Annotated in this window: 53 protein-coding genes, 3 tRNA genes, 1 pseudogene and 2 riboswitches (1 of these 59 cut by a window edge); of the genes and pseudogenes, 17 read left to right on the top strand and 40 right to left on the bottom strand. The window is 74.5% G+C overall.

Annotated features, from left to right (window positions below; genetic code table 11):
* A partial coding sequence (locus GJV82_RS00940) for a M15 family metallopeptidase (RefSeq protein WP_196217160.1) occupies positions 1-455 on the top strand: 455 nt, incomplete at its 5' end.
* A gap of 101 nt (positions 456-556) precedes the next feature.
* On the opposite strand, the gene GJV82_RS00945 is transcribed toward GJV82_RS00940, so the two are convergent.
* The 9 genes from GJV82_RS00945 to GJV82_RS00985 form a co-directional block, all read right to left on the bottom strand.
* A complete protein-coding gene (locus GJV82_RS00945) occupies positions 557-1,426 on the bottom strand; it encodes a prenyltransferase (protein WP_115941904.1) in 870 nt (289 codons plus the stop codon).
* Positions 1,423-1,764 (bottom strand): lycopene cyclase domain-containing protein, encoded by a 342-nt coding sequence (locus GJV82_RS20370; protein ID WP_115941903.1) that lies wholly within the window; start codon positions 1,762-1,764, stop codon positions 1,423-1,425. The genes GJV82_RS00945 and GJV82_RS20370 overlap by 4 nt, the downstream gene beginning before the upstream one ends.
* Positions 1,761-2,102, bottom strand: coding sequence for a lycopene cyclase domain-containing protein (locus GJV82_RS00955; protein ID WP_162289049.1), 342 nt, complete (start codon positions 2,100-2,102; stop codon positions 1,761-1,763). The genes GJV82_RS20370 and GJV82_RS00955 overlap by 4 nt, the downstream gene beginning before the upstream one ends.
* Positions 2,099-3,769: a phytoene desaturase family protein gene (crtI, locus tag GJV82_RS00960; protein WP_318657141.1), complete on the bottom strand. Its 1,671-nt coding sequence runs from the start codon at positions 3,767-3,769 to the stop codon at positions 2,099-2,101. Before crtI ends, GJV82_RS00955 begins: the two co-directional genes overlap by 4 nt.
* Entirely contained in the window at positions 3,766-4,680 is a 915-nt protein-coding gene (locus tag GJV82_RS19775) for a phytoene/squalene synthase family protein (RefSeq protein ID WP_155097937.1), read from the bottom strand. The genes crtI and GJV82_RS19775 overlap by 4 nt, the downstream gene beginning before the upstream one ends.
* Before the next feature lie 88 nt (positions 4,681-4,768).
* Positions 4,769-5,788, bottom strand: coding sequence for a UDP-glucose 4-epimerase GalE (galE, locus tag GJV82_RS00970; protein WP_024839005.1), 1,020 nt, complete (start codon positions 5,786-5,788; stop codon positions 4,769-4,771).
* Between the two features lie 70 nt (positions 5,789-5,858).
* Complete coding sequence (locus GJV82_RS00975) at positions 5,859-6,782, bottom strand: cation diffusion facilitator family transporter (RefSeq protein ID WP_155097938.1); 924 nt, start codon at positions 6,780-6,782, stop codon at positions 5,859-5,861.
* Positions 6,783-6,880: 98 nt separating this feature from the next.
* Complete coding sequence (locus tag GJV82_RS00980) at positions 6,881-7,198, bottom strand: ArsR/SmtB family transcription factor (RefSeq protein ID WP_024839007.1); 318 nt, start codon at positions 7,196-7,198, stop codon at positions 6,881-6,883.
* A 40-nt stretch (positions 7,199-7,238) separates the two neighbouring features.
* On the bottom strand, positions 7,239-7,583 hold the full coding sequence (locus GJV82_RS00985) for a metallopeptidase family protein (protein WP_115943517.1): 345 nt from the start codon (positions 7,581-7,583) through the stop codon (positions 7,239-7,241).
* A 79-nt stretch (positions 7,584-7,662) separates the two neighbouring features.
* On the opposite strand from GJV82_RS00985, the gene GJV82_RS00990 reads away from it, so the two are divergent.
* The 5 genes from GJV82_RS00990 to GJV82_RS01010 all read left to right on the top strand — a co-directional run bounded on the left by GJV82_RS00990 (position 7,663) and on the right by GJV82_RS01010 (position 8,959).
* Positions 7,663-7,735: transfer RNA gene (locus GJV82_RS00990), tRNA-Glu, on the top strand.
* Between the two features lie 140 nt (positions 7,736-7,875).
* Positions 7,876-7,949: transfer RNA gene (locus GJV82_RS00995), tRNA-Asp, on the top strand.
* A gap of 50 nt (positions 7,950-7,999) precedes the next feature.
* Positions 8,000-8,072, top strand: a tRNA-Phe gene (locus GJV82_RS01000).
* A 159-nt stretch (positions 8,073-8,231) separates the two neighbouring features.
* Entirely contained in the window at positions 8,232-8,654 is a 423-nt protein-coding gene (locus GJV82_RS01005) for a phage holin family protein (protein ID WP_024839009.1), read from the top strand.
* Positions 8,651-8,959, top strand: a complete 309-nt coding sequence (locus GJV82_RS01010) for a DUF3618 domain-containing protein (protein WP_024839010.1) — start codon at positions 8,651-8,653, stop codon at positions 8,957-8,959. Before GJV82_RS01005 ends, GJV82_RS01010 begins: the two co-directional genes overlap by 4 nt.
* Positions 8,960-9,098: 139 nt before the next feature.
* On the opposite strand, the gene GJV82_RS01015 is transcribed toward GJV82_RS01010, so the two are convergent.
* Positions 9,099-9,311 carry a BldC family transcriptional regulator gene (locus GJV82_RS01015; RefSeq protein WP_024839011.1) on the bottom strand — a complete coding sequence of 71 codons (213 nt, stop codon included), beginning with the start codon at positions 9,309-9,311 and terminating at the stop codon, positions 9,099-9,101.
* Positions 9,312-9,708: 397 nt separating this feature from the next.
* Between GJV82_RS01015 and GJV82_RS01020 the strand changes: the two genes are divergently transcribed.
* Positions 9,709-9,918: a DUF3073 domain-containing protein gene (locus tag GJV82_RS01020; protein ID WP_024839012.1), complete on the top strand. Its 210-nt coding sequence runs from the start codon at positions 9,709-9,711 to the stop codon at positions 9,916-9,918.
* A gap of 233 nt (positions 9,919-10,151) precedes the next feature.
* On the opposite strand, the gene purM is transcribed toward GJV82_RS01020, so the two are convergent.
* Both purM and purF read right to left on the bottom strand, forming a co-directional pair.
* Complete coding sequence (purM, locus tag GJV82_RS01025; RefSeq protein WP_155097939.1) at positions 10,152-11,282, bottom strand: phosphoribosylformylglycinamidine cyclo-ligase; 1,131 nt, start codon at positions 11,280-11,282, stop codon at positions 10,152-10,154.
* Between the two features lie 59 nt (positions 11,283-11,341).
* Positions 11,342-12,889, bottom strand: a complete 1,548-nt coding sequence (gene purF, locus GJV82_RS01030; protein ID WP_024839014.1) for an amidophosphoribosyltransferase — start codon at positions 12,887-12,889, stop codon at positions 11,342-11,344.
* Positions 12,890-13,131: 242 nt separating this feature from the next.
* Here purF and GJV82_RS01035 point away from each other — a divergent pair, with 242 nt between their 5' ends.
* Genes GJV82_RS01035 through GJV82_RS01055 form a run of 5 tightly spaced genes read left to right on the top strand, consistent with a single transcriptional unit; the run spans position 13,132 to position 18,306 of the window.
* Positions 13,132-14,181 (top strand): sulfate ABC transporter substrate-binding protein, encoded by a 1,050-nt coding sequence (locus tag GJV82_RS01035; protein WP_155097941.1) that lies wholly within the window; start codon positions 13,132-13,134, stop codon positions 14,179-14,181.
* Between the two features lie 3 nt (positions 14,182-14,184).
* Positions 14,185-15,072 (top strand): sulfate ABC transporter permease subunit CysT, encoded by an 888-nt coding sequence (cysT, locus tag GJV82_RS01040; protein ID WP_024839016.1) that lies wholly within the window; start codon positions 14,185-14,187, stop codon positions 15,070-15,072.
* Complete coding sequence (locus tag GJV82_RS01045) at positions 15,065-15,928, top strand: sulfate ABC transporter permease (protein ID WP_024839017.1); 864 nt, start codon at positions 15,065-15,067, stop codon at positions 15,926-15,928. The genes cysT and GJV82_RS01045 overlap by 8 nt, the downstream gene beginning before the upstream one ends.
* A complete protein-coding gene (locus GJV82_RS01050; protein ID WP_155097942.1) occupies positions 15,925-16,944 on the top strand; it encodes a sulfate/molybdate ABC transporter ATP-binding protein in 1,020 nt (339 codons plus the stop codon). The genes GJV82_RS01045 and GJV82_RS01050 overlap by 4 nt, the downstream gene beginning before the upstream one ends.
* Positions 16,945-16,980: 36 nt before the next feature.
* Entirely contained in the window at positions 16,981-18,306 is a 1,326-nt protein-coding gene (locus GJV82_RS01055) for a hypothetical protein (RefSeq protein WP_155097943.1), read from the top strand.
* 39 nt (positions 18,307-18,345) lie between these two features.
* Here GJV82_RS01055 and GJV82_RS01060 read toward each other — a convergent pair whose 3' ends face one another.
* The 11 genes from GJV82_RS01060 to gdhA all read right to left on the bottom strand — a co-directional run bounded on the left by GJV82_RS01060 (position 18,346) and on the right by gdhA (position 34,280).
* Positions 18,346-18,801 carry a hypothetical protein gene (locus GJV82_RS01060; protein ID WP_143314170.1) on the bottom strand — a complete coding sequence of 152 codons (456 nt, stop codon included), beginning with the start codon at positions 18,799-18,801 and terminating at the stop codon, positions 18,346-18,348.
* A gap of 145 nt (positions 18,802-18,946) precedes the next feature.
* Positions 18,947-23,716 (bottom strand): ExeM/NucH family extracellular endonuclease, encoded by a 4,770-nt coding sequence (locus tag GJV82_RS01065; protein ID WP_404812906.1) that lies wholly within the window; start codon positions 23,714-23,716, stop codon positions 18,947-18,949.
* Positions 23,717-24,010: 294 nt separating this feature from the next.
* Positions 24,011-24,382, bottom strand: a complete 372-nt coding sequence (locus GJV82_RS01070; RefSeq protein WP_024839022.1) for a sterol carrier family protein — start codon at positions 24,380-24,382, stop codon at positions 24,011-24,013.
* A 9-nt stretch (positions 24,383-24,391) separates the two neighbouring features.
* The gene (locus GJV82_RS01075) at positions 24,392-25,951 is read right to left on the bottom strand and encodes a ribonuclease catalytic domain-containing protein (protein ID WP_318657142.1); all 1,560 of its coding nucleotides are present in this window, start codon (positions 25,949-25,951) and stop codon (positions 24,392-24,394) included.
* 173 nt (positions 25,952-26,124) lie between these two features.
* Positions 26,125-27,003, bottom strand: coding sequence for an ATP-binding cassette domain-containing protein (locus GJV82_RS01080; RefSeq protein WP_024839024.1), 879 nt, complete (start codon positions 27,001-27,003; stop codon positions 26,125-26,127).
* Positions 27,000-27,929, bottom strand: a complete 930-nt coding sequence (locus GJV82_RS01085; protein ID WP_115941895.1) for an ABC transporter ATP-binding protein — start codon at positions 27,927-27,929, stop codon at positions 27,000-27,002. The genes GJV82_RS01080 and GJV82_RS01085 overlap by 4 nt, the downstream gene beginning before the upstream one ends.
* The gene (locus GJV82_RS01090; protein WP_155097944.1) at positions 27,926-29,008 is read right to left on the bottom strand and encodes an ABC transporter permease; all 1,083 of its coding nucleotides are present in this window, start codon (positions 29,006-29,008) and stop codon (positions 27,926-27,928) included. The genes GJV82_RS01085 and GJV82_RS01090 overlap by 4 nt, the downstream gene beginning before the upstream one ends.
* On the bottom strand, positions 29,001-29,999 hold the full coding sequence (locus GJV82_RS01095; RefSeq protein WP_115941893.1) for an ABC transporter permease: 999 nt from the start codon (positions 29,997-29,999) through the stop codon (positions 29,001-29,003). Before GJV82_RS01095 ends, GJV82_RS01090 begins: the two co-directional genes overlap by 8 nt.
* A 46-nt stretch (positions 30,000-30,045) precedes the next feature.
* Positions 30,046-31,725: an ABC transporter substrate-binding protein gene (locus GJV82_RS01100; protein WP_024839028.1), complete on the bottom strand. Its 1,680-nt coding sequence runs from the start codon at positions 31,723-31,725 to the stop codon at positions 30,046-30,048.
* A gap of 241 nt (positions 31,726-31,966) precedes the next feature.
* Positions 31,967-32,767, bottom strand: coding sequence for a copper homeostasis protein CutC (locus GJV82_RS01105; RefSeq protein WP_162289062.1), 801 nt, complete (start codon positions 32,765-32,767; stop codon positions 31,967-31,969).
* Positions 32,768-32,942: 175 nt separating this feature from the next.
* Positions 32,943-34,280, bottom strand: a complete 1,338-nt coding sequence (gene gdhA, locus GJV82_RS01110) for an NADP-specific glutamate dehydrogenase (protein ID WP_024839030.1) — start codon at positions 34,278-34,280, stop codon at positions 32,943-32,945.
* Positions 34,281-34,485: 205 nt separating this feature from the next.
* Positions 34,486-34,621: riboswitch (SAM riboswitch) on the top strand.
* Here gdhA and GJV82_RS01115 point away from each other — a divergent pair.
* Both GJV82_RS01115 and GJV82_RS01120 read left to right on the top strand, forming a co-directional pair.
* The gene (locus GJV82_RS01115) at positions 34,585-35,232 is read left to right on the top strand and encodes an NADPH-dependent FMN reductase (RefSeq protein WP_231492765.1); all 648 of its coding nucleotides are present in this window, start codon (positions 34,585-34,587) and stop codon (positions 35,230-35,232) included. It overlaps the preceding riboswitch by 37 nt.
* Positions 35,229-35,792 carry a flavin reductase family protein gene (locus tag GJV82_RS01120; protein WP_024839032.1) on the top strand — a complete coding sequence of 188 codons (564 nt, stop codon included), beginning with the start codon at positions 35,229-35,231 and terminating at the stop codon, positions 35,790-35,792. Before GJV82_RS01115 ends, GJV82_RS01120 begins: the two co-directional genes overlap by 4 nt.
* 90 nt (positions 35,793-35,882) lie before the next feature.
* On the opposite strand, the gene GJV82_RS01125 is transcribed toward GJV82_RS01120, so the two are convergent.
* Positions 35,883-36,287, bottom strand: coding sequence for a hypothetical protein (locus GJV82_RS01125; RefSeq protein ID WP_196217161.1), 405 nt, complete (start codon positions 36,285-36,287; stop codon positions 35,883-35,885).
* 99 nt (positions 36,288-36,386) lie between these two features.
* A complete protein-coding gene (locus tag GJV82_RS01130; protein WP_225872991.1) occupies positions 36,387-37,415 on the bottom strand; it encodes an aldo/keto reductase in 1,029 nt (342 codons plus the stop codon).
* A 218-nt stretch (positions 37,416-37,633) separates the two neighbouring features.
* Between GJV82_RS01130 and GJV82_RS01135 the strand changes: the two genes are divergently transcribed.
* Positions 37,634-38,119, top strand: coding sequence for a Dps family protein (locus GJV82_RS01135; protein ID WP_024839035.1), 486 nt, complete (start codon positions 37,634-37,636; stop codon positions 38,117-38,119).
* A 99-nt stretch (positions 38,120-38,218) separates the two neighbouring features.
* Here the strand turns inward: GJV82_RS01135 and GJV82_RS01140 are convergent.
* The 13 genes and pseudogenes from GJV82_RS01140 to GJV82_RS01200 form a co-directional block, all read right to left on the bottom strand.
* A pseudogene (locus GJV82_RS01140) lies at positions 38,219-38,608 on the bottom strand (ATP-binding cassette domain-containing protein); the annotation flags it as partial.
* 255 nt (positions 38,609-38,863) lie between these two features.
* Positions 38,864-39,976, bottom strand: coding sequence for an LLM class flavin-dependent oxidoreductase (locus GJV82_RS01145; protein WP_155097945.1), 1,113 nt, complete (start codon positions 39,974-39,976; stop codon positions 38,864-38,866).
* A gap of 41 nt (positions 39,977-40,017) precedes the next feature.
* On the bottom strand, positions 40,018-40,389 hold the full coding sequence (locus tag GJV82_RS01150; protein ID WP_024839038.1) for a rhodanese-like domain-containing protein: 372 nt from the start codon (positions 40,387-40,389) through the stop codon (positions 40,018-40,020).
* A 23-nt stretch (positions 40,390-40,412) separates the two neighbouring features.
* Positions 40,413-41,675, bottom strand: coding sequence for an LLM class flavin-dependent oxidoreductase (locus tag GJV82_RS01155; RefSeq protein WP_155097946.1), 1,263 nt, complete (start codon positions 41,673-41,675; stop codon positions 40,413-40,415).
* 28 nt (positions 41,676-41,703) lie between these two features.
* A complete protein-coding gene (locus GJV82_RS01160) occupies positions 41,704-42,597 on the bottom strand; it encodes a nitroreductase family protein (protein ID WP_155097947.1) in 894 nt (297 codons plus the stop codon).
* Positions 42,594-43,775: an FAD-dependent oxidoreductase gene (locus tag GJV82_RS01165; protein WP_024839041.1), complete on the bottom strand. Its 1,182-nt coding sequence runs from the start codon at positions 43,773-43,775 to the stop codon at positions 42,594-42,596. The genes GJV82_RS01160 and GJV82_RS01165 overlap by 4 nt, the downstream gene beginning before the upstream one ends.
* 7 nt (positions 43,776-43,782) lie before the next feature.
* The gene (locus GJV82_RS01170) at positions 43,783-44,802 is read right to left on the bottom strand and encodes a transporter substrate-binding domain-containing protein (protein ID WP_024839042.1); all 1,020 of its coding nucleotides are present in this window, start codon (positions 44,800-44,802) and stop codon (positions 43,783-43,785) included.
* Positions 44,803-44,918: 116 nt separating this feature from the next.
* Positions 44,919-45,722 carry an amino acid ABC transporter ATP-binding protein gene (locus GJV82_RS01175; protein ID WP_024839043.1) on the bottom strand — a complete coding sequence of 268 codons (804 nt, stop codon included), beginning with the start codon at positions 45,720-45,722 and terminating at the stop codon, positions 44,919-44,921.
* Entirely contained in the window at positions 45,719-46,816 is a 1,098-nt protein-coding gene (locus GJV82_RS01180) for an amino acid ABC transporter permease (RefSeq protein WP_396039187.1), read from the bottom strand. The genes GJV82_RS01175 and GJV82_RS01180 overlap by 4 nt, the downstream gene beginning before the upstream one ends.
* The gene (locus GJV82_RS01185; RefSeq protein WP_155097948.1) at positions 46,813-47,418 is read right to left on the bottom strand and encodes a GNAT family N-acetyltransferase; all 606 of its coding nucleotides are present in this window, start codon (positions 47,416-47,418) and stop codon (positions 46,813-46,815) included. Before GJV82_RS01185 ends, GJV82_RS01180 begins: the two co-directional genes overlap by 4 nt.
* On the bottom strand, positions 47,415-48,296 hold the full coding sequence (locus GJV82_RS01190) for a DUF1684 domain-containing protein (protein WP_155097949.1): 882 nt from the start codon (positions 48,294-48,296) through the stop codon (positions 47,415-47,417). The genes GJV82_RS01185 and GJV82_RS01190 overlap by 4 nt, the downstream gene beginning before the upstream one ends.
* A gap of 42 nt (positions 48,297-48,338) precedes the next feature.
* Positions 48,339-49,727 carry an NtaA/DmoA family FMN-dependent monooxygenase gene (locus GJV82_RS01195; protein ID WP_155097950.1) on the bottom strand — a complete coding sequence of 463 codons (1,389 nt, stop codon included), beginning with the start codon at positions 49,725-49,727 and terminating at the stop codon, positions 48,339-48,341.
* A gap of 16 nt (positions 49,728-49,743) precedes the next feature.
* Positions 49,744-50,898, bottom strand: coding sequence for an LLM class flavin-dependent oxidoreductase (locus tag GJV82_RS01200; protein ID WP_155097951.1), 1,155 nt, complete (start codon positions 50,896-50,898; stop codon positions 49,744-49,746).
* A gap of 300 nt (positions 50,899-51,198) precedes the next feature.
* Positions 51,199-51,318, bottom strand: a riboswitch (SAM riboswitch).
* Between the two features lie 169 nt (positions 51,319-51,487).
* On the opposite strand from GJV82_RS01200, the gene GJV82_RS01205 reads away from it, so the two are divergent.
* A complete protein-coding gene (locus GJV82_RS01205) occupies positions 51,488-52,186 on the top strand; it encodes a TetR/AcrR family transcriptional regulator (RefSeq protein WP_318657144.1) in 699 nt (232 codons plus the stop codon).
* A gap of 56 nt (positions 52,187-52,242) precedes the next feature.
* A complete protein-coding gene (locus tag GJV82_RS01210; RefSeq protein ID WP_155097952.1) occupies positions 52,243-54,906 on the top strand; it encodes an MMPL family transporter in 2,664 nt (887 codons plus the stop codon).
* A 69-nt stretch (positions 54,907-54,975) separates the two neighbouring features.
* Here GJV82_RS01210 and GJV82_RS01215 read toward each other — a convergent pair whose 3' ends face one another.
* Both GJV82_RS01215 and purL read right to left on the bottom strand, forming a co-directional pair.
* A complete protein-coding gene (locus tag GJV82_RS01215) occupies positions 54,976-55,944 on the bottom strand; it encodes an alpha/beta hydrolase (protein WP_155097953.1) in 969 nt (322 codons plus the stop codon).
* A 98-nt stretch (positions 55,945-56,042) separates the two neighbouring features.
* A protein-coding gene (gene purL, locus GJV82_RS01220) for a phosphoribosylformylglycinamidine synthase subunit PurL (RefSeq protein ID WP_155097954.1) crosses the window boundary here: on the bottom strand, positions 56,043-56,425 show its final stretch. Its footprint extends 1,969 nt past the window's final position; 383 of the gene's 2,352 nt are visible here — the last part of the coding sequence; its start codon lies beyond the right edge, outside the window; it ends in the stop codon at positions 56,043-56,045.

Genomic DNA, 56,425 nt, shown 5'->3' on the forward strand with positions numbered 1-56,425 from the left:
CGTCGCCCGCGGAGATCGCCGCCCAGCTCGACCGGTGGGCCACGTCCACGGCGGGCTTCGGCAACGGGCAGATCCCCGCGGACGCGCTGTGCGAGCTGTCCTTCGCGGCCGGCGAGCAGCTCCGCTGCGACGCCGCGCACCAGATCGAGGCGCTCAACGCGAAGTACAAGGAGACGTTCGGCGCGAACCTGTCCGTGACGGACTCCTACCGCTCCTACGCGTCGCAGGTCGCCGTGAAGGCGTCCCGCGGCTACTTCGCGGCGCCGCCCGGGATGTCGAACCACGGCTGGGCGCTCGCGCTCGACCTGGGCGGAGGCATCCAGAGCTACGGCACCGCGCAGTACGAGTGGATGCGCGCCAACGCGCCGGCCCACGGGTGGGACAACCCCGAGTGGGCTCGCGCCGGGGGCAACAAGAACGAGCCCTGGCACTGGGAGTACGGCGACATCTCCTGACCGTGCGCCCTCGACGGCCCCGGCACCGCGACGACCTCGCGGGCCGGGGCCGTCGTCGTCCCCGCACGTTCCGACGGGACGCGGCGCGGCCGGGCGGCGCGTCAGACGAGGGCGCCCGCGATGAGCAGCATCGTCACGAGGAAACCCGTGACGAGGTTGAGCCACAGGAACGTGCGCCACCCGGCGTTCGCACGCTCGCAGTCGTCGTCGCGCACGTCGCGGAACCGCAGCACGTTGACGGCGTACGGGATCGGCAGGAGCGCCGCCAGGACGCCCGGCCACGGCAGGACCGCGAGCACGGCCGCGGCGGCGACGTACGCGGCGGCCGCGCCGAGCACCGTCGCGTGCGCGCCGACCGCCGTCGCGACGGACGCGATCCCGCCCTCGCGGTCCGCACGGACGTCCTGCACCGCGCCGAACGCGTGCGAGGCCATGCCCCACAGGACGAAGCCGACGAGGACCGGCCAGACCGAGCGCGCGGCGAGGTCGGCGTCCACGAGGACGAGCGCGTACAGCAGCGGCCCGGCGAAGTGCATCGCCGACGTGAACGAGTCGAGGAACGGGCGCTCCTTGAACCGCAGGCCCGGCGCCGAGTACGCGACGACGCCGAGCACCACGAGCGCGAGCACGACCCCGGCGAGCGGGTCGCCGAGCAGCAGCAGCGCGACGAGGAACGGCACGTTCGTCGCCACGCACGCGCGCAGGATGCGCCGGTGCGTGACCCGCGCGGTCGCGGGGTCGGCCAGCGCGCCCTCGATCCCGCCCTTGCGCGGGTTGCGCAGGTCGCTCGCGTAGTCGAACACGTCGTTCACGCCGTACATGAGCAGGTTGTAGGGCACGAGGAAGTAGAGCGTGCCGACGACGAGCGCGACGTCGACCCGGCCCCCCGTCGCGACGAGGTAGCCCGCGGCGAAGGGGTAGGCGGTGTTGATCCACGAGAACGGCCGCGACGCGGCGAGCACCGCCCTCACCGGGCGTCCTCGTCGGCCCGGTCGCGCGGACCGCCGCCGGCGGCGCGTGCCCGGCCGCGGTCGCCGAGCACGGTCCACAGCACGGGCATCCCGAGCGCGGCGGCGAGCGCGTACGCGAAGTCCTCGAGCGGCGCGCCCCACAGGTAGACGCCGAGGATCTTCCCCGGGTCGAACACGTAGAGGTCGGCCGCGATCATGAGCGTGTCGAACACGAGGGTGAGCACGCACAGCACGACGGCCGTCCACACGAGCGGCCCGGGACGCAGCCGGCGCAGCACGCGCCAGGACACGACGACGAGCAGCGCGAGGACGACCGCGTTGAGCACGATGTTCGTCACGCGTCGCCCCCCGCCCGGGCGCGGCGCGCGGCGAGGACGTGCTCGGCACCCCGCCACACGAGCAGCGCGTTGTAGCACAGGAGCGTCAGGAAGACCGCCTCCTCGACGGGCAGGTCGGGCGCGAGCAGGAGGCCCGTCATCCAGGGGCTCTCGCCGCGCGCGAAGATGCCGAGCGCGAGCCCCGCGACGTCCCACGCGAGGAAGCCGACGACGCCCAGGCCCACGGTGAGGCCCGCGCGGCGCGGGTCCGCCCAGAACGCGAGCCGGAAGCGGCGGTCGAGCACGGCGAGGCCGCCGAGCGACACGGCGAGCGCCGCGAGGTAGGCGAGACCGGTCACCGGCGGACCACCGCCGGCGCCCCCGACGGGTGCAGCCGCTCGGGTCGCCGGCTCGCCGCGAGGAAGCCCTCGCGCAGCGGGGCGGGCAGCGGGCGCGCCGAGGTCTCGCCGAGCAGCCGCTTGGCGACGAGCTCGGCGCTGATGAGGCACATCGGGAGTCCCACGCCCGGGATCGTGCCACCCCCGGCGTGGTAGAGCCCGTCGACACGGCGGGACGCGTTCCCCGGGCGCCACAGCGCGGACTGCCGCAGCGTGTGCTCCATGCCGAGCGCGCTCCCGCGCCACGACGAGAGCTCGGTCGCGAAGTGGGCCGGGCCGAGGACGCGCCGCGTGACGACCCGCCCCGGCAGGTCGGGGACGCCCGCCCAGCGGCCGACCTGCGCGAGGTAGCGGTCCGCGAGCGCCTCGAGCAAGCGCTGCGACTCGGCGTCGGCACCGAGCGTCGGGTCGGCGGGGAACGGGACGAGCACGAAGAGGTTCTCGTGGCCGGGCGGCGCCGCGGGGGCGGACGACGACGGTCCGTCCGTCGCGGACGTCCGCGACACGTACAGCGACGCCGGGTCGGGCACCCGCAGGCCGCGGGGGTCGCTGGGCCCGTCCGTGCCGAGCACGGCGTCGAAGTTGGCCGGCCAGTCGCCCGTGAAGAACAGCGAGTGGTGGGCGAGCTCGGGCAGCTCGCCGCGCACCCCCGCGAGCACGAGGAGCGCGGAGATCCCGGGGCCCTTCTGCTCCCACGCGGCAGCGGGCAGGTCTGCCCGGTGCGGCGCGAGCAGCACGGTCTCCGTGTGGTGCCGGTCCGCGGCCGAGACGACGACGTCCGCCGCGACGCGCTCGCCCGACGCGAGGCGCACGCCCGTGACCCGGCCGCGGCGTCGCGTGCCGGGCGCGACCTCGATCTCGGCGACGTCGGCGCCCGTGCGGACCTCGACGCCCTCGGCGCGCGCGAGCCGCTCGACGGCCTCGACGAGCGTGTGCATGCCGCCGCGCGGGTACTGCACGCCGTCGACGAGGTCGAGGTGGCTCATGAGGGAGTAGAGCGCGGGCGCCCGGTACGGCGAGGATCCGAGGAACACGGCGTGGTAGCCGAGGAGCTGGCGGAGCCGTGGGTCGTCGACGGCGCGCGCGGCGCGGTCGGCGAGGCTCTCGCGCAGCAGCCCGGCCAGCCGCGGGAGGCGGCGCAGGACCGACGGGGACAGGGCCCGGTCGGGTCGCTCGAACGTCGTGTAGAGGAAGTGGTCGAGCGCGAGGCCGTACGCCTCGCTCGCGTCGGCCGCGTACGCCGCGAGGCGCGCGCCCGCGCCGGGCTCGATCGCGTCGAACCGCGCGCGGTTCACGCCGGGGCTCGCCGAGAGCTCGAACGCCGGCGCCGGGGCGTCGCCGTCGGGCTCGAAGAACACGCGGTAGGCGGGGTCGAGCGGCACGAGGTCGAGGTGGTCCTCGACGCGCGCGCCGAGCAGCGCGAAGAAGTGCTCGAAGACCTCGGGCATGAAGTACCAGGACGGGCCGGTGTCGAAGCGGAAGCCGTCGACCTCGAGCGTGCCCGCGCGGCCGCCCACGACGTCGTGGCGCTCCAGCAGCGTGACGCGCGCTCCCCCGCGCGCGAGCAGCGCGGCGGTGGCGAGCCCGGCGATCCCTCCTCCGACGACGGCGACGCGCGGTGCCCTCACGCGAGCACCTTCCGGGGCCGCGGGGAACGGGCGGACGCGACGTGCCCGAGGAGCTGGCCGCCGGCGGCGCGCGCCGCGAGCGCGACCTTCATCGTGTCCGGCACGCGCACGCGCGCGCGCAGGATGTCCTCGGGCGGCGTCGCGGCGAGGCGCGCGAGGAGCCGCTCGTACACCGCGACGGTCGCGGCGACGGCGATGCGCGGACGCACCGGGAGGCCGGGCAGCGCGGCCCGGGCGGCGGCGAGGTCCGCCTCGACCTCGCGGCAGAACGCCTCGACGTCCCGGCGGCGCAGCCGGCCGGGCACGACCCCGGGGAGGTACGCGCGCCCGAGCTCGTCGTGGTCGGTGCGCAGGTCGCGCAGGAAGTTGATCTTCTGGAACGCGGCGCCGAGCGCCCGGGCGCCCCGCACGAGCACCGTGTCGGGCACGCGCAGGGGCTCGCCGGGGCGGCGGCGGGCGTTGAGGAAGACCGCGAGGCACATGAGGCCGACGACCTCCGCGGAGCCGTACACGTACCGCTCGTAGCTCTCGCGGTCGTGCACGCGCACCGTGAGGTCGGTGCGCATCGACGCGAAGAACGGGTCGACCTCGGCGTGGCCGAACCCGCACCGGCGCGCGGTGAGGGCGAACGCGTGGACGACGAGGTTGGTCGACCACCCGCGTTCGAGGGCGCGACCCGTCTCGGCCTCGAGCTCGTCGAGGAGGTCGGCGGCGCCGTCGCCCCGTCGTGTGTCCACGACCTCGTCCGCGATGCGCACGAGCCCGTAGACCGCGTCGATCCCGGCACGGGTCGGCGCGTCGAGGAGCCGCGCGCCGAGCCCGAACGAGGTCGAGTACGCGGCGAGCACCACGCGGCTCGTGCGTGCGGCGGTCAGGTCGTACAGCCGTCCAGGGTCGCTCTCGTCGCCCACGTCGTCGTCCCGTCTCCCGTCACCGGGGCACCTCCCCGGCCATTACTCAGCATGCTGAGGAACGTAGGGTCGCACGAGACGGCGACCCTCACATCTCGGGAGCGGACCCGGCCGTCGCACCGGGTGCGCGGTCGATGCGACGGGGACCCGCCTGCCACGCCTCCCACGCCGACCCGATGATCTCCGGCAGCCCCTTCGTCGCGCGCCACCCGAAGAGCTCGTTGATGCGACGCGGGTCGCCCACGAGCTGCGGCGGGTCGCCCGCGCGGCGCGGCAGGACCTCCGGCGTGACGTCGAGCCCGCTCACGCGCCCGATCTCGTCGATGACCTCGCGCACCGACGAGCCCTGGCCGGTGCCGACGTTGAACACGTCGAACGGGCGCTCGGCGACGTCGAGATACTCCAGCGCCGCGAGGTGCGCCTGCGCGAGGTCGAGCACGTGGATGTAGTCGCGGATGCACGTGCCGTCCGGCGTCGGGTAGTCGTCGCCGAAGACCTTGGGGCGCTCGCCGCGCTCGAGCCGGTCGAGGACCATCGGCACGAGGTTGAGCACCGCCGGGTCGCCGAGCTCCGGCCAGCCCGCGCCCGCGACGTTGAAGTAGCGCAGCGCGACGAACCGCAGCCCCCAGGACCGGCCGGCCGCGCGGCCGAGCCACTCGCCGACGAGCTTCGTCTCGCCGTACGGGTTGATCGGCTCGGCGTGCAGCTTCTCCTCGACGAGCGAGACCGACGGCATGCCGTACGTCGCGGCCGACGACGAGAACACGAGTCGGTCCACGCCCGCCGCCTGCATCGCCGTGACGAGGTTCGTGAAGCCGCCGACGTTCTGCTGGTAGTACCAGGCCGGCTTCTCGACCGACTCGCCCACCTGCTTGCGCGCCGCGAAGTGGATCACGGCCCGGACCTCGTGCTCGGTGAGCGCGCGCGTCAGGACGTCCACGGCCTCGGGCGAGGCCACGTCGACCTGGACGAGCGTCGCGTCGCCGACGCGGTCGGCACGGCCGGTGCTGAGGTCGTCGACCACGACCACCTTCTCGCCGCGCTCCTGCAGGAGGCGCACCACGTGCGCGCCGATGTACCCGGCTCCGCCGGTCACGAGGATCGTCATGGCCCCACCCTAGTGGGGCGGCGAGGGCTCCCGGCGGCAGGCGGCGCGACGGTCCGCGGCCTCGCCGTCGCTACGCGTGGCCGTGCGCCTCGCGGTCGCGCAGGGCCGCCGTCTCGAGCTGGAACGTCGAGTGCTCGACCGAGACGGGGAAGTGGTGCGCGACGCACGTGCGCACCCGCTCGACGATCTCGAGCGCGTGCCCGTCGCGGAAGCACGCGTCGTCCACGACGACGTGCGCGGAGATCGTCGGCAGGCCGGTCGCCACGGTCGAGGCGTGCAGGTCGTGCACGTCCTCCACGTGGTCGAGCGAGAGGATGTGCGCCCGGACGTCGTCGAGGTCGAGCCCCTCGGGCGTGAACTCCATGAGCACGGCCGTCGCCTCGCGCAGGAGCCGGAACGCGCGCGGGACGATGAGCGCGGCGATGACGAGGGCGGCGATCGTGTCGGCCCGCTGGTACCCGGTCGTCGCGATGACGACGGCCGCGACGACGACCCCGACCGACCCGAGCGCGTCGTTGACGACCTCGAGGAACGCGGCCCGCAGGTTGAGGTTCGCGCGGCGGCCCGACGCGAGCACCGCGATCGCGACCACGTTCCCCACGAGCCCGACGACGCCGAACACGAGCAGCTCGGACGAGGGCACCTCGGGCGGCGCGACGAGCCGACGGACGCCCTCGACGACCGCGTACACGCCGACCGCGAGCAGGAGCGCCGCCTGCGCGAGCGCCGCGAGCACCTCGACCCGGCGGAAACCCCACGTGCGCCGCTTGGTCGCGGGTCGCAGCGCGAGCGACACGGCGACGAGCGCGACGAGCAGGCCGGTGGAGTCGGTGAGCATGTGCGCGGTGTCGGTGAGGAGCGCGAGGCTGCCCGTGAGGACCGCCCCGACGGCCTGCGCGACGAGGATCGTCGCCGTGATCCCGAAGGCGACCCCGAGCCGCGCGCGGTGGTCGGGCGCGGCGCCCCCCGCACCGTGGTCGTGACCGGTTCCCATCGGCCCTCCATTCATCGGCAGTTATCGATGATATCGCCAGTCACCGATGTTTTCCAGGGTGCCCGGGGTGAGGTCGGCCACCCGGGGTCCGCCGGGCGTCAGGGCGCGAGGGCGACGTGCTCGGCGTCCGCGAGCAGGTGGGCGACCTCGGGCCGCGCGAGGCGGTACCAGGAGGAGCGGCCCTCGCGCCGGACCCCGACGACGCCGGCGTCGCGCAGCGTCGTGAGATGGGCGGAGACCGTGGACTGCGCGAGCCCGAGCTCGCGCGTGAGGTCGACCACCCGGCGCTCGTCGCGCGCGAGCAGGTGCACGATCGCGAGGCGGCTCGGCTCCGCGAGCGCGTGGAGGAGGCGGGCGACCGCCTCGTGGTCGTGCGCGCCGGCGTGGGCGGGGTCGCTCGCGGCGCTCGTCGTCACGCGTCGATCGTAGCGAGCCGCCGTCGCGCCGCGCCCGCGCTCAGCCCCAGCCGAGCTCGTGCAGGCGGTCGTCGTCGATGCCGAAGTGGTGCGCGATCTCGTGGACGACCGTGACGGCGACCTCCTCGACGACGTCCTCGCGCGTCTCGCAGATCGCGAGGGTCGGGTTGCGGAAGATCGTGATGCGGTCGGGCAGCGAGCCGGCCGCCCACAGGTGGTCGCGCTCGGTGAGCGGCACGCCCTCGTAGAGGCCGAGGAGGTCGGGGTCGTCCGCGGGCGCGTCGTCCTCGACGAGCACCACGACGTTGTCCATCTGCGCCGCGAGGTCCTCCGGGACGAGGTCCAGCCCGTCCCGCACGGCGTCCTCGAACTCGGCCCGCGTCATCTCCACCACGCGACCATCCTCCCCCGGTCCCGCGCGGGACCACGACGCGGGCACGGCTGTACACTGGCCGACGTTCTGAGCCCCCATCGTCTAGCGGCCTAGGACCCCGCCCTTTCACGGCGGTAGCACGGGTTCGAATCCCGTTGGGGGTACGCGAGCTCGACCCGGGACCGGTGGCCACCAGCGGATTTACGGATCGGCTCATCGGTACGGTACGATCCTCTCGGTTCGAAAGCGGGCCGCCACAACCCCCGGTGAACGGGTGTTAGGGTGTTCCACGCTGAAGAAGCAAGGCCCTGTAGCGCAGTTGGTTAGCGCGCCGCCCTGTCACGGCGGAGGTCGCGGGTTCAAGTCCCGTCAGGGTCGCGTGAGGCGAAGAGCCCGGTCGGCATCGGCCGGCCGGGCTCTTCCCCCATGGCTCTGTAGCTCAGTTGGTAGAGCGTTCGACTGAAAATCGAAAGGTCACCGGATCGACGCCGGTCGGAGCCACCGAGAGACCCCCGTCCGGGATCCGGGCGGGGGTCTTCTGGTCTCCCCCGACGCCGCCCCACCGCGCCGCGCGCCCCGGCCCACCGTCGGCCCCCGGGAAGTTGCGCGCCGCCGCGGGTCCCGGTTGAGTGGTGGGGTCACCTGCGGAAAGGCGGAGAGATGAGCGACTGGATCGACGGGCGCATCCCGCCCGAGGAGCAGAAGCCGACGGTCGGGCAGCTCGTCGAGCGGCTGTCCGAGCAGGCGACCCGCCTCGTCCGGTCGGAGATCGCGCTCGCGAAGGCCGAGCTCGCGACCAAGGCCAAGCACGCCGGCATCGGCATCGGCATGCTCGTCGTGGGCGGGGTGCTCGTCCTGTACGGCCTCGGGTTCCTCCTCCATTCCGCGATGGAGGGCCTGGCGACCGTGATGCCCCTCTGGCTCGCGGCGCTGATCGTGGGGCTCGCGCTCGTGCTCGTCGCAGGTACGCTCGCGTTCGTCGGCGTCAAGCAGCTGCAGCGCGGCGTGCCGCCCACCCCGACCGGCGCGGTCGAGGGCATCAAGGAAGACGTGGCGACCATCAAGGAAGGACTGCGCTCGTGAGCGGATCCGACGGGGCTCCGACGCCCCAGCTGTCCCAGTCCCAGCTCGAGGACGAGATCGCCCGCACGCGGGCCGAGCTCGCCGGGACGATCGACGAGCTCACGACGCGCCTGGACCCGCGCGTCCAGGCCAAGCAGGCCGCGCACCAGGCGAAGCAGGCCGCCTCGGACACGGGCACGTTCCTCAGCGGCGGCGGGCTGCCGGAGGAGGACCCGGACCGCTCGCGCAACGTCAAGCTGCTGCTGGGTGCCGTCGTGGCGGGCGCGGCGCTCGTCGCCGCGGCCGTGCTCCGCCGCCGGTCGTAGCGCGCCCTCGTCGGGGCGCGCACATCGGGCCGCTCGGCCCGTGTCTCTCTCCGCGCGGGCCGGTGACCGGCCCGCCGCGTCCTCCCCGTCCGCCGTCGCGCCGCCGCGCGGGCGGCGCGGCGCGGCGCGGCGCGGCGGATCAGGACTTGTCGGTGCCCTCGGCGGGCTCGCTCGCGGCGCCGAGGAGCGCACGCACCTCCGACTCGCGGTAGCGGCGGTGTCCACCGAGCGTGCGGATGGACGAGAGCTTTCCGGCCTTCGCCCAGCGGGTGACCGTCTTGGGGTCGACGCGGAACAGGCTGGCGACCTCGGCGGGCGTGAGCAGAACCTCGGACTCTCCGTGCATGGACATCACGACACCTCCTCCTGGTACGCGCTGGTCCGGCTCATGCCCCGGATCACGACGACAGCACGACGCCAGTACCCTCCATTGTCGCAGCATGCGGATTTCGGGCGACTTGACGGACGGGTGAATTAGGCGGTCTATGGGTCGGAACGGCCGGATAGGCGTCCGTGCGGCATACGGACGTGTTCCCGACGCCGGCACGCGGGACCGCAACCGCCCGCCGGTCCCTCGGCGCGTGGAGACTCTGTGACGACAGGCACGTCCGGGGCTCCGGCCGGGCTCCTGAGTGGATGGAATAGGCCCGGACCATGTACCGTTGGACCCTGAACAGACGAAACTACACCCCGGGGCCGCACGTCTGAGCACGTAGCCGCCCCGCTTCTACGTTGAGGGGGTCGGAGCCATGGGCCGCGGCCGTCAGAAGGCAAAGCAGACCAAGGTCGCTCGCGCGCTGAAGTACTACAGCCCCGAGACGAACTACAGTGCGCTCGAGCGTGAGCTCACCGGTCACAGCCACACGGATGTCGTGACGGACTCGCGCTTCGGCGCCGAGTCGTCGGACGACCTCGAGCGCTACGACCAGCGCTACAACGACTGGTCCGACGACCGCTGACGGTTCGTCGACCACCTCTCTTCCGCGGTCCCGCGGACGCACGACCCCGGCTGCGCCGTCGCCTGCCCTGCAGGCGGCGGCGCCGTCATGTCGGGGGCCGGTGACCGCGCCGCGAGCACGCGCCGACCGCCACCCTGCGCGTCCGCGTCGACCCGCGTCCGCGCCGACCGTCGTCCGCGTCGACCGCTGAGCGCGGGGCGCGGGGCCGGCGCGACCCGCCGACCCCGCGGGCGTCAGGCCCTGTAGTCGCCGACGAGGCGCACGGCCCCGGCCTGGACGCCCTTCGTCCCCGCCACGAGGTCGCCGTCCGCGACGTCGGTCGCGGCCGCGTCGAGCGCCTCGACCGAGCCGAGCACCCAGGCGGGCACGCCCAGCGCCGCGCACCGCGCGAGGGCGGCGTCGACGCCGTCCGCCCCGACGACGGCGACCATGCCGACACCGAGGTTGAGCGTGCTCTCGAGGTCCCCGCGCGGCACGTCGCCCAGCTCGCGGACGAGGCGGAACACCGGCGGGACGTCCCAGCTCGCGCGTTCGACTACCCCGACGAGCCCGGCGGGCAGCACGCGCGCGAGGTTGGCCGCGAGGCCGCCGCCCGTGACGTGCGTGAACGCGTGCACCTGGGCGGCGTCGTCCGCGGCGAGCGCCAGGCAGTCGCTCGCGTAGACGCGGGTCGGCGTGAGGAGCTCCTCGCCGATCGTCCGCCCGAGCTCGTCGACGTGGCGCTCGAGCCCCCAGCCGGCGTGCTGGAGCACCGCGCGCACGAGCGAGTAGCCGTTCGAGTGCAGGCCCGAGGACGCCATGGCGACGAGGACGTCGCCCGCGCGCACGCGGTCCGGGCCGAGCAGCGCGTCCGCCTCGACGACGCCGGTCGCGGCGCCCGCGACGTCGTACTCGTCCTGGCCGAGCAGGCCCGGGTGCTCGGCGGTCTCGCCGCCGACGAGCGCCGTCCCGGCGACCTCGCAGGCCGCCGCGATGCCGCGGACGATCCCGGCGATGCGCTCGGGCACGACCTTGCCGCACGCGATGTAGTCGGTCATGAAGAGCGGCTTCGCGCCCACCACGACGATGTCGTCCACGACCATGCCGACGAGGTCGAAGCCGATCGTGTCGTGCACGTCGAGCGCCTGCGCGATCGCGACCTTGGTGCCGACGCCGTCGGTCGACGTCGCGAGGAGCGGGCGGCGGTAGGTCGCGACCTCGGAGAAGTCGTACAGCCCGGCGAAGCCGCCGACGCCGCCGAGCACCTGGGGACCGTGCGTGCGGCGCACGGCGTCCTTCATGAGCTCGACGGCCTTGTCACCGGCCTCGGTGTCGACGCCCGCGGCGGCGTAGGTGAGGCCCGTCCGGGGCGCGTCGGCAGTCATCGTGTCGGCTCCAAGGGTTCGTCGCGGCGCGCGCGCCGGTGGTCGTGCAGGTGAGGTGGTCAGGGGTGCTGGAGTGCGCCGGAGCCGCCCGCGGAGACGGACAGGCTGCGCAGGCCGTCCTCGGGCGCGCCGAGCGGGAGCTCGGCCTGCTCGAGGAGGTGCTTGCCGAGCTGGTCGTCCGGCGGCAGCTCGATGGGGTACTTGCCCGTGAAGCACGCGGTGCACAGCTGCGACGACGGCTGCTCGGTCGCCGCGATCATGCCCTCCGTCGAGATGTACCCGAGGGTGTCGGCGCCGAGCGACTGGCCGATCTCGTCGGGCGACAGCCCGTTCGCGATGAGCTCGGCGCGCGACGCGAAGTCGATGCCGTAGAAGCACGGCCACTTGACCGGCGGGGAGCTGATGCGCACGTGCACCTCGGCCGCCCCGGCCTCGCGCAGCATGCGCACGAGCGCGCGCTGGGTGTTGCCGCGCACGATCGAGTCGTCGACGACCACGAGGCGCTTGCCGCGGATGACGTCGCGCAACGGGTTGAGCTTGAGGCGGATGCCGAGCTGGCGCAGGGTGTCCGACGGCTGGATGAACGTGCGGCCCACGTAGGCGTTCTTGGTGAGGCCCTGCCCGAACGGGATGCCGGACTCGGCCGCGTAGCCCACCGCGGCGGGCGTGCCGGACTCGGGCACCGGGATGACGAGGTCCGCGTCGACGGGGTGCTCGCGCGCGAGCTGGCGGCCCATCTCGACGCGCGCGGCGTGCACCGAGCGGCCGTTGATCGTCGTGTCGGGGCGCGCGAGGTAGACGTACTCGAAGACGCACCCGGCGCGCTCGGCGGGGGCGAAGCGCTGCGATCGCAGGCCGTCGGCATCGATCGCGATGAGCTCGCCCGGCTCGACCTCGCGCACGTAGGACGCGCCGACGATGTCGAGCGCCGGCGTCTCGCTCGCGACGACCCACCCGCGCTCCAGGCGGCCGAGGACGAGCGGGCGCACGCCCTGCGGGTCGCGTGCCGCGTAGAGGGTGCGCTCGTCCATGAAGACGAGCGAGAACGCGCCGCGCAGGCGCGGGAGCACCTCGAGAGCCGTCGCCTCGAGCGTGTGGTCGGCGTCGCCCGCGAGCAGCGCGGTGACGAGCGCGGTGTCCGTGGTGTTGCCGCGCGCGAGCTCGCCGCGACGCTGGCTGCCGTAGCGCTCGGCGACGAGGTTGACGAGCTCGGCGGAGTTGGTGAGGTTGCCGTTGTGGCCGAGGGCCACCGTCCCGGACGCCGTCGCGCCGAGCGTCGGCTGGGCGTTCTCCCAGGTCACGCCGCCCGTCGTCGAGTACCGGCAGTGACCGACGGCGATGTGCCCCGTCAGGGCGTTGAGCGCCGTCTCGTCGAACACCTGGGAGACGAGTCCCATGTCCTTGTAGACCAGGATCTGCTCACCGTTGCTGGTGGCGATGCCGGCCGACTCCTGGCCTCGGTGCTGCAGCGCGTACAGACCGAAGTAGGCGAGCTTGGCGACCTCCTCGCCGGGCGCCCAGACACCGAAGACGCCGCAGGCGTCCTGGGGGCCTTTCTCGCCGGGCATGAGGTCGTGGTTGAGAAGTCCATCTCCGCGGGGGGCCACGTACCTCAGTGTCCCACAGCAGGCACGCCCGGACCGAAGCGCGTGCTCAGGTGGACACCTGCGCCCGGCGGCGCCGTTCACGGTGGCGTTACGTCGTCCCAGCAGTCGGTCGGGGGTTTCGGAGGGTGGGAATGCCGCGCTTGAATCTCGACTTACCCGACCGCGGCAGTCCACTATCACGCCGCGGACCGGGACCCCGACCGCTCCCCCGGACCCTCCGGGCCCCGACGAAGGACGACACCATGCGACGCCTCCGGACGACGATCACCCTCGCGGCTGCCGCGGCAGCCACCTCCCTGGTCCTCACCGCGTGCGCGCCGACCGCCGTCGACGGGTCCGGCGGCGACGCGGGCGGCGACGGCTCCGTCGAGCCCACGACGCTCTCGCTCGTCGGGTTCGCCGTGCCCAAGGCGGGCAACGACGCGGCCCAGGAGCTGTGGGCCGAGACGGAGGACGGCCAGGGCGTCACGTGGGAGACGTCGTACGGCCCCTCCGGGGACCAGAGCCGCGCCGTCGCGGACGGCCTCGAGGCCGACTACGTGCACTTCTCGCTCGAGGGCGACGTCACGCGCCTCGTCGACGCCGGGATCGTCGCCGAGGACTGGAACGCGGGCGAGCACCAGGGCATCGTCAGCCAGTCGGTCGTCGTGCTCGTCGTGCGTGAGGGCAACCCGAAGAACATCCGGACCTGGGAGGACATCGTCCAGCCCGGCATCGAGATCGTCACGCCCAACCCCGGCTCGTCCGGCTCCGCCCGGTGGAACATCCTCGCCGGCTGGGGCAGCGTCATCGCGAACGGCGGCACGGAGGAGGACGCGACCGAGTTCCTGCGGAAGTTCTTCACGAACGCCGTCGCGCTTCCCGGCGGCGGCCGCGACGCGACGACCGCCTTCACCGCGGGCACGGGCGACGTCCTGATCTCCTACGAGAACGAGGCGATCCTCGCGCGGCAGAACGGCGAGACGTTCGACTACGTCGTCCCCGACCAGACGCTCCTCATCGAGAACCCCGCCGCGGTGACCGTCGACGCGGACCCGCGCGCGCAGAGCTACCTCGACTTCGTCCTCACGCCCGAGGGCCAGGCCGCGTTCGCGAGCAAGGGCTTCCGCCCGCTCACGGGCGACCTCGACGTCGAGGTCGAGGGCGCCAACGACCCGAGCGAGCCGTTCCCGGCGGTGCCGACGCTCCTCACGATCGCCGACGACTTCGGCGGCTGGCCCGCCGCGAACGAGAAGTTCTTCGGCGACGAGGGCATCGTGACGAAGGTCCAGACCGAGACCGGGAAGCAGTGACCCGTGTCCCCGACCCTCGCTGAGCGACCGGGCCGGACCGCGCGCGAGCGCGGCCCGGCCCCGGCCGCGCCCGCCCGCCGCCGACGCCGGACGCCGAACGGCCCCTACCGCCTCACCGCGACCTCCGGGCTCGGGCTCGGCGTGGCGCTCCTGTGGTTCTCCGCGCTCGCACTCGTCCCGCTCCTCGCGGTGCTCGTCGAGACGTCGGCCGGCGGGTGGCCCGCGTTCGTCGCCGCGGTCACGCAGCCCCAGACCGCAGCCGCCCTGACCCTCACCGTGACGCAGGCGCTCGCCGTGACGGCCGTGAACGTCGTCATGGGCACGCTCGTCGCGTGGGTGCTCGTGCGCGACCGCTTCCCCGGCAAGCGTCTCCTCGAGGTCCTCATCGACATCCCGTTCGCCCTGCCGACGATCGTCGCGGGCCTCGTGCTGCTCGCGCTGTACGGGCCGTCGGGTCCGCTCGGGATCGACGTGGCGAACACGCGCGCCGCCGTCTTCCTCGCGTTCTGCTTCGTCACGCTGCCGTTCGTGGTCCGCAGCGTCCAGCCGGTGCTGGCCGAGCTCGACCGCGACGTCGAGGAGGCGGCGGCGTCCCTCGGCGCGACCCGCTTCACGACGTTCCGCCGCGTGGTCCTGCCCGCGCTCGCGCCCGCGATCACGGCGGGTGCGGCCCTCTCGTTCGCGCGCGCGATCAGCGAGTACGGCGCGCTCGTGCTGCTCTCGGGCAACCTCCCGATGCGCACCGAGGTCGGCTCGGTCCGCATCCTCAGCTACCTGGAGAACGGCCAGCCCGAGCAGGCCGCGGCCGTCGCGTCGGTGCTCCTGCTCGTGTCCCTGCTCGTCATCGCGACGATCCAGCTCCTCCAGCGAAAGGTGGCCCGCCGTGGATAGCTCTCCCTGGGTGCGCCGCACGCTGCGCGCCGTCGTGGTCGTCTACCTCGTGCTGCTCGTCGGCTGGCCCGTCTCGCTCGTGGCGAAGAACGCGTTCGCGGACGGCCTCGAGACGTTCCAGCGTGCGTTCGCCGACCCCTCGGTCCTGTTCGCGCTCCAGCTCACCGCGGCGGTCGCGGTGCAGGTCGTGCTCCTCAGCACCGTGTTCGGCGTCGGGATCTCGTTGCTCGTCGTGCGCTACGACTTCCCGGGCAAGGCGCTCCTCAATGCCCTGCTCGACCTCCCGCTGTCCGTCTCCCCGATCGTCGTCGGGCTCGCGCTCGTCCTCGTCTACGGGAAGAACGGCTGGTTCGGCGGCGCGCTCGAGGAGGCCGGGTTCCGGGTGATCTTCGCCCCGCCGGGCATCGTGCTCGCGACGGCGTTCGTGTGCCTGCCGCTCGTGATCCGCGAGATCGTGCCCGTCCTCACCGAGCTCGGCACCGACGAGGAGCTCGCGGCGACGAGCCTCGGCGCGAGCCGGTTCCAGACCTTCCGGCGCATCACCCTGCCGGCGATCAAGTGGGCCGTCGTGTACGGCGTCGTCCTCACCCTCGCGCGGGCGCTCGGCGAGTTCGGCGCCGTCAAGGTGGTGTCCGGCAACTTCGAGGGCCGCACCCAGACCTCGACGCTCCTCGTCGAGCAGCGCTACCAGGACTTCGAGCAGGGCACGGCGTACGCCGTCGCGTTCCTCCTCGCGTCCGTGTCCGTCGCGTGCATCGTCGCGGTCACCCTCCTGCGGTCCGACGACGCCGCCCCGGCCCGCCGCCCGGCCCGTCCTGCCACCCGCCCCGCCACCCCCTCGGAGGTCGACGCATGAGCATCGAGATCCGCAACGTCCGCAAGACCTTCGGCGACTTCGTCGCGCTCGACGACGTCTCCGTGTCCGTCCCGACCGGCCGCCTCACGGCGCTGCTCGGCCCGAGCGGGGGCGGCAAGTCGACGCTCCTGCGCGTCGTCGCCGGGCTCGAGGTGCCCGACTCCGGCGCGATCGAGATCGAGGGTCGTGACGCGACGAACCTGCCCGCACGACGCCGCAACGTGGGCTTCGTGTTCCAGCACTACGCGGCGTTCAAGCACCTGAGCGTCGCGCGCAACGTCGCGTTCGGCCTCGAGATCCGGCGCACGCCGAAGGCCGAGATCGCCGAGCGCGTGGACGAGCTCCTGCGGCTCGTGCACCTCGAGAGCTTCGCCCACCGGCTGCCGTCCCAGCTCTCGGGCGGCCAGCGCCAGCGCATGGCGCTCGCGCGCGCCCTCGCGATCCGCCCGAGCGTGCTGCTGCTCGACGAGCCGTTCGGCGCGCTCGACGCCAAGGTCCGCAAGGAGCTGCGCGACTGGCTGCGCCGCCTGCACGACGAGATCCCCGTGACGACCGTCTTCGTCACGCACGACCAGGAGGAGGCGCTCGAGGTCGCGGACGAGATCGTCGTCGTCAACGAGGGTCGCATCGAGCAGGTCGGCACGCCCGACGACCTCTACGACCGTCCCGCGAACGACTTCGTCATGGGTTTCCTCGGCCCGGTCACGCGGCTCGGCGGCGTCCTCGTGCGCCCGCACGACGTGCACGTCGAGGTGCTGGCCAGCGTCCCGGCCTCCGACGACGCCTCGTCCCGTCCGGGTGGCCCCGTGACCGGGGTCGTGACGCGCACGACGCGCGTCGGCTTCGAGGTGCGCGCCGAGGTGAGCGCGGGCGACGAGGTCGTGTCCGTCGTCGTGACCCGCGCGGAGGCGCGCACGCTCGGGCTCGCGGCGGGCGTGGCCGTGCGGCTCGCGCCTGCCCAGGGCGCGCCGACGGCCCCCGCGGCCGAGCCCGTCGCGGCGGCCGCCCCGGCCTGACCCTCGGGCGACGTCGCGCTCGCCTATCCTGCCCCGGTGCCTCCCCCGCGCGCCGACCGCCCGTCCCGCGACCGCGACGGCCGAGCGCGGCACCGGCGCGAGCGCGACGCCTACCGCTTCGTCGAGCTCGTGCCCGGCACGCGCCTGGCGGTGTGCGACGGGCTCGCGACCGCGAGCGGGGCGCTCCTCGCGGGCGCCGTCGTCGGGTTCCTGCTCCTCCTCGGGGCCGCGCTCGTCGGGGCGGAGGTCCTGCCGTCGTGGGAGCACGAGGCCGACGAGGCCGTGCGCACGACGATCGGCTGGTGGGTCCTGACGCTGCTCGTCGCCGCGCTGGCCGTCGTGCCGCTGCGCGCGGCCACGACCCTCGCCGTCGCGAGCGCGCTCACCGCCGCGGACCGCCCGCGCACCGACGTCCCGCCGCTGCCGCTCCGGCGGCGCGTGGCGGGCTCGAACCCTCCGGCCGCGCTCGCGGGGCTGGCCTGGACCGTCCTCGCCGTCGCGGTCGTCGCGGGCGGCGTCGTCGCGCCCCTCGCGATGGGCCCCGACGACGCCGAGCGCGCACCCACGGTCGTCGTCTCCGCCGTGGTCGGCGCCGCGGCGGTCGTCGGTCTCGTCGCGCTCCGGGCGCTGCGCGCGCGCTGGACCGCGGCGCGCGACGCGGTGCGCTCGGCCTGGGGGCCGAACGAGGTGCGCGCCGCCGAGGCCGCCGAGCGCCGCCGTCGTGCCGCGCTCCCCCGGACCGCCCTGGCGACGGAAGCCGGTCGCGAGGTCCGGAGCGGTTCGTCCGTGCGACGCCGCGACCGCGTGACGACCGCGCTCGGCGTCGCGGGCGGCGTGGGGTTCGTGCTCTTCCTCGTCGGCGTGACGATGCGGCACCCGCGCCGGCGCGGACCCGACGCGCACTACGGGCCCGTGGGCGAGACGGCGATCGACGTGCTCGTGGGCACCGGCGGCGCGCTCCTGGGCGCGGCGCTGCTCGCCGGGGCGCTGTGGTTCGTCCTGCCGACCCGGCGGCGGGCCCGGCAGCGCCGGGAGGCGCTCGCGCGCCTGCGCTCCCCCGACCCGGGTCCGCCGCCCGTCGACGACGTCGTCCAGGAGCTGCTGTCCCCGTGGTACGGGGGCGCGGCGGTCGCGATCGGGGTCCTCGCCGTGACCGGGCTCGTCGCCCCGTCCGTGCTCGCCGGCGTGCGGGGCGACGGCGTCGCGCTCGTGGCCCCGGGCGTGCCCTACGGACCGGTCGGCGTGGTCCTCCTCGTGGCCGCGGTCGCGGCCGCCGCCGTGCTCGTCGACGACGTGGGCCGCTCGGCGTGGCGTCGTGCCCGCGTGCGAGCGCAGTGGCACGTCGGCGACGCGACGGGCTGACGGCGCGTCACCGCCGCCGGCGCCCGGAGGGGGGTCGGGTCAGCGCCGCCCACGCAGGCTGCGCCGGTCCGCGACGACGGCCCATACGCCCGCGACCCCCGCGCCGAGCGCGGCGCACGTGACGACGATGACCGTGAAGTAGACACCGGGCTTGAAGACCGGCTCCGCGGCCGGCGACTGGAGCCACGCGCCGCCGAGGCCGAGCCCGAGCACGGTGCCGAGCACGACGCCCACCGTGAAGAACGCGCGGTAGCGCGGCGCACGGCGCACCGTCGTCGGGTCCACGACGCTCTCGATCTCGACCTCGCCGGCCGTGCCGCCGGCAGCCGTGGTCGCGTCGTCCGACGCCCCGTCGGTCGGCGTCTCGTCCGCCTCTGCCCGGGCGGCGTCGGCGGCGGTGGGCTGCGCGGGCACCGCGTCGGGCGCGCCCGCGTCAGGGGCTGCGGAGGGGTCGGGTGCCGCGCCGTCGGGCGCGGAGGACTGCTCGGGGCTCACGACCACGACCCTACCCGGGGAAGCCGGGGACCCCGCCCGGGTGCCGTGGTGCGGGCCGTGCGGGAGGAGCCCCGGACGCACCGCGGCCCGGGTCCGTCGGACGGAACCCGGGCCGCGGTCTCACCTCCTCGTGATCAGCGCGGGATCACCCGCACGAGAACGCGTCGAACGCGACCGGGTACTCGCGCACCCCGGTGCCGTCCGCGAACGACCCGGTGACGGTCACCGAGCCCGCCGGGACGGACGTCGCGCGCGACGCGAAGGACTGGTACGCCGCCGCACCGGGGGCGACGCCCGTGAAGGTCCGCTCCCCGTACGGCGTGCTGAGCACGACGTCGACCGGGACGTCGTCCCCGTTGACCGCCTTGACCGCGAGATAGACCTTGCCCGCCATGCAGCGCGGGCTCACGACCACGTCGGTCAGCACCGCGCCCTCGGCCGCGCCGGCCTCGACCGTGACCGGGATCCGGGCGGTCGTGCCGCTCGGCTCCGCGACCACCCAGAGGTCGTACTCGCCCGCCGCGGCGTCGGCCGGGACGGGCACCGTGAGCGTCGCGGCACCCGCGGTCACCGTCGCGGTGCCCGCCGGGTTGCCCGGGTCGGCCGGGTCGAACTCGCCGTCCGCCGGCACGAGGTAGCCGTCGACGGACGTGTTGCGCGGCGAGCCGAGGGACGTGAGGTCGAGCGCCGAGAGCTCGACGGTCATGTCCGACCCCGCGGTGACGGTGCCGGGCAGCTCGTCGACGACCACGCGCGAGCGGTCGAACGACGGCGACACCGGCGAGCTCGTCTGCAGGTACGCGATCCACGCGTCGCGGTCGACCAGACCGGAGTCGCGCGGGTCCGTGCCCTCGGTGAACACGCGGAAGTTGTCGCCGCCGGTCGCGAGGAACGAGAACGTCGCGACGCGGTACTCGGCGTCGAGGTCGATCGGCTCGCCGTTGATCGTCACCGACGAGACGTTGTCCCCCGGCGTCGCGTTCGGGTCGGCCGTCGAGGCCGTCCACGACACGTTGTCCGAGAGGCCCAGGGCGAGGTACGGGCGGGTCGGGCGCTCGCCGTCCTCGTCCGTCTGCCACTGCTGCTCGAGCATCTCGACGACCTGCGCGCCCGTGAGGGTCACGGTCCACAGGTTGTTGACGAACGGCAGGACCGCGTTGGCCTCGGCGTACGTGATGACGCCGTCGCCGTCGAAGAAGAGCTCGTTGCGGAGCCCGCCCGGGTTGACGACGCCGATGTCCGCACCGCCGCGCGCCGGGTCGGCGAGCGTGGCGAGGAGCGAGTCGGCGACGAGGTTGCCGAGGGTCGACTCGGACGCACGGTCGTCACGGCCGGTGCTCGGCAGGGGGCCGGAGCCCACGTACGTGCCGCCCGGGCCCGTGTACGACCCGCCCGCGTACGCCGTCGTGATGTCGGCCGTGACCGAGCCGACGGGCTGCGCACCGATGATCTCGGCCTCGGCGAGCGCGGCGTCGACGATCGTCTTGACCTCCGCGACGCGCGGGTACGTCGCGACGAGCGTCGCGTCGTCCGTCGTCGTGCGCGCGACGTTCTGCGCCGTGTACGCCGTGACCTCGTGGGTCGCGGTGTCCACGGTGAGCGACACGTGGCCGACGAACTCGCCGTAGTTGCCGGTCTGGACGATCGGCCGGGTCTTGCCCGGCACGCCCGGGACGGGCGCGTCCCACGCGTACTGCTTGTGCGTGTGACCCGTGAAGATCGCCGCGACGCGCGCGTCGGTCTCGGTGACGATGTCCGCGAAGGCGCCGCCCGCGGCGACCTCCTCCTCGAGCGTCGCGCCGTCGGGCGTGCCCGCGGACGCGCCCTCGTGGACGAGGCCCACGACGAGGTCCGCCTCGCCGTTCGCCGGGTCGCCGTCCAGGAGCTGGTCGGTGACGCGGTTGAGCGCCTCGACCGGGTCCCCGAAGTCGAGGTCCGCGATGCCCGACGGCGTGACGAGCGTCGGGGTCTCCTCGGTGACGACGCCGACGAAGCCGACGTCGAGACCGCCGACCTCGACCACCTGGTACTCCGGCAGCGCCGGGTTCGTCGTGCCCTTGTCGTAGACGTTCGCGCCGAGGTAGGCCCAGTTCGCCTCGTCGGTCACGCGGCCCGTGAGGTCCGCGAAGCCCTGGTCGAACTCGTGGTTCCCGACGGCCGACGCCTCGAGGTCGAGCGCGTTGAGCACGTCGATCGTCGGCTGGTCCTCCTGGAGCGCCGACGCGAACAGCGACGCGCCGATGTTGTCGCCCGCCGAGACGAAGGCCGTCCCGTCCGGGTTCGCCGCGCGCAGCTCCTCGATCGTGCCCGCGAACTTCACGGTGTTGGCGTCGATGCGGCCGTGGAAGTCGTTGATCGCCAGCAGGTCGAGCTGCGTCTCGCCCGGCTCGGTGCCGCCGGCGAGGTCGAGGCCCACGAGGACCGGGTCGTGGTCGGACGACCGGAACGGCGTCGTGTCGTAGAGGATCGACGCGTTGTAGTTGTACCGGCTGTACTCGTTCGCGATGGGCTCGACCGAGTTGATGTTCCACACGTCGGTGCCCGTCACGGCCGCGGCCGCGGCCGGCGAGGCGAACACGTGGTCGAGCGACCCGACGTACCCGTCGAACAGGTAGGTCTGCTCGCCCGTGGTGTCGCCCAGGTCGACGTACCCGGCGTCCTTGAGGACCTCCAGCGGGTCCTCCTGCGAGTAGGAGTTGAAGTCGCCCGCGAGCAGGACCTTGTCCGTGCCCGCGTCCGCGGCGACGTCCTCCGCGAAGCCCACGAGGGCCGTCGCCTGCGCGACGCGCGACGCGTTGAACGCGCCCTGGCCGTCGCCCGAGTCCTCGTCGCCGGGCAGCACGGCCGTGCCGGAGCCCTTCGACTTGAAGTGGTTCGCGACGACGAGCACGTCGTCGGTGCCCGCGTCGTCGCCCTCGGTGATGCCGCCGACCGGCTGGAACACCTGCGCGAGCGGCTCGCGCGCGTTGACGAACGCCGGGTCGTCGAGCAGGATCTGCGACTCGCCGACCGGCTCCGCCGCGTCGACCTGGTAGATGTACGCGAGACGGATGACGTCCTCGTCGTCGGGCAGCGCGGACGGCGAGGGCACGAAGGCCCACTCGTCGGCGCCCGCCGCCTCGTTGAGCGCGTCGACCAGGTCGGAGAGCGCCTGGTCGCGGTCCTTGCCGAACGGCGTCGAGTTCTCGATCTCCATGAGCGCCACCACGTCGGCGTCGAGCGCGTCGATCGCCGCGACGATCTTCGTCTCCTGGCGCTCGAGGTTCTCGGCGTTCGCCGCGCCGCGCGCGTCGCAGCCGCGGTTGACCGTGATCGGGTTGCCCGCACGGTCGGTGTAGTACGTGCAGCCCGTGAGCTGGTCACCCGTCGTCGTGAAGTAGTTGAGCACGTTGAACGTCGCGACGGAGAGGTCGCCGCCGACCTCGACGGGCGCGTCCTCGCGCGTGTTCTCGAACGTCGCCGGCTGCACGGAGGCCGCGTTGCCCGAGTCACCCGCGGTGAGGTGGGTGAGCGGCTGGAACGTCCACGCGTCGTACCGGTAGTCGAGGATCACGGGCGTCGTGAAGTCCACGCCCGCGCCGACGCGCGCCGGGGCCCCGCCCGTCAGGTACGGGAGCGGGATGCCCTTGTTGGCGGCGTTGTTGAAGTTCGTCGTCGCGCCGTCGTCGAGCATGACGCCGCGGGCCGCGCGGTCCGCGACCGCCGCGGCGGCCTCGGCGCTGCCCGGCCGCCCGGCCGACGTCGGCTGGAGGAACGGTTCCGTCCCGGCCGCGAGGAGGAACGACCCGTAGTAGTTCGTGTCGTAGTTGTCCGCGATCACGTACTCGCCCGCGGGTGCCACGAGCATCCCCTCGAGCACCTCGCGCGCCGCGTCGGTCGCGGGGAACGCGACGTTCGCCGGCTTGACCTCCTCGGCGGGCTCGTCGAGGACCGTCCACCCGCCCGCGGCGGGCGTGATCTGCGTCAGCGTGAAGTACTCGGAGACGGCGCCCGTCACCTCGACGTGGTCGCCGATCTCCACGGCGGCCGCGCCGGCCTGGGAGTAGACGAAGATCGCGTCCGACGCCGTGTGCGAGGCGTCGAGGTCGCCGCCCGTGCCCTCGGTCTGGAGGTAGAAGCCGTCGTAGCCGCCGGTGGGGTACGTCGCGGTCACGACGCCGCGCGTCGTCACCGTCTGGCCCACGAACGGGCTCGTCGCGCCCGTGCCCTGGATCTCCGCGATCGGCACGACCTCGCCCGGCTCCGGGCCGGGGCCCCCGCCCTGCCCGCTGTTCTGGGGCGTGACGGTGCTCGAGAGGGAGAAGTCCTTGCTGTTGTCGTCCGTGTCCGCGAACCCGGTCCGGTTGATCGAGGCGGGCACCGTGTTGCCGGACGGCGCGGGGCCCACCGCGGTCTCGAACGTGTTCGAGGTCCCGTACCCGACGAGGTCGACGACGTTCGCCGCGCCGGCGGCGTCCCCCGCCGGGAGCGTGACCGCCGTGGTGGAGCTCACGAGCGCGATCGTGCCCGTCGTGCCCGAGGGGTTGAGGCTGCCCGTCGCGTCGGGCGTCGGCAGCGCCGCCCCGTTCGACCCGTTGGACCCGCCCTGCACGAGGAAGTAGCCGCCGGGGGCGACCGTGCCGCTGAGCGGGGTGACGCCCGTGAAGGCTCCGGTGCCCGTCGCCGAGCGGTACTGCAGGGACATGCCGGAGAGGTCGATCGCCGACTGCGTGGGGTTGTACAGCTCGACGAACTTGTGGGTGTAGGGGGCGTTCGCGCTGCCACCGCTCAGGTAGGCCTCGTTGATGACGAGGCCCGACCCGTCGGGAGCCGCGCTCGCGGCGGTGGCGGCCGCGACGGAGAAGGGCACGGCGAGCGCCACGGTCAACGTGCTCGCCACCACCCTCCGTCGCCGCAGGTGCTGGTGGTCGGTCACGCTGACTCCTTCATCTCGTGCGGACGGCCGGGCAGCAGCCGCGCTCGTCCACGCACCGGACGGCGCGACGCCCTGCCTCCGCGGGACATCGCACCGCACGTCGGTGAACGGGCGGTTGCTGCCGTGTCACCGCCACGAGAACGTCGCCGCACGTCGTCGTGCCGCGGGCGTCCGCGCGAGCGGCGGCCGGTCATCCACGGACGCTAGCCCTCCGTACCCCGGTCCGCCAGACCTGGCGGCGAGAACGTTACGGACCAGTAACACGCACGCGCGGCACCGTCGCGCGCGGGTCCGTCAGCGCGGCCGCGCGGCCTGCAGCGGGAGCAGCCAGGACAGGTCGGAGCGCTCGCCCGACGCCTGGACGCGGCCGTCCGCGACGGCGTCGGCCCACGCGAGCGCCCCCGTCACCAGGGCCAGCCACGTCTGGGGGTCCGTCTCCACGACGTTCGGGGGCGTCCCGCGCGTGTGGCGCGGACCCTCGACCGCCTGGACGGCGCCCGCCGGCGGGACGCGCACCTCGACGGCGTGCCCCGGCGCGACGTCCGCGAGCTCCTCCAGTGTGAACCGGACCGCCGTCGTGACGGCCTTGCGGTCCGCCCGGTCCTCGCGCCACGCGGCGAGGGCGAGGCGGCCGGCGGCCGGGTCGGTACGTCGTCGAGCGCTCACGGGGACAGGCTACGACCGGCCGCCGACCGTGAAGAGCACCCGGCGCCCCGGCACCGACGCCTCGCTCAGCGTCGCACGGACCGGGTCGCCCAGCGGCAGGTCCACGCCCTCGACCGGGGCCCGGACCGCGGGGTCGGTCAGCACCACCTGGCCGCGCTGCACGGCACCCGCGTCCCCGCCCTCGCGCTCGACGCGCCGGGCACGCTCGCGGTCGTCCTCGACGTCGACGACGACGCCGTCGAACTCCTCACCCTCACGCCCCGCGAGGAGCGCCGCCTCCACGACGTCGACGATCGCGCGCTCGTACGAGCCCGCGCGCTGGCCCGTCCGGGCCATCGTGCGCGGCAGCCCCGGCAGCGCGTCGAGCACCCATCGCGGCACCTGCTCGCCCGCGCACAGCGCGAGGCACACCTCGGTGCCGTAGCGGTCCACGAGCCGGCGCAGCGGCGCGGTGACGTGCGCGTACTCGGCGCCGATCGCGGCGTGCGCCGCGTCGTCGGGCACGCCCGGCTCCTGGCCCGTCCCGCCGAACGCCTCGTACGACGCGCCGCGGAAGAGCGACGTCGCCTCGTTGAGGAACGCGGCGTGCCGCGGGACGCCCGAGTCGAGCGTCGGCACGAGCTCCGCGTACGACGTCTCGCGCGGCCAGTCGATGCCGAGGGCGCGGGCCGTGCGGCGCAGGCGCGCGAGGTCGCGCGGGTCGGCATCGGGCAGCGCGCGGAAGACGCCGACCCCGCCCGCGCGCATGAGGCGCGCCGCGGCGATCCCGGTGAGGAGCGAGATCTGGGCGTTCCACGCCTCCGCGGGCAGCGTGGAGCGGAACTCGAGCCCGAACGTGCCGTCGTCGTGCGCGACGATCTCCTGCTCCGGGACCTCGAGCGACACGCCGCCGCGGTCGCGCTCGAGCGCGAGCCGCAGCTCGCCGACCTCGCGGAGCAGGAGCAGCGCGTCGGCGGGGTCGCCGGCGTCGACCCGCGCCTGCGCCTCGTCGTAGGTCAGCCGGGCCGTGGAGCGCACCACCGCGCGGCGCACCGTCGCGTCGAGGATCTCGCCGCGGGCGTCGAGGACGACGCGCCACGCCGCCGCCGGGCGGTCCTCGTCCGGCAGGAGGCTCGCCGCGCCCTCCGAGAGCACGGGCGGGTGCAGCGGGGTGCGCGCGTCCGGTGCGTAGAGCGTCGTGCCGCGCACGTGCACCTCGGCGTCGATCGCCCCGCCGGGCTCGACGAACGCGCCCACGTCGGCGATCGCGTAGTGCACGACGTACGCCGCGCCCTCGGGCGCGCCGGGGTCGTGCGCCGCCCGCTCGAGGTGGAGCGCCTGGTCGAGGTCCATCGACCCGGGCGGGTCGATCGTCACGAACGGGACGTCCCGCAGGTCGACACGCCCGTCCCCGACGACCGCGCGGTCCGCGCGCACGGCGGCCTCGGCCTCGGCGAGCACGTCGGCGCGGAAGTCCTCGGGGACCTCCATCTCGCGCCGCAGCGCGTCCAGCGCCTCGGCGATCGCGACGGCGGGGCTCGGGGCGGGGGTCTCGGCAGGTCGCACGAGGCGCAGCTGACGCGTGGGCACGAGCCCGACCCTACCGACCCCCGGGACCGCGGGCCCGTGGGAGGACCGCGGGCGGCGGAGGGTGCGCGCGGGCCAGGGCGTCCGACAGACCTGGCCCGCGCGCCGGGCGCACGCCACCACCGGCGCGCGCGTCCGTCGGGCCGCACCCGCCGCGGGGGACGGGTGCGCCGGGATCAGAGGCCGCGCGTCCCGAACCGGTCGCGGTCGGCGGGCTCGCCCGCCCCCGCGGCCGCGAGCTCGCGGCGCACCTCCTCGCGGAGCCGGCCGTGGTTCGCGGGCTCCGGGGCGGCGCTCAGGAGGAGCTTGGTGTACTCGTGCTGCGGGTCGAGGATCACCTGGTCCGACGGCCCGCGCTCGACGACGTTCCCGCGGAACATCACGAGGATCTCGTCGCTGAAGTGGCGCGCGGTCGCGAGGTCGTGCGTGATGTAGAGGACCCCGAGGTTCTCCTCGCGCTGCAAGCGCGCGAGCAGGTTGAGCACACCGAGGCGGATCGAGACGTCGAGCATCGAGACGGGCTCGTCGGCGACGAGGAACCGCGCCCCCGGGGCGAGGGCGCGCGCGATCGCGACGCGCTGGCGCTGCCCGCCGGACATCTCGTGCGGCTGCTTCGCGGCGAAGACCGGCGCGGGCGTGAGGTTCACGCGCTCCAGCAGCTCGTGGATGCGCGCGTCGAGCGCCTCGCGCCCGCGCGCGACCTCGTGCAGGCGCAGCGGCCGCTCCAGGTGGTGACCCACCGTGTGGAACGGGTTGAGCGACGCGAACGGGTCCTGGAACACCATCTGCACGTCGTGGCGGTAGGCGTCGAGCCCCCGCCCGCGGGTCGCCGAGGGCGTGCCGTCGAGCAGGATCTCGCCCGACGTCGGCGTCTCGAGCTGCGCGATCATGCGCGCGACCGTCGACTTGCCGGAGCCGGACTCGCCGACGACCGCGATCGTCCTCCCCGGCTCCAGCGTGAAGGACACGTCGTTCACCGCACGCAGGCGTGTGCGGCGCAGACCCTTGCGGATCGTGAAGTCCTTGACCAGGTTGCGGACCTCGAGGGTGCTCATGCGTGGGGACCTTCCTGGCTCTCTCCGGTGCCCTCGCCCGTGCGGACGAACGCGCCCCGGTCGCCCGTGAGGCTCGGGAACGAGCCGAGCAGGCGTCGCGTGTACGGGTGCTGGGCCGCCTCGAAGACCGCCTCCGCCGTGTCGATCTCGACGATCTCGCCGCGCAGCATCACCGCGATCCGGTCGCTGATCTCCAGGAGCAGCGGGAGGTCGTGCGTGATGAACACGACCGCGAACCCGAGCTGCTCGCGCAGGCGCATGATCTCGCGCAGGATCCCGCGCTGCACGACGACGTCGAGCGCCGTCGTCGGCTCGTCCATGATCATGACCTGCGGGTCGAGCGCGAGCGCCATGGCGATCATGACGCGCTGGCGCATGCCGCCCGAGAGCTCGTGCGCGTAGCTGTCGAGACGCAGCGGGTCCACGCCGACGAGCTCGAGCAGCTCCGCCGACCGGCTCGCCCGCTCCGCGCGCGACATCCCGGGACGGTGCGTCTTGAGCACGTCGCCGAGCTGGTCGCGCACGCTGATGACGGGGTTGAGCGAGTTCATCGCCCCCTGGAAGACCATCGAGACCTTGTCCCACCGGAACGCGCGCAGCGCGTCGCCCGTGAGGGCCACGACGTCCACGTCGGGTCCGTCCTGGTCGTGGAACGTCACGGTCCCGCTCGTGAGCAGCGCCGGGGGCTTGAGGAGCCGGTTGAGCCCGTACGCGAGCGTCGTCTTGCCGCAGCCCGACTCGCCCGCGAGGCCGAGGATCTCGCCGCGGTGCAGCGTGAGCGACACGTCCTTGACGGCGTGGACGACCGGTTCGACCTCGTAGTCGATCGAGACGTGGCGCGCGGTGAGGACCGGCTCCTTGCCGACGAGGTAGGCCGCGTGCCGGTCGCTGCTCAGCGGCTCGGCAGTCGTGGTCGTGGCGGTCATGCGGCCACCGTCTCCTTCGGGTCGTCGCCGGCCCCGACGCCGGCCTTGCGCGCCTTGCGCACGCTCTTGACGGCGGCCGGGCCCAGACGCAGCCGGGGGTTGATGATCTCGTCGAGGCTGAAGTTCACGAGCGCGAGGCCGCACCCGAACAGCGCGATGAGCAGGCCCGGCGGCACGAACCACCACCACAGGCCGAGGCTCAGGGCGTTGTTGGCGCTCGCCTGGTTGAGGATCGTGCCCCACGTGATCGACCCCGAGGGGCCGAGCCCGAGGAAGGACAGGCCCGCCTCGGCGAGGATCGCGAGGAGCACCGCCCCGAGGAACTGCGCCGTGAGCAGCGGGAGCAGGTTGGGGAAGATCTCCACGAGGATGATCCGCGGCGTCCTCTCCCCCGCGACGCGCGCGGCGGAGACGTAGTCGCGCGAGCGCAGCGACTTGGCCTGCATGCGCAGGACGATCGCCGCCCCCGGCCACGCCGTCAGGCCGAGGATCACGGCCACGACGAGGAGCGAGCGCGTCTGCAGGTAGGCCGAGATGACGATGATCAGCGGCAGTCCGGGGATGACGAGCATGATGTTCGTGACGAGCGAGAGCGCCTCGTCGGTGAACCGGCCCCGGTACCCGGCGACGATGCCGAACACGATCGACAGGACGAGCGCGATCGCGCCGGCGACGAGGCCGACCATGAGCGACCCCTGCCCGCCGTAGGCCACCTGGGCGAAGATGTCGTTCCCGATGTGGTTCGTGCCGAGCAGGTGCTCGGCGCTCGGCGGCAGGAACCGCTCGTTCGCGGTCGAGCGCGGGTCCTGCGTGAAGAACGGCGCGACGAACGTGAACAGCAGGATCGCGACGACGAGCACGATGCCGGCGGTGAGCTTGCCGGACCGCCGCGGGAGCAGGGCCCGCAGCCCGCGTCGCGCCGGGACGGGCGGGACGCCCTGGTCCTGGCCGGGCGGGACGTCGGGCACGACGCCGGGCGTCGTGTCGGGCGGGGCGATGCCGTCGACGACGACGGTGGCGGCCGGTGCCGCGTCCGCCGCGGGGGTGACGAGCTCGGCCTCGCGGGTGTCGTCAGCCATGGTTGCGCGTCCTCGGGTCGATGAATCCGTAGATGAGGTCCATGAGGAAGTTCGCGGCGAGCACGGCGAGCGTGATCACGAGGAACGTCCCCTGCATGAGCGCGAAGTCGCTCGCCTGGACCGCGTTGAACAGGAGCTTGCCCAGGCCCGGGTAGCTGAACACCTGCTCCATGACGACCGAGCCCGCGACCACGAACCCGAGCGCGACGCCGAACCCGGCGAACGACGGGAGGGCCGCGTTGCGCGTCGCGTAGGTGAGGGCCACGCGCATCCGGCGCAGGCCCTTGGCCTCGGCCGTCGTCACGTAGTCCTCGGACAGCGTCGAGACCATCATGTTGCGCATCCCGAGCAGCCAGCCGCCGACGGACGACAGCACGATCGTCAGCGCGGGCAGGAACCCGTGGTAGATCACGCTGCCGACGAACGCCCACGACCACTCCGGCCCGTTGTCGAAGCCGAAGATGTCGTAGCTGCCGATCCGCGGGAACCACCCCGTCGAGACCGAGAACACCGACACGAGGATGAGCGCGAGCCAGAAGTACGGGACGGCCTGGAGCAGCGTGGACGCGGGGATGATGCTGTCCACCCACGTGCCGCGCTTCCAGCCCGCCCACGCCCCCAGCCCGACGCCGAGCGCGAACGAGATGATCGTCGCGAGCCCCACGAGGCCCACGGTCCAGGGCAGCGCCTGGCCGATCAGCTCGGTGACGGGCTGGGGGTAGTAGGTGATGGAGATCCCGAGGTCTCCCGAGAAGAGACGCCCCCAGTAGGACACGTACTGGTCCCAGAGGCCGGCGTCCCCGTCCGCGCCGAAGAGGAGGTCGATGCTGTTCTGCATCTGGGGCGTCAGCTCGCCGCCCTTGCGCAGGAACTTGTCGATGAAGATCTGCTTGGGGTCACCCGGCATGAGCTTCGGGATGAGGAAGTTCAGCGAGACCGCTGCCCAGAGGGTGATCACGTAGAACGTGATCCGCCGGACGTAGTACCTCATGATGCGTGTCCCTCGTTCCTCGGTCCTCCTCCTCGGCGCGCGGACATCAGCTCGCGGGCTCGAGCTTCGAGAGCACGACGCCGAGCGAGACGGTGCTCCACGACGGCGGGAACGCGTAGAGGTCGTCCTGCGTCGGCCAGCCCGTGAAGTCCTGGGTGTCCATGAACGTCTGCGACGCGTTCACGACGACCGGGATGTAGGGCAGGTCGCGCACGATCTCCTGCTGGATGATCGCGTACTGCTCCTTCTTCACGTCCTCGTCGTTCGTCGAGGCGGCCGCCTCGACCGCGGCGTCGACCGTCGGGTTGGTGTAGCGCACGTAGTTGAAGAGGCCCGACTCCATGACCTCGCCGACCGGTCGCGTGTAGTCCGTCGTCATCCACTGGCGGTAGATGCTGAACGGGTCGTCGAGCGAGGGCCCGGTGATGCCGCCGACCATGAGCTGGTAGGTGCCCGCGACGCGCGCGTCGGACATCTCCTGCTGCGTGACCTTGTTGTGGACGATCGAGATGCCCGCCGCCTTGGCCTGCTCGACGAGCAGGTCGCCCACGGCGTTGTAGTCGTTCCAGCCGTCGACCGTGATGAGGGTCAGCTCGACCTTCTGGCCGTCCTTCTCGTAGATGCCGTCGGCGCCCTTCGTGTACCCGGCGTCCTCGAGGACCTGCGCGGCCGCGGCCGCGTCGGGCGTCTGCGGGCTCTTCTCCTCGACGTCGGGCGAGATCCAGCGGTCGTCGCGGCCGAGCAGCGCGAACGTCGGGGACGCGGTCGCGGCGAGTCCGGCGAACGCCTTGTCGTTGATCTCCTGGCGGTTCATCGCGAGGTTGATCGCCTGGCGCACGGCGACGTCGGTCTGCGGACCGGTGCAGCCGAGGTCGACCGAGACGCACGTGTAGATCGTCGTCGGGTCCTGCGGCGTGTTGATCATCGACAGGCGGCCGTCGGCGGTGATCCGCTCCGGGTCGGCCACGAACATCGCGGTCCAGTCGACCTTGCCCGTGGTCATGAGGTCCTCGGCGCTCTGGTTGGCGTCGATGCCGAGGTAGCGGACCTTCTTGACCTTCGGGGCGCCGGCCCAGTAGTCCTCGTTCGCGACGACGGTGTACGCCGCCTCGGTGACCGCGTCGGCCTTGTACGGACCGGTGCCGACCGGGTCCTCGTTCGCGAACGTCACGAGGTCGTCGACCTGGGACCAGATGTGCTCGGGCACGACGAGCGACGTCCCGAGGAGCTGGACCTCCGACGTGAACTGCGGCGAGTCGAAGACCCACTTCACGGTGTGCGTGTCGAGCGCCTCGACCGAGACGACGAAGTCGCGCTTCGCGGCCTCGTTCGTCTGGGAGAAGACGACGTCCTCGGCGTCGAACGCCTCGCCGTCGGTCCAGGTGACGCCCTCGCGGAGCTTCACGGTGAGCTCCGTGCCGTCCTCGGACCACTCGAAGGACTCGCCGAGGCGCGGCTCGGGCGGGCCCGCCTGGGCCTTGTTGTAGTAGAAGAGCGGCTCGTAGATCGCGCCGTTGGCGGCGTGCAGGGGGTTCGGCGAGTACGGGTTGAAGTTCGCGACGATGGGCGTCTGCGTCCCGGCCCACACGTTGAGCGTGCGCCCCTCGCTCGTGCCCTGCTCGCTCTCCCCGTTGCCCGAGCCGGAGCAGCCCGCCGCCATGAGGGTCACGCCGGTCACGAGCGCAACCGCCGTGAGCAGGCGCTTGCGCGCCGTGCTTCGAATCATCATCGGTCCTTTCGCATGGACGACGCGTCCTCGCGTCGTTCGTCGTGGCGCCCCTGGGGCGTGTGGCAGGAACACTAACTAATTCCTGAGCGCGCTCTCCCGAATACAACAGGAAAGTTACCTAACTGAGACATCGGATGGTTCGACCTGCACGACGACGGCCGGTCCCGCACGAGCGGGACCGGCCGGGAGCGTCAGGGAGGGCCGTCGGCGACGGCGCCCGGAGGGTGGAGGCCGGGCGTCAGCGCGCGGCGTCGAGCGCTGACCGGGCCGCCGCCGCGACCTCGCGGTCGGTCACCTCGTAGCCCGCGTCGCCACCGCCCCCGGGGCCGGCGTCGTCCGCGACGACCCGCTTGGCGGACAGGTGCACCGCGTCGACCCCCGCGGCGACGAGCGCGCCGACGTCCTGCGGTCGCACTCCCCCGCCCGCCATGACCTGGACGCGCCCGCCGAGCACCTCGCGCGCGTGCGTCGCCATGGCGCGCAGCCGCTCGACCCCGTCGATGCTGCGCGGCGCGCCGCCCGACGTGAGGACGCGCCCCACCCCGGCCCCGGCGAGCACGTCCAGCGCGGCGAGGGGGTCGGCCACGACGTCCACCGCGCGGTGGAACGTCACCTCCCGCCCGTCAGCGGCGTCGACGAGCGCTCGGACCGCCGCGGCGTCGACCACGCCGTCCGGCGTGAGCGCGCCCACGACGACGCCGTGCGCGCCCGCCGCGACCGCGGCGCGGACGTCGCGGACCTGGACGTCGAGGTCGTCGGCAGACAGGACGAAGCCCCCGGGCCGGTGCCGCACGAGCACGTGCACCTCCACGGGCGTCTCTCCCGGACCGGCCGCCGCGCGTGCCGCCGCGACGGCGGCCTCGACGAGCCCGGTGCTCGGGGTGAGGCCACCGGTCGCCCCGAGGGCGACGCACAGCTCGACGCGCCGGGCGCCGACGGAGGCCGCGACGCGGACGCCCTCCGCGTCCTGCACGGCGAGCTCGAGCGCGGTCTCGCGGCGCGCGTGCGGCGCGCTGCCCGCGGGGTCGGTGGTCGTCACTGGGGTCTCCCGTCGTCCGGTCCGGGGCCGGCACGTCGGGACAGGTCACGACGGCGGCCGTCGGCCAGGGTAGACGACCCGCCCGGCCGCGGGGCCCGGCCGTGCGCACGGCGCTGCGGCCGAACGCGACGGACCCGTCGGCGCGACGCGCGCACCGACGGGTCGTCCGGTCGGGTCAGATCACGCCGAGCGCGAGGATCGCGTCGGCGACCTTGGTGAAGCCGGCGATGTTGGCGCCGAGCGCGTAGTTGCCGGGTGCCCCGTACTCGTCGGCCGTCTCGACGCACCGGTCGTGGATGCCCGCCATGATCTGGGCGAGGCGGTCCTCGGTGTACTCGAACGACCACGCGTCGCGCGACGCGTTCTGCTGCATCTCGAGCGCCGACGTCGCGACGCCGCCCGCGTTGGCCGCCTTGCCCGGCGCGAACAGCACGCCCGCGTCCTGGAGCAGCGCGACGGCCGCCGGCGTGGTGGGCATGTTCGCGCCCTCCGCGACCGCGACGACGCCGTTCGCCACGAGCTGCTTGGCGGCGCCCTCGTCGAGCTCGTTCTGCGTCGCGCACGGCAGCGCGACGTCGCACGGCACGTCCCAGATCGAGCCGTCGGTGACGACGCGCGCACCGGGGCGGCGCGCGGCGTAGTCGGCGACGCGCCCGCGCTCGACCTCCTTGACCTGGCGCAGCAGGTCGAGGTCGACACCGGCCTCGTCGACGACGTAGCCGGACGAGTCGGAGAACGCGACGACGTGCGCGCCGAGCTCCTGCGCCTTGGCCGTCGCGTAGGTCGCGACGTTCCCGGAGCCCGAGACGACGACGCGGCGCCCCTCGAGGTCCTGCCCGCGCGTCGCGAGCATGTTCTGCGCGAACAGCACCGTGCCGTAGCCCGTGGCCTCGGTGCGCACGAGCGACCCGCCCCACGAGATGCCCTTGCCCGTGAGGACGCCGGACTCGTACCGGTTGGTGATGCGCTTGTACTGGCCGAACAGGTAGCCGATCTCGCGGCCGCCGACGCCGATGTCGCCCGCGGGGACGTCGGTGTGCTCGCCGATGTGCCGGTACAGCTCGGTCATGAACGACTGGCAGAACCGCATGACCTCGCCGTCGGAGCGTCCGCGCGGGTCGAAGTCCGAGCCGCCCTTGCCGCCGCCGATGGGCATGCCGGTGAGCGAGTTCTTGAAGATCTGCTCGAACCCGAGGAACTTCACGATGCCGAGGTAGACCGACGGGTGGAACCGCAGGCCGCCCTTGTACGGGCCCAGCGCGGAGTTGAACTCGACGCGGAAGCCGCGGTTGATCTGCACGCGGCCCGAGTCGTCCACCCACGGGACCCGGAAGATGATCTGGCGCTCGGGCTCGCAGACGCGCTCGAGGACGGCGGCCTCGACGTAGCGCGGGTGCTTGCGCAGCACGGGGCCGAGCGAGTCGAAGACCTCGCGCACGGCCTGGTGGAACTCGGCCTCGCCGGGGTTGCGACGCAGGACCTCGTCGTAGACGGACTGCAGTCGGCTGTCCATGGGCACTCCTCGTCTGGACTAGGACGGAGCCTCCGACGGTACGCCTGTGCCAGAAGTTCTCGTACCGCCGTCTCATGTCCGCGAGGTGGCGACGCGTCGCGGCACCCCCTCGATGACCCCCCACGGCCCGACACATCCGTCCACCCACTGAGAAACCTGACCGGTCTGGTTCAGTTTCTCGGCGCGCTTGCTATACCCGTCCCCAGGTCACGAGCGCCAGCGCCAAGCCCCGGCTCGCTGGCCGGCAACCCCCAGTCACGGCGGGGTGCTCCGGGAGATGACCAGGCCGCACGCGACCGACCTCGTGACCCGCGAGGACGGCCCGGCGGCAAGCGTGATCGACGACTACTGCGAGGTGCACATGACCCACCAGAACACCGGCCCGACGGTCCTCGCCGTCTCCGGCAACCCCCGGCCCGGCTCACGCACGCTGACGGCCGCCGAGACGCTGGCCCGCCGCGTCGCCGCGCTCGTCGGCGCGCCCGACGTGGAGACGATCGACCTCGCGTCGCTCGCCGGCGAGATCCTCGGCCCCGAGCACGCCGCGGCGGACGCCGCACGCGAGCGGCTCGCGTCCGCGACCGTCGCCGTCGTCGCGACGCCGGTATACAAGGCCTCCTACACGGGGCTCCTCAAGGCCTTCCTCGACCTGTACGGCCCCGACGGGCTCGCCGGCGTCGTCGTCGTGCCGCTCGTCGTCTCCGGCAACCCCGCGCACGCGCTCGTCGGCGAGGTGCACCTGCGGCCCGTCCTCGTGGAGCTCGGCGCCGTCGTGCCGACGCGCTCGTTCGCGGTGACCGAGGACCGGCTCGCCGACCTCGGGCCGGTCGCCGACGCGTGGCTCGCGCGCGAGGGGGACGCGCTGCGCCGCGCGGTGACGCCGCCCGACCCGGGTGCGGGCGCCACGCCCGACCGCGCCGTGGCCGACGCGTTCGCGGGGGCCGCGCGATGACCGCCGAGCTGACCCACCTGGAGGAGCTCCTCGCGGAGCAGGACGAGCCGCAGCTGTCCCTCGACGAGTACAAGGCCGTGTTCCGCGGCCACCCCGCCGGGGTCGCGGTGATCGCGCTCGAGCACGACGGCCGCCTCGTCGGGTTCACCGCGACGTCCGTCATCTCCGTCTCCGCCGCACCCCCGCTGCTCGCCTTCTCGCTCGCGTCGACGTCGTCGTCGTGGCCCGCGGTCTCGGCGGCGCGCACGCTCACGGTGAGCTTCCTGGCCGACCACCAGGACGACGTCTCGGCGCGGTTCGCGACGAGCGGCGTCGACCGGTTCGCGGACGGCGGCTGGTCGCGCCTGCCCACCGGCGAGCCGGTGATCGACGGCGCGCTCTCCTGGGTGCGCGGCCGCGTGGTCCAGCGCACCCCGGTCGGCGACTCCTACCTCGTGTCGTTGCGCGCGCTCGCGTCGAGCGTCGGCGACGACGCGCGGCACGAGGCGACCGCCACGCGGTCCCCGCTCGTCTACCACGACCGCACGTACCACCGGATCGGGGACCACTCGGCGCTCTGAGCGCTGCCCCGCGGACCGAGGGGCCCGACCGGCGGACGTACCCGCCGATCGGGCCCCTCGTCGCGTGGTCGTGCTGAACGGACGTGCCGGTCACCAGCTCCAGCCGCGCGCGCTGAGCTCGAGCTCCTCGCGGAACCGCTCGTCGTCGCCGGTGCGGAACCCGGCGCGCAGCGGCGCGTCGTCCACGGGGAGGCCCGTGAGCCGGCACGCCTCCCGCAGGAGCGCGTCGTAGGCGCCCTGGACCGCGAGGTAGTGGTGGGCGCGCGCGTAGACGTCGGGGTCGGCCTCGATGCGCCGCATCTCCGCCGCGAGCTCGCTGAGCCGGAGCTGGAGCGCGAGCGTCGCGAGCGGGTCCGGGGGCGGCGTGCGACGCCGGCGGCGGCCGGGACGCCCGGACGCCTCGTGGCTCGGCGGGCGGCCGGCGCGGCGCAGCACCCACCACGCGGCGGCGGCCGTGCACGCCGTCGCGCACCAGATCATGAGCAGCCACGACATCGGAGCCGACCTCTGCGCGGGGAGACCCACAGGACCGTTCCAGTCTAGGTCCGCGGCGGGGCCCGAGCCACGGGTTATACCGCCGGTCGTGGCGCTCCGTCACCCGGCGAGGAGGTCGGGCTGCGGGTGCCGCACGCCCTGGACCGCGCCGCGCGGGATCGCCGCGCCGACGGCCGCGACCTCGTCGGGCGTCAGCGGGAGCGACGCCGCCGCGACGTTCTGCTCGAGGTACGCCAGGCGCTTCGTCCCGGGGATCGGCACGACGTCGTCGCCCTGGGCGAGGAGCCACGCGAGGGCGAGCTGCGCCGTCGTGACGCCGCGCCCCGCGGCGATCTCCTCGAGCGAGCGGACCAGCCCGCGGTTGTGCTCGAACGCCTCGCCCGCGTACCGGGCGTGGGACCGGCGCACGTCGTCCTCGGCGAATCCGTCCGTCGAGTCGACCGTGCCCGTGAGGATGCCGCGGCCCAGCGGCGAGAACGGCACGAAGCCGATGCCGAGCTCGCGCAGCGTGGGCAGGACCTCGTCCTCCGGGTCGCGCGTCCACAGCGAGTACTCGCTCTGCACGGCCGTGACCGGGTGGACGGCGTGGGCGCGGCGCACGGTCGCCGCGGACGGCTCGGACAGCCCGATCGCCCGCACCTTGCCCGCCGCGACGAGCTCGGCGAGCGCGCCGACCGTCTCCTCGACCGGCACCTGCGGGTCGATGCGGTGCAGGTAGTACAGGTCGAGGTGGTCGGTGCCGAGTCGGCGCAGGCTCGCGTCGATCGCGGCGCGCACGTACGCGGGGCGGCCGTCGACCGGCCGGCCGTCCGGGTGGCCCTCCGCGGGCGGGAGGCCGAACTTCGAGGCGAGCACGATCTCGTCGCGGTGGGCGCCGAGCACCCGGCCGACGAGCTCCTCGTTGCGCCCGTGGCCGTAGACGTCCGCCGTGTCGACGAGCGTCACGCCGAGCTCGAGCGCGCGGCGCAGCACGGCCTCGGCCTCGGCGGCGTCGGCGGGGCCGTACGCGTCGGTCACGGACATGCCGCCGAACCCGACCGCGGACACGGTGAGCGCGGCGTCGCCGGAGCCGAGCGTGCGCTGCGGCAGGCGGTTCGAGGGTGCGGCGGGGGTGCGGTCGTCGGTCATGACGCCAGCGGACCACCGCGAGCGCCCCGGGGCAAGGGGGAGACGGCGTCCTCTCACCAGGTGGGAGAAGGTGACGACGCCGCAGGTCAGGCACGCCTGTCCTTGCTGGCGAGCGCGGGGAATGGTCCCTACTCTGGAATGGTTCAAGAAAACGGCACCGACGGAAGCCGGGTGACCGCCGCACGTTCCGGGCGACCCCCGAGAGAGCGAGGAGCACCATGACCGCACCCACCATCCACCGCACCACCGCGCGCTTCGAGGCGTCGGAGCAGCTCCGCGCCCACCTGCAGCGCGTGCTCGTCGCGCTCGTCGACCTCCACGTGCAGGGCAAGCAGGCCCACTGGAACGTGACCGGCCGCGGGTTCCGCGACCTGCACCTCCAGCTCGACGACGTCGTGGACGCGGCGCGCGAGCACAGCGACACCGTCGCCGAGCGCATGCGCGCGCTCCAGGTCGTACCCGACGGCCGCACCGAGACCGTCGCGACGACGACCGAGCTGTCCCCGTACCCGGCCGGACTCGTGTCGGTCGGCGACACGGTCGACGCGGTCGTCGAGCGGATCGCGCAGACGGTCGAGGTCGTGCGCGCGGTGCACGACGACGTCGACGCCGAGGACCCGACGAGCGCGGACCTCCTCCACGAGATCATCGCGGACCTGGAGAAGCAGGCCTGGTTCCTGTCCTCGGAGAACCGCGAGGCGTGACGGCGCGCGGCCACGGGCCGCGCGACCCCGGAGGCCGCGGGCCGGAGCACGTGCTCCGGCCCGCGGCCTCCGCGCGTCACGGCCGGGGTCTGCGGTGCGTCACGCCCCGGCCGACGTCGCCCTCCGCGGTGCGGCGCTCCGGGCGCGCCCGGGGGCGCCGGGGATGGCCGCGACGAGCTCGCGCGTGTAGTCCTCGCGCGGGTCGAGCAGGATCTGCTCCGCCGTGCCCTGCTCGACGACGCGCCCGCGGTGCATGACGCCGACGTGGTCGGACACCTGCCGCACGACCGCGAGGTCGTGCGAGATGAACAGGTACGCGAGCCCGTGCTCGGCCTGGAGCCGCACGAGGAGCTCGAGGATCTGTGCCTGTACGGACACGTCGAGCGCCGAGACGGGCTCGTCGAGCACGACGAGCGACGGGCGCAGCGCGAGCGCCCGCGCGATGGCGACGCGCTGGCGCTGCCCCCCGGACAGCTCGCGGGGGCCGCGGCGCAGTCGAACCCGAGCTCCTCGGCGAGCACCGCCGTCTCGACGACCCGGTTCAGCCGGTCGGACGGCGCGACGGCCTCCCCGGTCACCGGGTGGGGCGGGTTGAAGACGATGTCGAGTACCTGGAAGCGCACGGTCCTGCTCCTTGCGTGTGTTCGGGGGGAGGGGAAGAGCGAGATCGGCAGTTCTCGCCGAGATCGGCAGGTGCACGTGCCGATCCCGGCAGGAACTGCCGATCTGGTCCGGAACTGCCGATCAGGCCGCGGCGACCTCGGCGGCGGCGTCGCGCTTCGCGACCTCCTCGCGGACGATCGGGATGACGTGCCGGCCGAAGTCGATCGCGTCGTCGAGAAGGTCGTAGCCGCGCGCGGAGATGACGCGGACGCCGAGGTCGTAGTACGCGAGCAGCGCCTCCGCGACCTGCTCCGGCGTGCCGACGAGCGCGTTGGAGTTGCCGGCGCCGCCGGTGGCCCTGGCGGTGGCGGTCCACAGGGCGGTGTCGTACCGCTCGCCCTGGGCCGCGATCTCCAGAAGTCGCTGCGAGCCCGCGTTCTCGGGCTTGTCGATCGGGTGCCGACGGCTGAGCTGCCCGCCCGCGGCGGCCTTGCGCGCCTCGATGCGGTCGAGGACGCGGTGCGCCTTCTCCCACGCGAGCTCCTCGGTCGGCGCGATGATCGGGCGGAATGCGGCGTGGATGCGCGGCGGCGTCGCCCGGCCCGCGGCGGCGGCCTCGGCGTGCACGCGCTCGATCTGCTCCGCGGTGCGGTCCAGCGGCTCGCCCCAGACGGCGTAGACGTCCGCCTCGGCGGCGCCCACGCGGAACGCGGCGTCCGACGACCCGCCGAACGAGATGGTCGGCGTCCGCCCCTCGAACGGCTTGGCGTCGAGCACGAAGTCGGCGAAGTCGTAGAACCGGCCGTGGTGGTCGAACGGCTCGTCGCTCGCCCACGCCTGCTTGACGACCTGGATGTACTCGTGGGTGCGGGCGTACCGCTCGTCCTTGGTGAGGGTGTCGCCCTCGCGACCCTGCTCGCGGTCGTTCCCGCCGGTGATGAAGTGGACGGACAGGCGGCCGCCGGAGAGCTGGTCGAGCGTCGCGAACGTCTTGGCGGCGTACGTCGGGTAGGACACGTTGGGCCGGTGCGCGAGCAGCAGCTCGATCGACTGCAGACGCGCGGCGGTGTACGCGGCGAGCGCCGCCGGCTCGGGGCCGGACGAGCCGTACGCGAACAGGACGCGCGTCCAGCCGGTGTCCTCGTGCGCGCGCACGAGGCGCTCGAGGTAGGCGGGGTCGAACGGGGCGGTCGTGCGCGCGGTGGTCTCCGACGCGTCGTTGGTCGTGGCGATGCCGAGGAACTCGACGGGCATGAGGGTCTCCGTGGGTGAGGTGGGCGGGTGGGTCGTGCGGCTCAGGCGGGGGCGTCGGTCGGCTCCGCGGGAGCCTCGGCAGGGTCGGTGGCCGGGAGCCCGGCGTCCTTCCAGGCGGGGAAGCCGCCGTCGACGTGGGACACGTGCGCGTACCCGCGCCGCGCGAGCGCCTCGGCGACGGGGCCGGAGCCGTTCGGCGACCCGCACACGACGACGACGGGCGTGTCGAGCGAGATCGCCGGGGCGTCGGCGGGACCGAAGAGCGCGTCGAGGTCGTCCCGGTCGACGAGCGTGGCGCCGGGGATCTCGCCGTGCGCGGCACGGCCCTGGGCCGAGCGCACGTCGACGAGCAGGGCGCCGTCGGCGACCTTCGCGGCGGCGTCGGTCGCGGTCTGCAGGGGCGGGGTCGTCATGGGTCTCTCCTTCGAGGGGATGGTCAGCGGGTGGCGGCGAGCGCGGGGGCGACGTCGGCCGGGGCGTCGTCCGTGCCGGTCGCGGGGGCCGGCGTCGGCCCCGCGAACCAGTGCTCGGCGAGCAGCTCGAACGAGCGGCGGGCGTCGTCGGGGTCGTGGGTCGCGGTCGTGACGAGGAGCTCGTCGGCGCCGGTCGCGCGGCGCAGCGTCTCGAGCCGCTGGACAACCGTCTCGGGGTCCCCGACGATGCGGGTGTCGACGCGGTCGGCGACGAGCGCGCGCTCGGCCTCGGGCCGCTCGTCCCACGCGGGTGACGTGCCGGGCTCGGGGTAGGCGATCGCGCCGTCGGCGCCGCGACGGATGGACAGCACCCAGTCGGCGAACGGCGTCGCGAGCTCGCGGGCCCGCTCGACCGTGTCCGCGACGAGCACGTCGGCCGACACGACGACGTACGGCGCGTCGAGCACACCGGGCCGGAACGCCGCGCGGTAGGCCGCGACGGTGTCGAGCGTCGCCGACGGCGCCACGTGGTAGTTCGCGGCCAGCGGCAGGCCGAGCTCGCCCGCGACGCGCGCGCTCTCGCCCGGGCTCGACGCGAGCACCCACAGGTCCCAGTCGGCGCCCTCGACGGGCGGGCTCACGTACGCCGTGCCGTGCTCGTCGCGGTAGGTCCCGGCGCGCAGCCCGAGCACGAGGTCGAGCTCGTCGCGGAAGCTCGCCGGGGTGCGCGACGCCCCGACGATCCGCTTCTGCGCGAGGATCCGCTCGCGCAGCACGGAGTCGTTGCCGCCCGTCGGCGGTGCGCCGGGCACGTACAGGCCGTCGACGACGCGCGGGCCGGCCGCGGGTCGGGCCGCGGGCCGTGGTCCGGCCGTGCCGGACCCCTTCGGCGGCGTGAACGCCCGCCCGAGGCCGAGGTCGACGCGGCCGGGGTGCAGCGCGGCGATCGTCCCGAACTGCTCGGCGGCGACGAGCGGGCTCGTGGTGCTGAGCAGCACGGCTCCGCTGCCCACGCGGATGCGCTCGGTCCGGGCCGCGACGGCGGCGGCGAGCACGGCGGGCGACGCCGAGCCGACGCCGGGCGACAGGTGGTGCTCGGCGTACCAGACCCGGTGGTACCCGAGCCGGTCGAGGTCGCGCGCGAGCCCGACGGCGCGGCGCACCGCGTCCTGGCCAGTGGATCCCTCGGGGACGATCGCGAGGTCGAGGACGGACAGGGGGACGCGGCCGGAGGCGGGGCGCGGCCCGCCCGGGGCGGTCGGCTGCGGGTGCTGGTGGGACGACATGGCTTCCTCTGGTGGTGGTGCGGTCGGACTACTTGGACGGGAACCCGAGCGCGGCGAGCGCAGCCCGCAGGTGGGCGCGCCCGCGCAGCGCGCCCGGCACGCGCAGGCGGTCGACGACGCGCTCGCGCCACCCGCCGTCGAGTCCCTCCGCGCGGTAGAAGGGCTCGATGCGCTTCTCGTAGGCCGTGACGTGCTCGGCCTGCCCGGCGGACCGGTACCGCTCGGCGTGCAGGACGGCGCCCTGCGCCAGGCGCGGCTTGACGCGCTCGCCGCCCGCGGGGTCCGGGTGCCCGACGACGAGGCCGACGGCGGCCACGACGCCCTCGGGCAGCCCGAGCTCCGCCGCGACCTGCGCCGGGTGGTTGCGCAGCGCGCCGATGTACACCGTGCCGAGACCCAGCGACTCGGCCGCGACGACCGCGTTCTGCGCGGCGAGCGCGGCGTCGAGGAACGCGGCGAGCGTGGTCTCGAGGTAGTCGGTGGCCTCGAGCCGCACGCCCTCGCGCGCCCCGAGGGCGCGCACGCGGGAGAGGTCGGCGAGCCACACGAGCAGGAGAGGCGCCGTGCGGATGTGCTCCTGGTCGCCCGCGAGCGCCGCGAGGCGCGCCTTGCGGGCCGGGTCCGTGACGGCGACGACGCTCCAGAGCTGGAGGTTCGAGGACGTCGGGGCGGACTGCGCAGCGGCCACGAGGGTCGGGACGACGTGCTCGGCGAGCGGGTCGGTGAGGTAGCGGCGCACGGTGCGGTGCGCGAGCAGGGTGTCGAGCACCGGGTGTGCGCCCGGGCGTCCGGCCGGCCCTGTCGCCGCGCCGGGCGCGACCTCGTCGACGGCGGCCGGTTCGACGCCGTAGCGCGCAGCGAGCGCGACGGGGGCGGTCGGCGGCGCGGCCGGGGCGGCGACGGGAGCGGGAGCGATCGTCATGAGGCGGTCCTCTCGGGGAGTGCGGCGAGGCGGGCGAGCGCGAACCGCTCGGCCGCCGAGACGTCGTCGGGTGCGGTGGCGAGGTCGGCGAGGACGCGGCCGACCGCGGGGGCGAACTTGAAGCCGTGGCCGGAGAACCCCGCGCCGACGACGACGGGTCCGCGCCGGTCGAGCACGAAGTCGCTGTCGGGCGTCGTGGTGTACGTGCAGCTCACGGGGACGTACGCGTCCGGGTCGAGCCCGGGCAGCCACGTGCGCACGTAGTCGCGCAGCGTGGCGAGCTGGCCGGGCTCGGGCCGGTAGGAGCGGCGGTCCGGGTCGACGACGGGTCCGACGCCGTGGAATCCGACCTTGACGCCCTCGCCCGGTGTGGCGAGGCCGTAGACGCCGCTCGGCCACGCGGTGCCGGGGCCGACGTCGTGGGTGAACGCGGGCCAGCCGTCGGGCGTCGCACCGGGGCGCAGCGCGAAGTGCGCGGGCTGCTCCTGCGTGACGACGAGCGGCAGGTCCGCGCCGAGCAGGCCGCCGTCCGCCCCGCCGAGGAGGCCCGCGCTCCATGCGCCGACGGTCACGACGACGACGCGCGCGAGCACGTCGCCGCCGTCGGTGACGACGCGCACGCCCTCGGCCGCGCGCTCGACGTGCCGGACGGCGACCTCGTGGCGCACGTCGGCGCCGCGCGCGGCGGCCGCGCCCTGGAGGGCCGCGACGGCGCGGTCGGCGTGGAGCCGTCCGGCCGTCGCGACCTCGTGCAGCACCCGGCCCTCGAACCGCAGGCCGGGCCACCGCTCCGCCGCGGCCGCGGGGTCGAGCCACTCGTGCGCGATCCCGCGCGCGGTGAACGCGGCGGCGATCGCGTCGGCTCGCCGCTCGGCCGTGGCGTCGCGACGCCCGTGGCTCACCCCGCCGGTGACGGCGAGGAGCTCGGTGCCCGTCTCGTCCTCGACCTCGCGCCACAGCGCGAGCGCCTCCTGGGCGAGGTCGAGGTACTCGGGCTCGGCGTACGTCGTGCGGTAGATGCGCGACGTGCCGTGCGAGGCGCCGTGGGCGTGCCCGGGCGCGAAGCGCTCGAGCAGGACGACGTCGCGCCCGCGCCGGGCGAGCTGCCAGGCCGTGGCGGAGCCCATGACGCCGCCCCCGACCACGACGTGGTCGACGTACCGGGTGCTGGTGGTCATGCCGGGGTCACTCCGTCTTCGGCAGGCCGGGCGGGTTGGTCTGCGACTCCTCGATCGCCTCGGACTCCAGGCCCCAGCGCTCGAGCACCTGGAGGTAGGTGCCGTCCTCGACGGCGTGGTTGATCGCGGCCGTGATCGCCGGCGCGGCCTCCGCGCCCTTCTTGGTGGCGACGGCGATCTGCGCCGTGTCCGGCCAGCCGCCGTTGAGCGTGCCGGCGACCCGGAAGTCCTGCGGGGAGGTCGCCGCCTGGAAGGCGAGCGTCGCGTTGGGGCCGACGTACGTCTCGATGCGCCCGGACTGCAGCGCGAGCAGGGCGTCGGCGAACTGCTCGTAGTACTCGGGGCCCTGGATCGGGTCGAGACCGTCCTCCTGGTTGAGGCGGTCCCACTCGAGCACGATCTTCTCCTGGTTCGTGCCCGACCCGACGGCGACGACCTTGCCCGCGATGTCCTCGCGCTTCGTGATCTCGGTGATGTCGGAGTCGGCGCCCACGAGCCAGCCGAGCTCGTCGTTGCGGTACGTGGAGAAGTCGATGGTCTCCTTGCGCTCCTCGGTCACGGTGACGTTGGAGATCACGGCGTCGACGTCGCCGGACTGCAGCGCGAGCGGCCAGTCGGCCCAGGCCTTGACCTCGAGGCGCAGCTCCTTGCCGAGCGCGTCGGCGACGAGCTGGGCGATGTCGGTCTCGTTGCCGATGGGCGTCTCGTCGTCGTCGGCGAGGAAGCCGAGCGGGGGGGCGGAGCCGGCGGAGACGGCGACGACGATCTCGTCCTTGTCCTTCCAGGAGTCGGGCAGGAGCGCGATCGCCTCGGCGGACTCGGTCGTGCGGATGCGGTCCTGCTCGGGGCTCGTGCTGACGTCCAGCGCCTCGGCCACGGAGGCCGCGCCGTCCTCGGTGGCCGTGCCCTCCGCGGCGGCCGGTGCCTCGGTGCTCACGCCCGCGCAGGCCGTGAGCGCCAGGAGGGGCACGGCGGCGAGCAGGGCGAGCGCGCGCGAGGCGCGGGCGCGGGTGGTCGTTGCGGTCACGGGGTGTCCTACCTCTCGGGTGGTGCGTCGGGGTGACGCCGGGAGTGCGGTGCGGGTCCGGCCGGCGGCCGGTCGCGGGTGCGGTGACGACGGTGGGTGCCCGCCGGGCGGGCGGGTCACAGGACCTTCTGCAGGAAGGCCCGGGTGCGCTCGTGGCGCGGGTGGTCGAGCACCTCGGCGGGCGTGCCCTGCTCGACGACGACTCCCTCGTCCATGAAGACGACGGTGTCGGCGACCTCGCGGGCGAAGCCGATCTCGTGCGTGACGACGACGAGGGTCGTGCCGGTGCTGGCGACGTCCTTGATGACCTCCAGCACCTCGCCGACGAGCTCCGGGTCGAGCGCGGACGTGGGCTCGTCGAACAGGAGCACCTTGGGTCGCAGCGCGAGCGCCCGTGCGATGGCGACGCGCTGCTGCTGCCCGCCGGAGAGCTGGCGCGGCCGCGCGTCGGCCTTGTCGGCGAGCCCGACGCGGGCGAGCAGCTCGCGGGCCTCGGGCTCGACGTCCTCGCGGCGTCGCCGCTGCGCGGAGACGGGCGCCTCGACGACGTTCTCGAGCGCGGTGAGGTGCGGGAACAGGTTGAAGCTCTGGAAGACGAACCCGATCTGGGTGCGCTGCCCGAGGATCTCGCGCTCCTTGAGCTCGCGCAGGGTGCTGCCCTTGCGGCGGTACCCGACGAGCTCGCCGTCGATGGAGATGAAGCCCTGGTCGACCTTCTCCAGGTGGTTGATCGCGCGCAGGAGCGTCGACTTGCCCGAGCCGGACGGGCCGAGCACGACCGTCACGGACCCGGGCCGGACGGTGAGCGACACGCCGCGCAGCACCTCGAGGGTGCCGAAGCTCTTGTGGACGCCGTGGATCTCGACGAGCCCGGCCGCCCCGGCGGCCGGGGTCGTGGTGTCCGTGACGGGGGCGCTCATGCGGCACCCCCCGCCGTGCGCGCGGTGCGCGTGAGGACGCCGACCCGGGCGCGGGCCGCGTAGGCGGGCGGGACGGACGGCGGCACGGGGCGTCCGGAGAGGCGCGACGCCCAGACGAGCACGGTCCAGCGCGCCTTCTGCAGGGGTGTCGGCGGGAGCGTGCGCACCGCGCCCTTCGCGTAGTGCCGCTCGACGTAGTACTGGACGACCGTGATGAGCGTGGTCAGCACGAGGTACCAGATCGACGCGACGATGAGCAGCGGCACGACCCGCCCGTTGCGGCCGTAGATGACGCTGACGATGTAGAAGAGCTCGCCGTACGCGAGGACGTAGACGATCGACGTGCCCTTGAGCAGGCCGATGACCTCGTTGACGGCGGTCGGGATGATCGAGCGCATGGCCTGCGGCAGGATGATGCGGCTGACCTGGCGCCGCCGCGGGATGCCGAGCGACGCCGCGGCCTCCTGCTGGCCCTGGTCGACCGAGAGGATGCCGGCGCGCACGATCTCCGCGGAGTACGCGGCCTGCGACAGCCCGAGGCCGAGGATCGCGGCCCAGAACTTGTCGATCACGGACAGCGTGTCGAACCACACGAGCTCGGGCCCGAACGGGATGCCGAGGCTGAGGTGAGGGTAGAGGTACGCGAGGTTGTACCAGAGCAGGAGCTGCAGCAGCAGCGGCACGGACCGGAACACCCACGTGTAGGTCCACGACACCGACTGCAGGAGCGGGGAGCGCGAGAGCCGCATGAGCGCGAGGACCGTGCCGAGCGCGAACCCGACGACGGACGCGACGAGCGTGAGCCGGATCGTCGCCCACGCCCCCTCGAGGACGGAGGGCCACGTGAGGTAGGTCGCGACGACGTCCCACTCCCAGCGCTCGTTCGTCACGAGCGAGCTGACGACCATCGCGAGCAGGACCGCGACGACGGCCGTCGCGGCCCACCGTCCCGGGTGCCGGGCGGGGACGATGCGCAGGCTCTCGAGCGGCAGCGCGTCCTCGACGCCCGGGCGTCCGTGCGGGTCGGCGGGGTGCCGGCCGGACGGCGGCGCGAGCTGTCGGGACTCGTCCTGCGGGAGCGACACGGTGCTCACGGCGCGACCTCCAACCACTTCTCGAACGCGAGCGGGCCGATCTCCTCGGGGTCGGTCCCGGTGTCGAACAGGGGCGTGTAGCCCGTCGCGAGGTACAGGCCCGCGGCCTCGGGCTGGCGCGGTCCCGTCGTGAGGTACACGCGCCGGTACCCGCGCTCGGCGGCGCGGCGCTCGAGCTCCGCGATCACGACGCGCGCGAGCCCGCGGCGACGGTGCGACGAGTGCGTCCAGATGCGCTTGAGCTCGGCGGTGCGCACGGCGGGCGTGCCGTCGGGGCGCCGCGCGGACGCGCGCGCGAGGCGGGCGGGGTCGCCGACCTCGGGCTCGGTCCGGCGCCGGAACGCACCGCCCGCGACGGGCGCGCCGTCCTCCAGCACGAGCACGAGGTCGCCGTGCGGCGCCGCGAACTCGTGCGCCGGGTAGTGCTCCATCTCGGCGCGGAGCTCCTCGGCCGTCAGGACGCGCTGGTACCGCGTCCAGTACTCCTGGGACAGCTCGTCGAGCAGCGGCCGCACGAGCGGGTCGTGCATGGCGACGGACCGGATCTCGCGCGCTCGCCGGGCCGCCCCCGGGGCGGCTGGGCGCGCGGCGACCGCGGTCATCGTGGCGCCCTCTCGCCCGCGGTGACCGCGAACGGCACGTGGTTGCCCTCGACCGGCGCGGGGCACGTGCCGTGGTCGCTGAACGCGTACGGGAGGTTGATCGCGCGGTTGAGGTCGAGCCGCACGCGGCCCGTGGTGCCCGGCGCCACGTCCGCGTCCACCGTCAGCACGCGCCACGGCGCGACGTCGTCCGCCTCGTCGCTGAACAGCAGCGCCGCCCCGCCGCCCGGCGCGCCGGTGAGGACGAGCGTCGCGGCGCGCCGGCCGCCGTCGCGCTCCACCACGAGGTCGACCTCGCCGACGGCGAGCGCGTGGTGCACGAGGCCGGGCCGCGCGGCGCCGACGACGACGGGCCGCGGCGCGTCGTACCAGCGCACGTCCGCGTCGAGCACCCAGGCGGGGTCGTGCGCGAACGTCGGGACGCCGTCGAACGCGAGCCGCGCGGGCGCGAGCGGGTCGCGCAGGCGCACCGCGTACCGGCCCGTGCGTCGCACGACCTCGACGGCGACCTCGCGCGTCTCCCCCGTCGCGCCGCGGTCGGCGTCGGCCGCGGGGTCGCGACCGTCCGGCAGGAACGTGCCCGCCACGGACGAGCCGCCCTCCGTGACGACGACGGTCGTCACGTCGTCCCCGGTCGCCGTGCGCACGGCGCGGCCCTCGCTCGCGCGGTGGTGCGCGCCGTCGGCGTCGGCCCACCAGAGACCGGGCACCCCGGGCAGGGCGGCGGGCTCCGCCGGGAGCCAGTGGTACGCGACGAGGCTCAGCCAGCCGTGCGGCGGGCGCAGCGCCTCCTCTCGCTCGGCGTGCCACGCGGCCCAGGCCGCGGCGTCGGGGTTTGCGGTGACGGCGCCCGTGGCGGTCAGCGTGCTCGTGCTCATGGGTCCTCCGGGGTCGGTGCGGTGGGTGGGCGGGGCGATGCGTCAGCCGACGAGCTCGGCCGCGGGCTCGTCCTCGGCGGCGGACGCGGCGCCGGGCCGGGCGAGGCCGAGGTGCTCGCGCAGGGTCGTGCCCTCGTACTCGGCGCGGAACGAGCCGCGCTCCTGCAGGAGGGGGATCACGCGGTCGAACACCTCGTCGAGCCCGCCCGGGGTGAGGTGCGGCACGAGGATGAAGCCGTCCGACGCGTCCTCCTGGACGTGCCGGTCGATGTCGTCCGCGACCTGCTCGGGCGTGCCGACGAAGCCGCCGCGCGAGGTCACCTGGATGACGAGCTCGCGGATCGACCAGCCGTTCGCCTCGGCCTGCTCGCGCCACGCGGCGGCGACGGCCGCGGGGTCCTTCGCGTGCCGCACGCGGCCCCGGGTGATCGAGACGTTCTCCGTGTCCGGCTCGACGTCGGGCAGCGGGCCCTCGGGGTCGTACCCCTCGAGGTCGCGGCCCCACACCTGCTCGAGGAACGCGATCGCCGTCGGGCCCGAGACCTGCTGGAGCCGGATCTCCCGGGCGCGCTCGGCGGCCTCGTCCGGGGTGTCGCCCAGCACGACGACCGTCGCGGGGAGGATCTTCAGCGAGTCCCGCGAGCGACCGTGCGCGGCGAGCCGGCCCTTGACGTCCTCGTAGAACGCGCGCCCGGCGTCGAACGTCGAGTGCGCGGAGAACACGACGTCGGCGGTCGCGGCGGCGAACTCGCGACCGTCGGCGGAGTCGCCGGCCTGGAACAGGACCGGGTGGCCCTGGGGACCGCGCGGCGTCTCGAAGAGGCCGACGACGTCCGCGTACGTCCCGTGGTGCGTGACGGGCCGCACGGCGCCGGGACGCAGGAAGTCGCCGGTGATCCGGTCGGCGAGGACCGCGTCGTCGTCCCACGAGTCCCACAGGGCGCGCGCGACCTCGACGACCTCGGCGGCGCGCGCGTACCGCTCCGCGTACGGCAGGTAGCCGCCGCGGCGGAAGTTCGCGCCCGTGAAGGCGTCGGGGCTCGTCACGAGGTTCCACGCGGCGCGGCCCTCGGAGAGCAGGTCGAGCGTCGCGAACTGCTTCGCGAGCTCCCACGGCTCGTTGAACGTCGTGTTGATCGTGCCCGCGAGCCCGAGGCGGTCGGTCACCGCCGCGAGCGCCGCGAGGACGGGCAGCGTGTCGGGGCGTCCCACGACGTCGAGGTCGTGGATGCGGCCCTTGTGCTCGCGCAGGCGCAGGCCCTCGGCGAGGAAGAAGAAGTCGAGCTTCGCGGCCTCGGCGCGGCGCGCGAGGTGCTCGAACGAGGAGAAGTCGATCTGGCTGCCCGAGCGCGGGTCGCTCCAGACGGTCGTGTTGTTGACGCCCGGGAAGTGGGCGCCGAGGTGGATCTGCTTGCGGGGTCGGGTGCTCATGGGGGTCCGTCCGGGCTCAGGCGATCGCCGCGTAGCGGTTCGCGGGGTGCGGGAGGCCGAGGGTGTCGCGCAGGGTCGTGCCGGGGTAGGCGGTGCGGAAGAGGCCGGCGCCCTGCAGGAGGGGCACGACGCCGTCGACGACGGCGTCGAGGTCGGTGCTCAGCGACGACGGCCGCAGGAGGAAGCCGTCCGCCGCGCCCGCGCTCGTCCACTCCTCGACCGTGACGGCGAGGTCCCGCGCGGTGCCGACGTGCGTGAGCGAGTCGGTGTCCCACGAGACGCCCTCGAGGTCCTCGAGGAGGTCGAGGCGCGCCTGTGCGCTCGCCCGCGTGTCGCCGACGACGACGTACGCGTCGACGAGCACGCGCAGCGCGTCGGGGTCGCGCCCGGCGTCGGCGGCGGCGTCGCGCACCTGGGCGCGCAGCGCGACCGCCTCGTCGCGCGTCGCCGCGCGGACGCGCACGACGTCGGCACGGCGGGCCGCGAGGTCGAACGACGCGGGCGAGTCGGCCCGCACGACGACGGGCGGCTGGCCCTGCGGCGGCCGCGGGGTGATCGACGGGCCCTTGACCGCGAACCGGATGCCCTCGTGGTCGACGTAGTGCAGCTTCTCGCGGTCCACGAACCGGCCGGTCGCGACGTCGCGGATCTCGGCGTCGTCCTCCCACGAGTCCCACAGCCGCGTGACGACCTCGACCGCCTCGTCGGCCTCGGCGACGGCGTCGGGCTCGTCCTGCGCGGCCTTGCGGCCGAACGCGGCGGCCTCTGCGGGCGTCGTCGACCACCCGACCTGCCACCCGGCGCGGCCGGCGCTCACGTGGTCGATCGTCGCGATCGCCTTGGACACGTGGAACGGCTCGGTGTGCGTCGTCGTCACGGTGGGGACGAGGCCGACGCCCCCGCTGCGCGGCGCGAGGCGCGAGGCGACGAGCGCGGCGTCGAGCCGGCCCCGCACGGTCCCGGTGCGGCCGGGCCGGAGCGTGAACGCGTCGTCGAGGGTGACGAGGTCGAGCAGGCCGCGCTGGGCGGTGGCGACGAGCTCGACGAGGCGCTTGGCGTCGAAGAGGCGCTGCGCCTGCGAGCCCGTGGTCCGCCACGCGGCGGGGTGCGCGCCGGCGTCGGTGAGGTCGACGCCGAGGTGGACGGTGCGGGCGGGGGCGGTGTCGGGCATCGCGGGATCCGTTCTCGGTCGGGCGCCGGGCGCGCTCGGGGCGCGGCCGGGTGCCGGAGGGTGGGCAGGGGTGTCCCGCCGCGCGGCGGCAGGGACGGGACCGGGGAGGCCGGAGGGACCCGGTCGGGGGCGTGCGCGCGGGGGCGCGGCGTCAGGGGGTGGGCGTCAGCGACGACAGGTGGCGCGCGCGGGACCCGCGGTCGCGGGCGGACAGGGGCACGTCGGCGCGTGCGGGGTGCTCACCGCGGTGCTCGACTCTCGCCGGTCCATCGTCCGTCTCCTTCGTGCCCGTCTCCGGGCTCCGCGTCGTTGCCCCGCGCCGCGCTCCGCGACGCGAGACCTGGTCCTCACCCGGGGCACCCCGCCGCGCGGGAGGGTTGCCGTCCGACGAGCCGGGGCTTGGCGTCGGAGCTCATGACCGTGTCTGGTGGCCGAGGTGCTCGACCTCGGTTGCGCGGGAACTTACGAGCGCCCTCGGGGGGTGTCAACGCGCCGTCGAGACCTTCCCACATACTGGACTCAATCGGTCGACTTTGAGCGTCCGGTCGTAACGTTGCACCAAGTGCATCGATGCACCTAGTGTCATCGGGTGCCCCTGGCCCCCGACCCCGCCACGACTGACGCGTCGTCCGAAGCGATCACCGCGTCGTCCGGCGCGCCCGCCGGCGTCGACCGCCGCGCCGCGCTGCGCGCCCGGCACCACCGCGCCATCGTCGACGCCGCGGCCGCGCTCATGGCGGAGAAGGGCGGCTCCCGCTTCACCGTCGACGAGCTCGCGGCGCGCGCCGACGTCGCCCGGCGCACCGTGTTCAACCACTTCGCGTCGCTCGACGACGTGGTCGTCGAGGTGTGCGAGGACGTGCTGGGCGCCGTCGTCGACGCGCTCGGCGCGAGCGCCGCGGCCCCCGGCACCGACCGCGCGACGCCGCTCGACGACCTCACCGCCGCGCTGCGCGGCACCGACCTCGTCGGCCCCATGGCCTCCCTGACGCGCGCCCTCGGCGGCGGCGCGAACGAGCCGACGCCGCGCGTCACGACGATGGTCGTGCGCGCGTTCACCCACCTCGCCGAGCGCCTGGTGGCCGAGACCACGCGCCGCCACCCGCACGTCGACCCGCTCGAGATCGAGCTGCTCGTCGGCGCGCTCATGGCGGGCCTCATGGTCATCCAGCGCCGGTGGTGGGCCGCGACCGGCGCCGCCGACGACGAGGCCTCGCGCCGCGTGTGGGCCGCGCTGCTCGACCGGCTCGTCGAACGCACGCGCGCCGGCTGGGCGACCCGCGCCTGACGCCCCACCCCCGCACCTGTCACCACCCCGGACCGGACTCCCACCGAAGGACTCTCATGGCCGAACTGCTCTACCGCCTCGGGCGCGCGTGCGCGCGCCGCGCGCGGACCGTCCTCGCCGCGTGGCTCGCGGTGCTCGTGCTCGCCGGGGCGGCGTTCGTCGCGTTCGGCGGCACGCTCGCGAGCAGCTTCTCGATCCCCGGGACGCCCACCGCGGACGTCACCGAGCGGCTGCAGACCGCGCTGCCCGAGGCGTCGGGCGGCACGGGCACGATCGTCCTCACGACCGAGGACGGCGCGCCGTTCACGCCCGAGCAGGAGGCGCAGGTCGCCGACCGGTTCGCCGCGGCCGAGGACGTCGACGGCGTGGAGTCCGTCGTCGACCCGTTCGCCACGCAGACCGAGCTCGCCGACCAGCGGCGGCAGGTCGAGGACGGCCGCACCCAGATCGCCGCGGGACGCGAGCAGATCGAGGACGGCCGCGCGCAGCTCGCCGCCGGGCAGGAGCAGCTCGACGCGGCGCGCGCCCAGCTCGACGCGGGACAGGAGCAGCTCGACGCCGCGCGCGCGCAGGCCGAGGACGCGGGCGCGCTCGCGCAGGTCGGGCCGCAGCTCGACGCCCAGCAGGCCGAGCTCGACGCCGGGCGCGCCGAGCTCGACACGCAGGCCGCCGCGCTGGAGAAGCAGGTGTCCGCGCTCGAGGACCAGAGCGCGACCCTCGAGGAGCAGTCGGCGCAGCTCGAGCTCTCCGCGCCGCTGCTCGACATGGCGGCCGACATCCGCCTCGTCTCCGAGGACGGCAGCGCCGCGGTCGCGAGCGTGGTCTTCAGCGAGCCGAACCTCAGCATCGAGCAGGAGACCAAGGACGCCCTCGTCGCGGTCTTCGACGAGCCGGTCGACGGCGTGCGCGCCGACTTCTCCTCCGACATCGCGCAGGGCGTGCCCCAGGTGTTCGGCGTGGGCGAGGCCGTGGGCCTCGTCGTCGCGGCCGTCGTGCTCGTCGTCATGCTCGGCACGCTCGTCGGCGCCGGGCTGCCGATCCTCACGGCCCTCGTCGGGGTCGGCATCGGCGCGCTCGCCGCGATGTCGCTGTCCGGCGTCGTCGAGATGTCGTCCGTGACCCCCGTGCTCGGGCTCATGCTCGGGCTCGCCGTGGGGATCGACTACTCGCTGTTCATCGTCAACCGGCACCGGCGCCAGCTCAAGCAGGGCGACGACCTCGCCGAGTCGATCGCGCTCGCGAACGGCACGTCGGGCAACGCCGTCGTGTTCGCCGGCGCGACCGTGCTCATCGCGCTGCTCGCGCTCAACGTCACGGGCATCCCGTTCCTCGGGCTCATGGGGACGGTCGGCGCGCTGTGCGTCGCGATCGCGGTGCTCATCGCCGTGACCCTCACGCCCGCGCTGCTCGGCATGATCGGCCCGCGGATCCTCAGCCGCCGCGAGCGCGCCGCGCTCGCCGCGACGGGCGCCCCCGCGGGCGCCCCCGCGACGTCGGGCGCCCCCGCCGCGTCGGGCCCGGGCGCCGACCCCGCGGCGCCGGTGCGGCCGACGTCCACCGTGCGTGCCGTGGCCACGGCGCTCCTCGCCGTCGTCGCGCTGGGCGTGGTCGCGCTGCCCGCGCTCGACCTGCGCACCAACCTGCCCGACGGCTCGTCCGAGGCCCACGACTCCACGCAGTACCGCGCCTACGCGACGGTCGCCGAGGAGTTCGGCGAGGGCACGAACGGCCCGCTGCTCGTCGTCGCCGACCTCCCGGGCGAGCCCACCGAGGCGGAGTCGCTCGAGCAGCAGGTCCGCATCGCGCAGGAGCTCTTCGCGCAGGACGACGTCGTCGCGGTCGCCCCGATCGGCACCTCGGAGGACCGCACGGTCGCCGCGTTCCAGGTGATCCCCGCCGAGGGCCCGACGAGCGAGTCCACCGAGCAGCTCGTGCACGACCTGCGCGCGCTCGAGCCCCTCGACGGCGACGCGACGCTCGGCGTCGCGGGCTCGGCGAGCGGCAACATCGACATCTCCGACAAGCTCGCCCAGGCGCTCCCGGTCTACCTCGCGGTGGTCGTCGGCCTGTCGCTCGTCATCCTCGTGCTCGTGTTCCGGTCGGTGTTCGTGCCGGTCGTCGCGACGCTCGGGTTCATCCTGTCCTACTTCGCGGCGCTCGGCGGGGTCGTCGCGATCTACCAGTGGGGCTGGCTCGCGGGCGTGTTCGGCGTCGAGACGCCGGGCCCGATCCTCAACTTCCTGCCCACGATCCTCGTCGGCATCCTGTTCGGGCTCGCCATGGACTACCAGCTCTTCCTGGGCTCGGGCATGCGCGAGGCGTACGCGCACGGCGCCCCCGCGCGCGTCGCGATCGTGCAGGGCGTGCGGGCCGGGCGGGCGGTCGTGACGGCGGCGGCGATCATCATGATCTCCGTCTTCGGCGGGTTCGTGTTCTCGCACAGCGCGATGATCCGGCCCATCGGGTTCGCGCTCGCGTTCGGCGTGCTCGTCGACGCGTTCGTCGTGCGGATGCTGCTCGTCCCCGCGCTCATGCACCTCGTGGGCGACGCGGCGTGGTGGCTCCCGCGCTGGCTCGACCGCCTGCTGCCCGACGTCGACGTCGAGGGCGCGGCCCTCGAGCGCCGGCACCCGCACCACCACGACGACCCCGAGGCCGACGCCGCGGACGCCGCGGCCACGGACCCGGACGCGACCGAGCCGGAGCCCGCGCACCGCTGACCCACCCCGCCGGACCCGCCCGCTCCCCGCACCGCGCCGCGGACGGGGAGGGGCCGGGTCCGGCGGCCGTCAGGCGTCGTGCGGGGCGAGCGCGCGGCGCAGCGCCGCGAGGCGCGTGCCGACGATGCGGCGGCTCAGCTCCGCGTCGGGGACCATCGCCTCGCTCCCGTGGAACGCGCCCGGGTACACGTGGAGCTCGGTCGGCACGCCGGCGGCCAGCAGCGCGGAGGCGAACGCGACGTCCTCGTCGCGGAAGAGGTCGAGCTCGCCGACGTCGACGAACGTCGGGGGCATGCCGGCGAGGTCCGTCGCCCGCGCGGGCGCCGCGTAGGCGTCGGCCGGACGCCCGGCCAGGTACCACTCCCACGCCTCGACGTTGAACGCGCGGTCCCAGACGAACCCGCCGAGATCGGCGAGCTCGCGCGACGACGGCGTCTCGTGCCGGTCGTCGACCATCGGGTAGACGGCCATGAGGAGGCGGATCGCGGGCCCGCCCAGGTCGCGCGCCCGCAGCGCCGTCGCGATCGCCAGCCCGCCGCCGGCGCTGCCGCCGAAGACCGCGAGCCGCGCCGCGTCGACCCCGAGCTCGCGCGCCGAGCCCGTGACCCACCGCAACGCCGCGTAGCAGTCGTCGGCGGCTGCGGGGTACGGGGACTCGGGTGCGAGGCGGTAGTCGACCGAGACGACGACGGCGCCCACCGCCTCGGACAGCCGGCGGCACAGGTCGTGCTCGGACTCGAGGTCGCCGAGCCACATCCCGCCGCCGTGGACGTGGAGGATCACCGGCAGGTCGCCCGTCGCACGCGCCGGCCGGTAGACGCGGACGCGCAGCGCCGGGGCGTCGTCCGGCCCGGGGACCACGCGGTCCTCGTGCTCGACGTCGTACGCGCCGGGCGGCGGCGCGACGGACCCGCCGATCAGCGCGAGCGCGGCACGGCGCTCGTGGACGTCACCCGTGCCTCCGCGCGCCGGCACGACGCCGGTGAGCGCGGCGACGACGTCGCGGTAGGCAGGATCGACGCGGTCGGCGAAGGTCATGGCGCTCCGGAGGAGACGGAGGGGCGGAGGTACGACGGAGGGCGCCGTCCCCGGCGCCCTCCGTGCAGGTGTGGTCCGGCCGCGAGCCGACCCCGGCGTCAGCCGAAGATGGCCGGCAGCGTGCCGCGGAACGCCGCGTCGGCCTCGCTCAGCGGGATGGTGAACAGGCCCGCGACGTCGAGCGCCTCGCCCGACTCGGCGGCGGCGGCCGGCTCCGTGCCGGTCTCGCCGATCTTGAGCACGGGGACGCCCCGCGCGACGCACGCGTCGACGAGCTTGGACTCCTCGCCGCGCGGCACGGCGACGATCGCGCGCGCCGTCGACTCGGAGAACAGCGCCTCGAACGGGGTGACGCCGTCGCGCTCGGTCAGCGCGTCGAGCGACACGGTGGCCCCGACGCCGAAGCGCAGCGACGCTTCGAGGAGCGCCTGCGCGAGCCCGCCCTCCGAGAGGTCGTGCGCGGCGGACACGAGGTCGTCGC

The sequence above is a fragment of the Cellulosimicrobium composti genome (assembly GCF_009711085.1).
Lineage (GTDB): Bacteria > Actinomycetota > Actinomycetes > Actinomycetales > Cellulomonadaceae > Cellulosimicrobium > Cellulosimicrobium composti.

Excerpts from the sequence above, each read along its gene's own strand:
- GJV82_RS01090 (WP_155097944.1), bottom strand. The coding sequence starts at position 29,008 with ATGGCTGACGACACCCGCGAGGCCGAGCTCGTCACCCCCGCGGCGGAC.
- gdhA (WP_024839030.1), bottom strand. The coding sequence starts at position 34,280 with ATGGACAGCCGACTGCAGTCCGTCTACGACGAGGTCCTGCGTCGCAAC.
- GJV82_RS01150 (WP_024839038.1), bottom strand. The coding sequence starts at position 40,389 with ATGACGACCCCGCCCCTGCAGACCGCGACCGACGCCGCCGCGAAGGTC.
- GJV82_RS01100 (WP_024839028.1), bottom strand. The coding sequence starts at position 31,725 with ATGATTCGAAGCACGGCGCGCAAGCGCCTGCTCACGGCGGTTGCGCTC.
- GJV82_RS01035 (WP_155097941.1), top strand. The coding sequence starts at position 13,132 with ATGCGACGCCTCCGGACGACGATCACCCTCGCGGCTGCCGCGGCAGCC.
- GJV82_RS01215 (WP_155097953.1), bottom strand. The coding sequence starts at position 55,944 with ATGACCTTCGCCGACCGCGTCGATCCTGCCTACCGCGACGTCGTCGCC.
- GJV82_RS01095 (WP_115941893.1), bottom strand. The coding sequence starts at position 29,999 with ATGAGGTACTACGTCCGGCGGATCACGTTCTACGTGATCACCCTCTGG.
- GJV82_RS01130 (WP_225872991.1), bottom strand. The coding sequence starts at position 37,415 with ATGACCGACGACCGCACCCCCGCCGCACCCTCGAACCGCCTGCCGCAG.
- GJV82_RS01015 (WP_024839011.1), bottom strand. The coding sequence starts at position 9,311 with ATGTCCATGCACGGAGAGTCCGAGGTTCTGCTCACGCCCGCCGAGGTC.
- GJV82_RS01190 (WP_155097949.1), bottom strand. The coding sequence starts at position 48,296 with ATGAGCACGAGCACGCTGACCGCCACGGGCGCCGTCACCGCAAACCCC.
- GJV82_RS01210 (WP_155097952.1), top strand. The coding sequence starts at position 52,243 with ATGGCCGAACTGCTCTACCGCCTCGGGCGCGCGTGCGCGCGCCGCGCG.
- GJV82_RS01080 (WP_024839024.1), bottom strand. The coding sequence starts at position 27,003 with ATGAGCACCCTCGAGGTCCGCAACCTGGTCAAGGACTTCACGATCCGC.
- GJV82_RS01195 (WP_155097950.1), bottom strand. The coding sequence starts at position 49,727 with ATGAGCACCCGACCCCGCAAGCAGATCCACCTCGGCGCCCACTTCCCG.
- GJV82_RS01120 (WP_024839032.1), top strand. The coding sequence starts at position 35,229 with ATGACCGCCGAGCTGACCCACCTGGAGGAGCTCCTCGCGGAGCAGGAC.
- GJV82_RS00985 (WP_115943517.1), bottom strand. The coding sequence starts at position 7,583 with ATGACGCGGGCCGAGTTCGAGGACGCCGTGCGGGACGGGCTGGACCTC.
- GJV82_RS01200 (WP_155097951.1), bottom strand. The coding sequence starts at position 50,898 with ATGCCCGACACCGCCCCCGCCCGCACCGTCCACCTCGGCGTCGACCTC.
- GJV82_RS01155 (WP_155097946.1), bottom strand. The coding sequence starts at position 41,675 with ATGTCGTCCCACCAGCACCCGCAGCCGACCGCCCCGGGCGGGCCGCGC.
- GJV82_RS00975 (WP_155097938.1), bottom strand. The coding sequence starts at position 6,782 with ATGGGAACCGGTCACGACCACGGTGCGGGGGGCGCCGCGCCCGACCAC.
- GJV82_RS01185 (WP_155097948.1), bottom strand. The coding sequence starts at position 47,418 with ATGACCGCGGTCGCCGCGCGCCCAGCCGCCCCGGGGGCGGCCCGGCGA.
- GJV82_RS01020 (WP_024839012.1), top strand. The coding sequence starts at position 9,709 with ATGGGCCGCGGCCGTCAGAAGGCAAAGCAGACCAAGGTCGCTCGCGCG.
- GJV82_RS01005 (WP_024839009.1), top strand. The coding sequence starts at position 8,232 with ATGAGCGACTGGATCGACGGGCGCATCCCGCCCGAGGAGCAGAAGCCG.
- GJV82_RS01085 (WP_115941895.1), bottom strand. The coding sequence starts at position 27,929 with ATGACCGCCACGACCACGACTGCCGAGCCGCTGAGCAGCGACCGGCAC.
- GJV82_RS01145 (WP_155097945.1), bottom strand. The coding sequence starts at position 39,976 with ATGCCCGTCGAGTTCCTCGGCATCGCCACGACCAACGACGCGTCGGAG.
- GJV82_RS01135 (WP_024839035.1), top strand. The coding sequence starts at position 37,634 with ATGACCGCACCCACCATCCACCGCACCACCGCGCGCTTCGAGGCGTCG.
- galE (WP_024839005.1), bottom strand. The coding sequence starts at position 5,788 with ATGACGATCCTCGTGACCGGCGGAGCCGGGTACATCGGCGCGCACGTG.
- GJV82_RS01165 (WP_024839041.1), bottom strand. The coding sequence starts at position 43,775 with ATGACCACCAGCACCCGGTACGTCGACCACGTCGTGGTCGGGGGCGGC.
- GJV82_RS01160 (WP_155097947.1), bottom strand. The coding sequence starts at position 42,597 with ATGACGATCGCTCCCGCTCCCGTCGCCGCCCCGGCCGCGCCGCCGACC.
- GJV82_RS01050 (WP_155097942.1), top strand. The coding sequence starts at position 15,925 with ATGAGCATCGAGATCCGCAACGTCCGCAAGACCTTCGGCGACTTCGTC.
- GJV82_RS01175 (WP_024839043.1), bottom strand. The coding sequence starts at position 45,722 with ATGAGCGCCCCCGTCACGGACACCACGACCCCGGCCGCCGGGGCGGCC.
- GJV82_RS01125 (WP_196217161.1), bottom strand. The coding sequence starts at position 36,287 with ATGTCGTGGCTGCTCATGATCTGGTGCGCGACGGCGTGCACGGCCGCC.
- purM (WP_155097939.1), bottom strand. The coding sequence starts at position 11,282 with ATGACTGCCGACGCGCCCCGGACGGGCCTCACCTACGCCGCCGCGGGC.